Source organism: Pseudoalteromonas sp. SiA1, from assembly GCF_018732205.1.
GTDB classification, from domain to species: Bacteria; Pseudomonadota; Gammaproteobacteria; order Enterobacterales; family Alteromonadaceae; genus Pseudoalteromonas; species Pseudoalteromonas tetraodonis.
This window is the reverse complement of sequence record NZ_CP076084.1, coordinates 1,168,089-1,224,118: the sequence shown is the minus strand read 5'-3', so window position 1 is coordinate 1,224,118 and position 56,030 is coordinate 1,168,089. Positions and strand designations below refer to the sequence as shown.

Below are 56,030 nucleotides of genomic sequence, written 5' to 3'. Positions count from 1 at the left end.
AAAGGATTATTTTACACCTAGCTCACGTAAACGCTCTTGTAAGTAGCTATCTGCTGTGTAGCGTTCAGATAACACCACATCTGGACGAGGATGCAAAAACAAAGGTAATGAAATACGTGATTTGGTTGTTGCTTTACCTGATGGATTAATTACACGGTGAATCGTTGATGGGAAATAGCCACCTGATGCTTCTTGTAGCATGTCACCAATATTAATAATTAAACTACCAAAATCACATGGCACATCTAACCAACCGCCATCGGTTTTTTGTACTTGTAAACCTGGCTCGTTTGACGCTGGCAATACGGTTAATAAGTTAATATCACCGTGCGCAGCAGCACGAATAGCACCTGGCTCTTCATCACCTGTCATTGGCGGGTAATGTAAAATACGCAACAACGTTTGCTCAGACTGGGCAATCATATCTTTTAAATCGATAGAGAACTTAGCACGGACTTCTTCAGGCGCTTCAGCCTGAACCCAGCTTAATAATGTTGCCGCAAATTCATTAGCTAAACGGTAGTACTCACGCACATCAGCTTCTAATTGAGCAGGAACACGGCCTTTAGGATAAACATGAAAGTACTCTTTAATGTCTTTTACTGTATGGCCTTTAGCAACTTCTGATACCGACGGTGGAAAATAGCCATCTTGCGTTTCTTTTGAAAATAAAAACTCATGCTTCTGCTCTGAGTTAAAAAAGTCTTGCCAATTTTTATAAATAGACTCAACTAAAGATTGCGGAATAGGATGGTTTTTTAATACGCCAAAACCAGTATTTCTCAACGATTCAACAAATTGCGCAGCCGCATCGTCCGCTTTATAATCAACTGTGGGTAATTGCATGGTACATTCCAGTAAGTAGGTTGTTAGAAGCCATTTACCAATTCGCTTGAGTAAAGATCCATTAAATTAACTAAATATTACATGCTAACTACGCAAAAAAATTATATCTACTTGTTCTAGATAAGGTTTTTTAAACGACGATAAACAACGACTTAATACATTAAATTAATCACAGGTTTATGCAAACTGGTATTACATTCAAATATAGCTTAACTACTTAATTCAAGTAATAAAGGCTGCATTTTTATGCTGTGCGAGGATAGACAAACCCCTTTGAAATTATAAGGACATATGTCCGCACTCAATTGGCAAGCCCTTTCTAGCTTGATCGAGATCAAAATAATGCCAATATTGAATTTTCATCCCACCGTACCAATCTCTTATTTATCAGCACCACACACTTTATCAATTAGTTAAGGTATTCCCATGCGACAAAAAGTCTCTTTTAAAAGCGGTGAATTAGAACTTGCTGGACAACTTGAACAGCCCTCTGGTGAGGTGAAATTTTATGCCTTATTTGCCCACTGTTTTACCTGCTCTAAAGATGTAGCGGCTGCAACACGAATAAGCCGCGCACTCACTCAGCAAGGCATTGCTGTATTACGCTTTGATTTTACAGGGCTTGGTAATAGCGACGGTGACTTTGCCAACAGTAACTTTTCATCAAACATTCAAGACTTAGTGGCTGCTGCCAATCACTTAAGAACACACTTTAAAGCACCTCAGTTATTAATAGGTCACAGCTTAGGTGGTGCTGCGGTGCTTGCAGCAGCAGAGCATATACCCGAAGTGTCAGCTATTACGACTATAGGCGCGCCATCAGATGCCCAGCATGTTACTCATAACTTTGCTGCTCATTTAGATGAAATAAACCAATCGGGTGAAGCAAAAGTGTGTTTAGCTGGGCGTGAGTTTACGATTAAAAAGCAATTTATAGATGACATCGCCAAATACGATAACAGCCATATAGGCAAGCTTAAGCGTGCTTTGTTGGTTATGCACTCTCCTATTGATGCCACCGTGAATATTAGTGAAGCCGAAAAAATTTACGCCGCAGCCAAGCATCCAAAAAGCTTTATAAGTTTAGATAATGCCGATCACTTACTCAGCAATAAAGAAGACGCTAACTACGCAGCCGATGTCATTGCTACGTGGGCTAATCGCTATGTTAAATACGAGAAAACACCCTATAGTGCAAAATTAACTAACGGCAGTGTATTAGTTGAAGAAAAAGATCATCAATTCACTCAGCACGTGAGTACTAAAAACCATACATGGCTTGCTGATGAGCCTACTGATGTTGGTGGTAAAAACTTAGGCCCAGACCCTTATGATCATTTACTCGCTGGGCTTGGAGCGTGTACTGCAATGACACTTCGCATGTATGCAAGTCGCAAAGAGTTACCGCTAGAGCATATAAAAGTAGAGCTTAACCATACCCGCAATTACAACCAAGATTGTGATGATTGCGAAAAAACCGGCAATCTAGAGGCCATTACCCGCAAAATAACCTTACAAGGAGATTTAACTGACGCTCAGCGAAATCGATTACTCGAAATAGCCGATAAATGCCCTGTGCATAAAACGCTACATAATAGCCCTTTGGTGGTGAGTGAATTAGTGGAGTGACTAAAGAACATCTAAGATAGCGCAGCTGTGGCTGCGCTATCTTAGATGTTCAATGAAGCAACCTCACAATCTGAGATAAAATATAGAGGTTGAATAATAGGTACAATTCTAGTAGTTTGTTAGTAAAATTATATAACCAAGGATAGGTATAAATAGTATGAATAAAAATACTTACTATGAGCGCAATAACTTTTCAATTTACGAAGTAACAAACAAAACAGGTATCGAGTTAACTTTATCTGAACTAAAACAAATTGAAATAGCTATGCTAATTACCCCAAAAGCATTAACAACTTTTATTAATATATTACACAACCCTGCTAACTTAGATGAAAAGAAAAAAGAAAAATTCGAATCAATTATGAAACAATATGGTTTTATTAATTCAATTAATTTTGAGGCAACACGAACATTTCTAATTCGCCAAGCACGCAAAATAATAAACCTTATCGGCTCAATGCTTTTAACCCCTCATAAACTTTATAAATGCACAGGGTTTGGAGATGCTACTTATTATGATAGATATGGAATTATAGGGTTTGGTAAGAGCTTTTTCGAAGTAGGAACTGACAGAAAAGTTGATACTATCGTTCACGAGTTTAGTCACGCGGTATGGACTTCTGAAGATACAGCATATAACGCTAGAACAGCTATGAAAGAGCTTAATATAATCGCTCGAAACGCACGAATAAACCAAAGCGCCCAAGATAGAAAAGAAATTTTATCCTCTTCATACGCATTTGAAAGTGCAGTACGAGCAGCCCAATGAAAAGAATTATTATTACTATATTTTGTTTGATTAGTTACTCATCGTTTGCTAATGAAGAAGCTATCGAAAGTCCTATCGCTACCTCCTCTTTCACTTTTTGTCATATAGATACTAAGTGTATAACGAATATCAGATTAGCTAACACAACACCATATAAAGTTAAGCTAAGCTCTCTCGCTTTTAATAAGCAAGGAATCGATTTAAACTCGATGTATGTATTTGAAGAAAATAGTTATTACGATTTAAAAGAGAATAACTTAGATACAGGTATGTCAGAGCAACCCATACAGGGACGCAGACGCGCCTACAAGCAATTGTCATCATTAGAATTCGAGCCCCTAGAAGTCAAATTTATTGAACTAAAAGGCATAGAAAAGAGGTTTGCATTAGATCCAGGTAAGAGGTATCTGGTGGGAACACTTACCCCATTTGTAAATTTGTACATTAATGGTAAATTTGCCGATATCATCACAATTAGAACAAACTATTCACTTTTAACAATTCCTACAGAAGATATGGAAATAAAGGAACAACCAATAAAGCAGTTTGCTACACCCCAAGGGTAACCTGCAATAATATACATGCTTTGTTTGATCGCACTAAAAATTCTGCGTCAGCTTAAACCTTTATATATCAAGCCAGCATAATGTTGGCTTGATATATATCTTAGCTAATTATCTAAAAACGCCGCTACCTCTTTACTCATTCTATCCACCAGCCATTTAGGCCCGCCATCGTACATATCGTTGTGGCGTGATTCTGCTATAAACGTTTGCGTAACGGGATAAACCGTTAACTCTTGGTCGGTTAAAAGCACGTTCGCATCGGCTGGGTAATCACTACCTCGAAGTGTGAGCACATGTATGTTTTTATTGCGTGGCAATAACATGCGGCGGTGATCGAGCGTAATTAATTGGCTTACTTCATTTGGGTAAATAGCTGCATACAAGGCTGAGATATCTCCACCATTTGAGTGACCAAATAAAGTGAGTTTTGTAAACTCATACTCAGGGTATTTAACACTTAGCTCGTTGACTAAAAACTTGAGTGTTACAACACCCCGGTGCCAATTTTCCATACGGGTAGTCAGGTATGGCTGCGCACCATTAAGTGCAGGGTCACTTTTAAGCTCATGCGCTACCGCAATGCTTAAATAGTCTTGCGCATTAAATAACTTACTCGCAAAAGTGTATTCATTGTGGCTAATGCCATACCCCGCATTTATAAATACCACTGGGCATTTGACTTGCGCGCTGCACTTAAGGTGGTTAGTTGGTAGGGTAATATTTACAGGTATAGAGCGATTACGACTATCATCAATCACTACATCGTCTTGGGCATAACTTGATGATGCAAATAGCGCAGTGCTTAAAGTCAGCGCACTTAATATTAAACGCTTTTTTATAATTTTTAACATGCATTTCATTGTATTATCTATATATTTTTAACTAGTATTAATTTTTATTATAAAGGTTAGCACGCTCCTTTACTAATTTGTGCGATAATAGCGATTATTGTTTTACTATTATCGCAAAAGAATCCATTCATGAAATCATACAGCAGCATTGAACAACGCATCGACATTCTACAAAGTAGAATTGAAGCCTACCAAGAAGAAATTAAAGTGTTACAAGCCGAGCCGAAAAGTAACAACGAACGTATTATTTTTAAGTTTATTGAAACCGGCAGTACAGGTAAAACCAAAGACTTTGTGAGAGAGCTTGGGATTAAATCACCGCGTGATAGTTTATATTCATCAGGTGATGTAACTAAACTAATTAAAGATGGCGCGGATGATATTTCGCCTGAGCTACTGAGCATAGCTCGCGCACTTGCTAGCGCGCGCAACAAAAATGGCCCTGCTTGCTAATAGTAAATATAATAACGTATTAGCCGTAAGCTCTTGCGGCTAAACTGCAATTGTATTTCATCGATAATAATTGCAGTTAAATTTGCAGTTACTACAGCTTATTGTGCTGATTGGTCTTCGTAACCGAAGCAACAGTAATACATGCAGATGTGTGTGAACTGCTTGCAATTAAAGCTGCCAATCAATACCTGCCTTACTTAACTTCCACACCAAGCACCGTGCTATAAACCTTTGAGTGCTAGTTTTGCCATACTGGTCAAGGTGTTTATCATTAGAGTTAAAGTACTCCTTATAAACTTGTAAGTTAATTCAATGGCTTTAAAGGGTAATCCACAAAATGAGAGAATGTGCCCCAAAATACCTCTTACATCTTCGGCGTTACCTTTTGATATATCAATACTGTCTGCTAACACTTTTGCAATTTTATCGTAAACCGTAAGGGTATTTGAAATATCAGCTTGTATCGCATGTAATCTGCCTGACGCATGTAAATGAGTTATAATTGCTTCGCCAATTGTTCTTGCCCAACGAGTTGTGGGCCTAGCCTGCAAGCGCTTATCATAATCAAGTTTTACTTGTCGTCTTAATCTAGATTCCTTCCCTTTATTGATTGCAGCATAGCTCTTAAAGCAACTAGCAGTATGTAAATACCCTGGTGTTTCTTCCGTCATACTGTGAGCTTTTGGTGTTATCGTCGGTGCACCATGCAATATGTATTCATCCTCGGTATGCACAAAAGGCCATACAGGCACTAGCGGAACTGGGTCACCTGCATGGACACAACGATAGATACCATTATCGGTCGCATAAACGGTTTTTAGTGCAAAGCTTGGATACCCCACTCTAGGTGCACCAAAGGTATATAGTTTTACATTAGCGTTAAAGTGTTTCTTTAACCAGTTTGTAGCTAGATTAGCTAACGCACCTCCTAAGCTATGACCAACAACATGAATATTTAGACCTGTTTTTGATTGCGAAGCGGCTAATTTGAAGTAATCTTCAAGCTGCTGCTTTAATGAATTAAAAGTGTTATTAAATCCAGCATGAACAGGTTGCCCATTAGCGCATGTATTCACACCACAGTGTAAATCAGTAATAACATCACGCTTCTTTTCCGTCCCTCTTAAGGCTATTACAAAGTCACCTTCAAATGGCCCTCGTTTGCCTTTTGCTATACAGCCGAAAGGAGTTGTATGTTTAAATATTCTTTCTAAAACACTGCCACTAATTGCTTGCAAATTATCACTTTCAAAAGAAAACCCTACTGCCAACCTACTATGGTAGAGACTTGTTTGAGTTCCGCCGTTACGGTTTACATCATAAGCTACCGAAGCAAACAATGCTGCTAACTCCGGTGTTAATACATTCATATTTGTACTCATTCCAATATCCTTATTATAAAATTCCGCTTATCATCCGTTCAAAATCGGCTTCAAGATCTATTAAAACAAAATCGTCGTCCCATCGACAGATACTTTTTGCACAGTACGAATTCTGACACGATGTACCTTTAAAAGAAAAAAAAACTTCCTCATTAATAATGTCGCCATTCAACGAGTTCAACTTATCGACATACTCTTGAATAACAGAAATTCCACTAGGGTTACTTGACCATAATATAAAGTTGTCGCCACCGTATTGAGCTGTAATTTCCTGCCATCTTATTTTCTCTGCTATTAGCAAAGCAGGCTGACTGGATCTCAAGCTCATTTCTGGCATTTCAAATTCGCCATTGCTATCTGTAAAACACTCATCTTTTGTGTATTTACCATCAGAATAACTAAGTGTTCTTAATATTCTTACATTGGCAAGAGGCGCACCATTATTAACTAAACGGCCTTTCACTTCGGGACATAAATGTACTTTGTGAGTACCAATATGATTATTGATCTTTCTTAATATTTCAGAAAATGACATCAGCAAACCTTAAAGTTACCGTTAGCTGACAAAGTAGGAAATATTCCATATTTATATTGCCAACATCCATGTAAAAAAAGCAATATAACAAAAAAATGTAAAATTGCAAATTAGCTAAAATAACAGCTACTCTTGCATCTTTCTTTTGATCACATATCCTGTCAGATCTTGCATAAATTAAGCAACTACTATTGCTCCAATCTACTATCTAACAAGTGTTTAGTTTGCTTGATATTATAAAGGTTCTTTAATAGTTACCTTTTAAGTTTCGCCTTTGACAAAAACAGCCCCCATTCAAGTTGATATATTTTTTATTCTGGTTTAGCTATCCTGACCAATAAACTTGTATAGATCATCATTGTTAACTTCTTGAAAATTTTCTTTCCAACGGCATATACTAATGCCTTTATATTCATGAAAAAGATCATTATCCTTAAAAGAGAATAAGATTTCTTCGTCAGAAATATCACCATTTAAGGTCCGTAACTTCTTTGCGTATGCAGGTTTCGTGTTTATACCTGAATTCTCACTTGACCATAATAAGAAAACATCATTTTCATAATGCGCAAATATCCTCTGAGAAGTAAACCTTTCAGCTAATAGCAAAGCAGGTTGGCTGGATCTTAAGCTCATTTCTGGCATTTCAAATGCGCCATTGCTATCTGTAAAACACTCATCTTTTGTGTATTTACCATCAGAATAACTAAGTGTTCTTGATATTTTTACATTAGCAAGAGGAGTTCCGTAATTAACTAAACGGCCTTTTACTTTGGGACATAAATGGACTTTATGAGTACCAATATGATTATTGATCTTTCTCAATATTTCAGAAAATGACATCAGCGAACCTCCAAGTTACCGTTAGCTGACAAAGCAGGAAAGACTCCATATTTATATTACTAACATCCTTGTTAAAAAGTGAACATAACAAAACATATAAAATTGCAAATTAGCTTAAACAACAGCTAATTTGGCATCTTTCTTTTGATCACATATCCTGTTAGATCTTGCATAAATTAAGCAATTACTATTGCTCCACTCTCCTATCTAGCACCTTTATAATAAGCCTAATATTATAAAGGTGCTTTAATAGTTATTTTTTAGTTTCGCCTTTGATCAAAGCAGCTCCCCGATTCAAGTTAATATATTTTTTTGTTCTTGGTTTAGTAACATGAGTAATAAACTTGAACTGATAACTTCCTGAAAATTTTCTTTTTAACAGCATGTGCTAACACCATTATGTTAATAAAAGATGATTGTCTTAAAAGAGAATATTTCTTCATCAGAAATATCGCTAAAGCGCTTTTCATTTGCTGTAAAGTTTGAAAATGACTGATGGAAATAATGACTTTCTTTAAATAACTCGCTTATAAATATAAAGTACCTAAATTGGGTTATGCAAAACAAAAAACCCCTTAGGTATTTAGCCTAAGGGGTTTTGATCTAACTAAACACTATGGTTTAACTAGCTTTATTCTTCGTTTGGTAATTCTTTCTCAACTACACTAATTGCAAGCTCTGTCAGCGAATCGCTGTTAGCTTTGCTTGGTGCATCGGTTAATAAGCACGATGCCTGTGTTGTTTTAGGGAAAGCAATAACGTCTCGAATGTTATCAGTACCACATAACAACATAACTAAACGGTCTAAACCGAACGCTAGACCTGCATGCGGCGGTGTGCCGTATTTAAGAGCATCAAGTAAGAAACCAAATTTATCTTGTTGCTCTTGCGCTTCAATACCTAAAATTCTAAATGCCGCTTCTTGCATATCTGCATTGTGAATACGTACCGAGCCACCGCCCACTTCGTAGCCGTTTAATACCATATCGTAAGCATCTGAAATAGCCGCTGCTGGGTTTGCTTCAAGCTCACTGGCACTAATATCTTTTGGTGCAGTAAATGGATGGTGTACAGCGTGTAATGTGCCTTCGTCATCTTCTTCAAACATTGGGAAGTCAACAACCCAAAGTGGTGCCCAGCTATCTAAATTAGTGATTTCTAAATCAATACCAATTTTTAAACGAAGTGCGCCCATGGCTTCATTTACGGTGTTGCGTTTATCCGCACCAAATAAAATGATATCGCCTGTTTGTGCATTAGTACGTTCAAGTAACTGCGTGATCACATCTTCATTTAAGAATTTAGCGATTGGCGATTGCACGCCCTCAACGCCTGCATCGCGGTCATTTACTTTCATCCATGCTAAACCTTTAGCACCGTAAATACCGATAAACTTAGTGTAGTCATCTAGTTGCTTACGAGAAAGTGATGCACCACCTGGAACAGTTAGCACTGCAACACGGCCTTTTTCATCATTTGCTGGGCCTGAGAATACTTTAAACTCTACGTCTTTTACTAAATCGGCTACATCAATTAGCTTCATTGGGTTACGTAAGTCTGGCTTATCAGAACCATATAAGCTCATTGCCTCAGAGTAAGGCATAATTGGGAAATCACCTAAATCAACATTTAGTAATGACTGCCACATTTCACGGATCATCTTTTCTGTCATACCACGTACTTGATCAGAGCTCATGAACGAGGTTTCTAAATCTATTTGAGTAAATTCAGGTTGACGGTCAGCACGTAAGTCTTCATCACGGAAACATTTAACAATTTGGTAGTAACGGTCAAAACCCGACATCATCAACAATTGCTTAAATAACTGTGGCGACTGCGGTAATGCGTAAAAGCTACCTTTGTGTACACGACTTGGTACTAAGTAATCGCGAGCACCTTCTGGCGTTGCTTTAGTTAGTACTGGCGTTTCGATATCTAAAAAGCCATTTTCATCTAAAAAGCGACGTACAAAGCTGCTTGCTTTAGCACGTAATTTAATGCGGTCGCTCATTTCTAAACGACGTAGATCTAAATAACGGTATTTTAAACGACGTTCTTCTGAGTTCACTTGGTTAAAATCAAGTGGCATAGGCTCAGAGCGGTTAATAATCGTTAAACCCGTGCCTAAAATTTCTACTTCGCCAGTTGCCATATCTTTGTTTACTTGGCTATCTGGGCGAGCGCGTACAATCCCTTTTAACTGAACACAAAATTCTTGACGAAGTTTGTTAGCTGTTTCCATTAATCCTTCAACTTCCGGATCGAATACAACTTGTACTAAACCTTCTCTATCGCGTAAATCGACAAAGATAAGTCCACCAAGGTCACGTCGTTTGTTGATCCAGCCACATAGTTCAACTTCCTGATCTACGTGAGTTTTATTTAGCTGTCCGCAGTATATAGAGCGCATAGTTTTCCTGTCAGATAAAAGGCATATAGCGGTTAAACACTGTTGTTTTAAAAGTTTTTATAAACACCAAAATGAAAATAAAGCCGCTAGCAATTCAAAATAATCAAATTAAGCCCTGCATTATACCCAAGTAGGTTGAAGATGCTAGGGCGTGTTTACCTTTCGGGGTGGAATTTACAGCGCACTGTTTTGTTATTTGTTACACTACCGGCACTTTATAACAAGGCTTTTGTTTGTATGCTATATATTGGATGCCCGCAGTGGTCGAGCAGCGCATGGAAAGGAAATTTATTTTCACGCCAGTGTAAAAATGCCGATATGCTTAGCGAATATGCGCAGCATTTTAATTCGGTAGAAGGTAATACTAGCTTTTACGCCGATCCCTCGCCTGACACTGTATTACGATGGGCTGCCAGTGTACCTGATGAGTTTAAATTTACCTTTAAATTTCATCGGCGCTTTAGTCACGAACTCCAACTTACTAACGTGCAACATGAGCTAACTAATTGGCTTAATTTATTCGCCCCTCTATTTGAAAAAACAGGGCAAATAATGCTGCAATTACCTAAAGCGTTTGCGCCACAACATTTAGCTAAGCTTGCCGCTTTTATTGAGTTACTTCCTAAAGAGCTAAACTATGGGGTTGAGGTACGCCACCCTGATTTTTTTAAAAAAGGTGAGGCCGAAATCGCACTTAATCAGCTTTTAATGGCAAATAATATAAACCGTATTGCTATGGATACTCGGGCGCTCTTTGCAGTAAAGCCAACCACCGAAGCGCTAATAGACGCACAACAGAAAAAACCGCATTTACCAGTTCACGCTATTGCTACGGGCTCGCAGCCTATGGCACGTTTTGTTATTGCTGATTTAGAAAACGATTATAAGACCTTTTATCAGCCTTGGCTTAGCAAAGTAACTCAGTGGCTTGATGAGGGCAAAAGTCCTTATGTGTTTTTTCATACCGCTGATAACCGCCAAGCGCCGCTGCTGGCTCGCCAGTTTTGCCAAGATTTGGGGTATAATCACAATGTACTCAATCCATTTAGTGGCGAAAAAGAAGCCCACCAGCAAGCACTTTTTTAAAAATAAATTCAAAATACAGAGACAATAATGAGTGAATACGCACGTTACTTTACCGGCTACCCTGCCAATATCGTTGAGCAAGTATTAAGCCTAATAAAAGCAGGAAAAGTAAGTGAGTATTTACTTAAAAAATACCCGCAGGCGCATCGTATTACCAGTGATAAGTTACTGTATAGCTACGCCACTGAGCTTAAAAAGCAGTATTTAAAAAACGCCCCGCCATTTGGACGCGCTGCGTTTAAAAAACAAGGTGATATGGTTACCAATGCGCTCGGTACCCACACGTACCGTATGCAAGGTAAAACCCGCAAGCACGATTTAGCAATAAACAGCGATTTACTGCGCGCGCCAGAGCCATTATTAAAAGCATTAGTGGTGCACGAACTCGCGCATTTTAAAGAAAAAGACCACAATAAAGGCTTTTATAAACTGTGCTGCCATATGGAGCCACAGTACCATCAGCTAGAGCTAGATTTACGGATTTTTTGTGTGGCTATTGCGATGGGTGAGAATCCGTATAATTGACGGTCAGCGGTCAGCGGTCAGCGGTCAGCGGTCAGCGGTCAGCGGTCAGCCAAAATAATGACACACGAGTTCACAATGAAAGCCCTCGTTAACAAAAAACGCGATATAAATCGCGTTTTTATTATTGTCACTTTCTAATCTGACAGCTAAGAGCTTAAAAGCGTGTTAGGTCTCGTTTCACTTAACCCAGCCTACGTAAAAACGTTAAAGCCCTAATTCGGCCATAAAGTCGTCATCGCTATCATCTTGCTTTGGCTGTTTCGCTTTTTCTTTATCCGCTTTTTGCTTAGCCTCATTTTCGATAATATCGTCTGGGTCTATCGCTTCTACAATGTCAAAGTCGTGAAGTTTAATAAACTCTGTTTTATCCATCGCTAATTCTAAATAGAAGATATTTTGGTTGCGAGTCGTAAACGTTACGCGACGTGCTTGCGGACGATCCATAGTGGTATCAACCGATATTTGCACTTGTTTATTAATAGCCATCATTTTTGGCTGATTTTGGGTAATAGAGGTATGCAGCTGTTCACGCACTTTTGACGTGAAGTCGCCCACTATTTGGTTCATCAACTCACCCATCACGTTTGAAACGTCATCAGATAAGTGGCTGTGTGCGATTTCGTCTTCTGGCATACCCATGTTACGCATATAATCGCCGTATATTTCCATGGCCGCTTGCGCTGTAAAGTTGGTAACAACTAAGCCGGTAAAGCCCCCGTCAAATAAAACAAAACAGCCTATGTCTGGTCGCATACAAGTACGCGTTATTTTTTGTACCATGGCTGAATAGCTGATCTCGTTGCCGCTGGCTGATGAAAGTACACCCGTTACTGAGTGGCATAATGTTGCTAATATATCGTCGGTACTAATAATCTTACTTTTGCTCATTTAATAATCTCTTTTATACTTATTCTTCATAATTCTAGTCAAGCTACTGAATTTATCACTGACTATCCAGCATAAAATGTTAAAATAGCACTATTATTTTCAAAGAGACTGCCTTCGTGAGTATAAAAGACTGTATTTATGCCTCTGAGCAACAAGTAAAAGACTTTAGTTTTGATCAAAACGTGGTTGAAGTATTTCCCGACATGATCCAACGCTCGGTACCCGGTTATGCCACTATTGTAAGTACTATGGGAAAATTAGCGGGTGAGTATGCTCAGCCTAATTCTAACCTGTACGACTTGGGCTGCTCATTAGGGGCAGTAACCTTAAGTATGCGTCGTAATATTAAAACCGATAGCTGCCACATTATTGCTGTAGATAACTCACAAGCCATGGTTGAACGTTGTAAGGTCCATTTACAAGGATTTAGATCAGACGTTCCTGTAACGGTTACCTTAGGTGATATTAACGAGCTTGATATACAAAACGCGTCGGTAGTGGCAATGAACTTTACCCTGCAATTTATACCACCTGCGCAGCGCAAAGCGGTACTTGAAAAAATATACGCTAATTTAAAGCCCGGTGGCGTTTTGTTATTAAGTGAAAAAATTAAAGCCGAAAACGAGCAGTGCGATAACTTACTGATTGACTTGCACCACGACTTTAAACGCCATAATGGCTACTCTGAGCTTGAAATAAGCCAAAAGCGTACTGCCATTGAAAACGTAATGCGCCCCGATACACTTAGTACACATACACAACGTTTAAGCGACATTGGTTTTAGCCAAACGCAAGTGTGGTATCAATGTTTTAATTTTTGCTCAATGGTAGCAATTAAATAATTTAGAGAGTGACACATGTCTGCATGGTTTAACCAATTTTACGCTGCGATTGCACAAAGCCCACTTAGTCACTGGCTAGAAACCTTGCCTGCGCAATTAAAGCATTGGCAACAAGAGGCAAGCCATGGCGATTTGCCACAATGGCAAAAAGTGCTGAAAAACTTACCCGAGGTATCAACAAACCAAGTTGATATTGTCAGCAAAGTAGCAATAGGTGCGCCTGGCGAAATGTCTGAAGGCGAAAAAAAGCAAACCACGCATTTATTAAAGCGGATGATGCCTTGGCGTAAAGGCCCGTTTAACGTTCACGGTATTGAAATAAATACCGAATGGCGCAGCGACTGGAAATGGGATCGACTCCTGCCGCATATTGAGCCATTAAAAGGCCGTACTGTATTAGATATTGGTTGTGGCTCGGGGTATCACCTATGGCGTATGCGCGGTGAAGGTGCTCAATTTGTAGTGGGTATTGACCCATCTGACTTATTTTTGTGCCAGTTTCAGGCAATTAAACACTTTAACCCAGATGAAAACGTGCATTTGTTACCATTAGGTGTAGAAGCCCTGCCAGAGCTCAAAGCGTTTGATACAGTATTTTCAATGGGGGTGCTTTATCATCGTCGTTCCCCTATCGACTTTTTAGCGCAATTAAAAGCACAGCTTCGCCCAGGTGGTGAGCTGGTGCTTGAAACATTAGTTATTGAAGGCGATGAAAACACCGTATTAGTACCGACCGACCGCTACGCGAAAATGCGTAATGTATGGTTTATTCCAAGCACTGCGGCATTAAAATTGTGGATGGAACGTGTTGGCTTTAAAGATGTGCAAATTAAAGATTGTGCTATTACAACGCTCGACGAGCAGCGTAAAACTGACTGGATGGAAAACGAATCTTTAGTTGACTTTTTAGACCCTGCTGACACCAGTAAAACCATTGAAGGCTACCCTGCACCACTTAGAGCGATACTTACAGCTAAAGCCTAATTTGTAGTATTAATTTTTATTTCCATATTAAAAAGCGCCATTGGGCGCTTTTTTTGTTTACTAATACAGCAACTAGCGGACAAGTGTCCTTGTCTTTAAAATCAAATCCAGATTTCAACTAGCCGCGCCCTTGCAATTGTTGTAAAATACGCGCGTTTCTAAGTAAGCATCAAAACAACTATTTTGAGGAAAACCTGTGAGCGAACAAAAACAGTCTCTAAGCTATAAAGACGCGGGCGTAGATATCGACGCTGGTAATGCACTTGTTGAGCGTATTAAAGGCGTAGTTAAAAAAACTCGTCGTCCTGAAGTGATGGGCGGAATTGGTGGTTTTGGCGCACTTTGCGAAATTCCTGAAGGTTATAAGCAACCTGTACTTGTAGCAGGCACTGACGGTGTTGGCACTAAGTTACGCTTAGCAATTGACCTTAAAAAGCACGATACTGTAGGTATCGACTTAGTTGCGATGTGTGTAAATGATTTAATAGTACAAGGCGCTGAACCCCTGTTTTTTCTAGATTACTATGCAACGGGTAAACTAGATGTAGACACAGCAGCCGACGTAGTAACCGGTATTGGTAAAGGTTGTGAAATTTCAGGTTGTGCCCTAATTGGTGGCGAAACAGCTGAAATGCCAGGTATGTATGATGGTGAAGACTACGACATGGCAGGCTTTTGTACCGGTGTGGTAGAAAAATCAAAAATTATTGATGGCACTAAAGTAGCTGCAGGCGATCAACTTATTGCCCTTGCTTCTAGCGGTCCTCACTCAAATGGTTTCTCTTTAATTCGTAAAGTTTTAGAAGTCTCTAACGCTGATACTAATCAAGTGATTGATGGCAAAACCTTAGGTGAGCATCTTTTAGAACCAACACGTATTTACGTTAAACCATTACTTGAGTTGTTCAAGCAAGTAGACGTGCATGCCCTTTCGCATATTACTGGTGGCGGTTTTTGGGAAAATATCCCACGCGTATTACCTGAATCTGCTAAAGCGGTTGTTAAAGGTGATAGCTGGCAGTGGCCAAGTGTGTTTAGCTGGTTGCAAGAAAACGGCAACATTACAACACATGAAATGTACCGCACATTTAACTGTGGTGTAGGCATGGTGTTAGTTGTACCTGCGGATGAGCTTGAAAATAGCTTAAATATCTTAAAAGATCTTGGCGAGAACGCATGGCACCTTGGTGAAATCCAAGATGCAGTTGCTGGCGAAGAGCAAGTTGAAATTGTAGGTGGTGCTGCGTAATGGCACCCACTCGTCTAGTAGTTTTGATCTCAGGCAGTGGCTCAAATTTACAAGCCATTATAGACGCCTGTGAAAGCGGCGAGATAAACGCCCATATAGCGGCTGTTATTAGTAACAAAGCAGACGCTTATGGGTTAGAGCGTGCAAAAAATGCAGGTATTGCCACACACGTGCTGAGTCATAAAGAGTTTGACTCACGCGAAGCGTACGATGCCCAGTTAATGCATATAATTGACTCTTTTGAACCAAATCTAGTTGTATTAGCTGGGTTTATGCGTATTCTAACTCCTAGCTTAGTGCAAAAATATGTTGGAAAAATGTTGAACATTCATCCATCTTTGTTGCCTAAGTATCAGGGGCTGAATACCCACCAAAGAGCAATTGATGCAAAAGACGACGTTCACGGCGTTAGTGTTCACTTTGTTACTGAAGAATTAGACGGCGGACCCGTTATTCTTCAAGCCAAAGTGCCTGTATTAGCAGACGATACAGCAGACACGCTCGCTAAGCGTGTGCATGCGCAAGAGCACATAATTTATCCTTTGGTGGTCAAGTGGTTCAGTGAACAACGACTTACGATGGAAGCAGATTATGCAGTTCTTGACGAAAAACAACTTCCTGCACACGGCGCGCACTACCCAAAATAAAAAATTAAGTGCCTGGCTATTATGTGCGGGCACTTTATTACTTCCTACCAGCCTGATTGCAGGTGAGTTAACCCAGTATCAAGCCAGCTACGATATTTTGCGCAAAGGCGCAAATCATGGTACAGCCGAGCGGACGCTTAAAAAACTCGATAATAATAACTACCAAGTCACTTACCATAGCGATATTGAATGGATGATTTTCTCTGACTCACGTCAAGAGTCATCAACTTTTAGCTTTGCTAACGATAAAGTAGAGCCTATTCAGTACTCTATGATCCGCACGGGGACTGGGCCTGACAAAAAGTATGAAATTAACTTTGATCGTCAAACACAAACTGTCACCAGTAACACCAGCGACTACCCGTTAAAATGCCAATGGCATGATAACTTCCAAGATGGTATTTCTTATCAAGTGCAAGTTCGAGAAGGACTTAAAAAAGGAAAAACCAGTTTTTCGTTTCCACTGGTTGATAAAAAAGGTAATTGCCGTGACTACGACTTTGAAGTGGTAGAAACCGAAATGATTTCCTTACCTATAGGTAATGTAGAAGCCATTAAAGTAAAACGTTTATACGACAATGACAAACGCCAAGCCTTAGCATGGTTTGCCCCAGAAATGGATTATATGCTCGTGCGCATGTGGAAAGGTGAAAAAGGTGTGGAACAGTTTGAAGTGCAGATGAAATCGTTTACCGTGATCACTCCACCGGCTTTACCTGCACAAGTTAAAAACGAAATAACCCCCGAATAAATTACTTACAAGATGCAATACGAAACGCCCAAGTATGACAACCATAACTTGGGCTTTTCATTTTAATACTTAGATTTGAAACTTTAAGTTGGGTTTCGTTTTACTCTACCAACCTACATTAATTCACCCATTTTAAATAACGCAAACTCTCCTGGCTGCATTTTTTGCCAGCGTTCATCGTTGGTTAGCGGCCTTGTTGCTATAACCGTTACCACATCGTTTGGCGTGGTTTCTTGTTGAAAGTCGACCACCATATCAGCATCAATAAGTGTTGCTTTACCAAATGGCGCACGGCGCGTTATATAATGTAAATTATTAGTACAATACGCTAAAACAAATACACCATCGGTCAATAACATATTAAACACGCCTTTTTCACGTAGCGTATGCGAAAGCTTAGCCGCATATCTAAAAACCGACGCCATATTACTTGGTCGCTGCGGGTACTTTTCACGAATTTTGTCAAGCAACCAGCAAAATGCCAACTCGCTATCGGTATTACCCACAGGTCGATAATATTCAGGTTTTAAATCATGATAATTTGAAAGCTGCCCGTTATGAGCATAGGTTATTTCACGCCCCCACAATTCACGAGTAAACGGATGAGTATTTTCAAGACATACCCGACCTCGATTTCCTTGGCGAATGTGGCTAATAACTGATACGCTTTTAATCGGATAAGCTTTAACTAATTTAGCTATTTCTGACTGGTAACTTGGCTCGGGATCTTTAAAGGTTCTACAACCTTTGCCTTCATAAAAAGTAATGCCCCAGCCATCTTTATGCGGCCCCGTATTGCCACCGCGCTCCAACAACCCTGAAAAACTAAAACAAATATCCGTTGGCACATTGGCTGACATGCCAAGTAATTCACACATAAAACAAATAAACCTTTAAAAATAATTACTTATAAATAAAAATGAAATTAAAATTTTCTTTTGGTCACAGTTTTGGTCGTTGTTTTGTTTTTGTAACGCTAAATTTAAATTATTTATAAGCTTGATAGTGACATTGTTAAACATCACCAGAATAAAGGCAAACAGTTATGTGTTTAGCTTTTCCAAAAATCGATTTTTTTTGCATGCTTTTTTAGTGTTTTTAAATTTCAGTTTTGTTTTTTATTAAGTATCTGTTTTATATTGATTTTGTTGCCTGTCTTAAAATACGCCCCGATCCTTAAAACCTCACGTAAACGAGCTAAGTTATTGTTTATTAGTTTCATTATTTTTAATTCTTTATAAATTACAGGCGGTTAAACTGTAAAACAATGAAATTAATCACGATCTTTTCAGATCCTTGATCCGCTAAGAACCTTATATGGGGCGCTGGCTGGCGGTTTAAATGAAGCACTTTAAAACTGTAAAAAAATAACGGTAAAGAGCGCGCAGGAGGGTTAGGAAGAGTGCGGATTTCGTGGCGCACATTCTGTGTGGGGCTACTTTCCGTGGCTAGAACCTCGCTGGCCAACATAGATAGCGATAACTTTACTGCAGCGAGTGGCAGGCACTAAAAAGCCCAGCGTGATGCTGGGCTTGTTTGAATGGCTTGTGTGTTATTTTGTTATTGGGTCTAACCTAGATTTTTGGGCTGCTGCTTCACCTGCTTTGCTTGTGAATACTGCGGCGGTTATTGGTGGTGCCATTGTTGGGCTGTGCTTATGTGTTGCGCATTCTGTTGCTATATCTTTTACTGTTGCCATTAGCTCTGATAGCAATTTAAGTACGTTCTCGCTGTCACTACCTAACCACGTTTTAGGGCTTTTATGCTCTTGCTCTTTGCTGGCTATTACTTTGCGTGTTTCACACTGTAGCTCTGCTAATTTGCCAATGATTTCTTTTAATGATTCATCTGTTTTGTTTTCAAAGTTCCCTTGATCATCAATATGCTGATAAACACCTTCACGTACTTGAGTACGGGTTTCACCCTCTTTGATTGCAGGTAAGTCCCAACCAAAGGGCAATACAGTTCTAATGAATGGTTTATCGGCTCGGCCATAGGCAAAGCCAATTTCTACAATTGAATTAATAGCCGGCGGTTCTAGTCGCCCTGCTTTATCGCCTGCACCAGGTAATGGAAGTGGCACGGCTTGAAGTGGTTTTGATTTGGTGTCTGTTCCGTTTTCGTCAATTAGCTGAACGTTTACCGCATAGCGAGGATAAAACGCATCGCTGCCACGTTCGCCATCGATGGCCGGTAGTTCTGGCAAAGCAACTACTCTACCCCATCGCGGTAAATGTAATTGGCCGGTTAGTTCTGGAAATAACCGACGCACAATTCTTAATATCGCTTTTTCCATTGTTACCAACTTATTTGCATGTTTGTGCCTTGAAACTCAACGGCGGTTATACGTTCGTTATTGGCTGTTACGTTTGGCCGTATCATTGGGGCGGCTGGCATTTTTGCGGTTTTGCCAGCTTGATGATCGGTCATGAGTTCTTTTGCTATTGTTACTGGTTTATCAAACCAAAACGAATCAGCATAGCTGCCAACAAATACCTTGCCGTTACCTTGTTGATACCACACAAAATCAGCAATACGGAACGCACGGCCAATATTGTTTAGTATGGCATAGCCTGAACTATCAGAGTAAAAGCACGGTATTGCGGTATTGGCATAAGCTTTATCGGGTATTACAAACTCAACGCCCGTTTGTGCTGTTATTTCATCAAGCACTTGGCGCATATTTGGATGCCTCAGCATTACACTTAAATTGTAAGCAAGTGATGCAGACCATTCACGGCAAAAAAGCGTAAACCAGCCATTAACCGCAGGTAGTACACGCTCAACATAGCCGTTAAATACTCGGTCAACCATATCGCCCCAACCTAAATCAACCGCAACCGGCGCTAACTTAGCCACACTTTGGTTAACTGTTATTTGGCAATTGCCTGGCGTTGATGCCTGCAGCACTACCCAGTGATCTTTCATATCAACTGTTTCATTATTGATATGAGCACGTGCAATAAAACGAGCATTAGCGGTGGCCATTATGCAGTTCTCAGTTTTGCAAAGTTATCTTGAAGGTGCTGTTGTAAATTAGCGTATTGCACTTCGCTTTCACCGCCTTGCTGATTAGCTTGTGCTTGGGGAGCACGTTCCTCTACTTTTTCAGGCACCGACCGGCATTCACTAAGCGTAAAGCTTACCGCCCATTGTCGAGTAGTTTCTTGTTCTACCGCTTCAATTTTACTGCTAAAACGTACTTGTTTAACCCCCAGCGTATTTGCAGTGCGATTACTTATACGATAAATAACACGCGCTCCGCCCTCAGTCGCTTCGGCTAAATTAAACAAATCGGCCAAGTTATCAGCCATAGTGAAAGGTAAAAAACCACTCACAGCCAACGTTTTAGCCTTAATACCGGTTTCAGCCTGATCAGTACTTGATGATTGGCCACTGGCGTCTTCGCTGGCAAGCTCTTGACTTGCTGTAATGCGAAGTGATTTAAGGGCCATCGTTAAGGAATTTAATGCAAGCATAATAAATTCCTATTTATGAATACGATACTGTGAATCGCATATCAATACCTGAACTTAGATCCCATTCGGTATCTGATATTTTAGAACCGTCTGGATTTATAACTGCGAACCTTAGTTTGTTATTTTCTGGCTCCATACTAGTTATTGGCGTTAAATATGTTTTATTTACATAATCTACCTTTGCTATTCTTATGTCTTTATAATGTTTAAGCTTTCTTCTCATTGTTATTTCAATAACAGCAGGGAATATACCTTCAGCGGATAAAACCTCATTACCTAAACCCATAACTTTCTCAATAGAAAATTTTTTATTGCTAGAGTTTGGAGCACCTGCTAATTTTATGGTCGAATTCTTAACAATTTTAGTATTAGGAGTGTCTTGCCCTAAAATTAATGAATAAGATGATTTTAAACCTTCTTTTCCCTCTTCAAAACCAAGTACACTAGCAATATATTGACTTAGCATCTGGTTGCCGGCTTTATTCCAATGAATATTATCAAAACGATACAATTCAGGTGGCACATCTTTAAAAAATTCAACTATGTTAATAAAGCTGTCTTCTATTGATATTGCAACTTCTCTTAAGGCATTAACATATTTTTGTGCAACCACATTTGTTACTAGTTCCTCGTTTGAATAAGGCGTAGATAGCCATAGTATTTGGCACCCATCATTAGATACCTTTGCAAGCCGGCTCATTTCTCTTATGTTTTCTTTGAATACATCAATATTTGTATTCTTATAAGCATCATTAGCCCCAACAATGCAAATAACTAAGTCAGGGTTATAGTTTGTTACTTTATTTGCCCATTGAGATAAAAGCTGGGATGAGGTGTAACCACCTGTCCCTGATAACTCAACATTAGTTCTTTTTGAAGTACAGCCAATCAAATTATATAGTATATTCCCATTTTGCTCAGGCTCTTCACTTGCCTGAGAAAACTCATGTAACCTAACTTCATGAAGTGCGCCATCATTTGGAATCGGCACTTCAATTTGTCTTATTTCAAACCCTCTAAATTTTTGTCCTATTGATTTATTTGTCAAGCTATTATAAACAATCACTCCATCAACGCTAAGTTTACAATTTGCATTTAGATTTGAAACGGTTGGAGCCATTAGCTGTAATATATAAACATAATCAGAATCACCTGTATTTTGAACTTCCATTCTAATTTCAGGAGAAATATCATCGTTAATGTTTCCCCTAAATGTAGCAACTCGGCCATTAAACGGGAACATTTGACTTTGAGGAGCTTGATTGAACTTTAATGTTGAAGATTCACCTTTTATAGTTAAATTCCCAATATCAACCATATCCTCTATAAGCTCAAATGATGGATCTGATCTCATCATTAAATCTCTCAACATAAATGACCAGCTATTCATTCCTGGGTAACAATCCACCGCGTTATTTCTTGGAACATCGTCAAAATCTTGGTAGTTATAGCTCAAGCTATCACCAGTTATAACCACTTGCCTATTATTTGTTTTTAATAACCCTGCAGCAGCTCTAATACCTTTTGCAATGGTGTCTATATTATTATTTAAGCTTTCTTGGAATTTGCTCTTATTGCGAACATCTAGCACATTATCATATGACTCAATAATAGATAATTTAACTAAATAATGCTTTCTTCCATTACTGTCAATATAATCAATAGCATCTTCACTGGAGATAAAAAAATTGCATTTTGGTGACCATACACTGTAAGCATCGCCATCAAAATAAGCATCTACATACACAAACTGAGGATAGGTTTGTATTGTTAAGATTTGTTCTTGTTTTAGCTCTACGCGCAGGCCGCTTACATAACCTATGCCAGGCGTTACGCTAAATGTATTTGCTGTTGAGCGCGGTACTACTTTAAAGCCATCATCAATAAACCAGTCTTTGCCGTTCATATCGCTTGCTAGCTGGCGGGTTAGTTCATCCATGCCACTTAAACGTGCAGTAAAATCTAACTGCCATGTTTGCGGTGAAACACTAATACCAGCAAGATCAGCAATTCCAGAGTACTCAATACCAAAATTGCGATTTAAGGTATTACCGGCACTACCTGGCGCGGTAATTGTTTTAGCAACAGTTGGTACATGGCTAATGGCTACCAATGTTTGGTTTACCGATGAATACAGACCTACCCAGTTAAATTCGAATGGGCCTGTTACGCTGTCGAGCACGGTTGAGTAAACAACTACGTTGTCGTTAATTCTGCCTGTTTGTTGCACATTTTGTTGATGCACAACCGCGTTAGTTGGAATACCTTCGTTACGATCAATTGCGGCGGCTGGGTCTTGCCCTGTTACGTTCGCAAAAATAAAGGTATCAATATCTAGCTGCTGGTTTGCTTGTGCTTTAGTTGCAAATAACTTTTCGCCTGCAAGGGTTATAACTTGTGCCATGGTTTAGTACTCCTGTTTAACATTTGCGACGGTAAATTCAGCATGGCTGTCCATCGTCATAAATCGGTTTGTTGGTAATAAATTGGTATTTAATTTGGCTATAGTGAATTCACCATCACCATCAAAGTTTTTAGGGGGGGCAGCTACAGTTTGCTTGGCTATGGTTACGTACTCGTAACGGCGTGTTGTTCGCCCATACTGCCTGCATAGCGCGCCTATTAGGTTTTGTCGTTCCCCTAAGTCGGCATCCAGCAGTTGCAAACTCACCACATCCCAATCAACCGTGCTTATTCGCTCATCAATGGTTATCCATGGCATACCGAGCTTTTCAAACATATCAATCCAGCCGCTTTTACTGCCTGCCCCTTTAGCAAATGGCAAAGCATACTTAACGCGCGTTCTGTACATTAGCTCTGTTTCGTTAGGTATTTGGGTAATGTCTCGCTCCCATGCAAGCAAATTAACCAACTCAAGTTCGGCAGTCATTGGGTCAAGCTGCTTAGCAGGCCATGCCAGCATGTCGGCTACACGCTGCCAATAAATAACAGCGCCTTGGCGTAGTTTATCTAGCTCACTTGCTGGCCTAGCCAGCCAGTAAGGCATTTTAGTTAGCACTTGCCAGTTAATGTTCATAGTGCATTACCGTTTTCAATGGTTAACGTGTTTAAGCGAGGCACATTGTTTTGGCTGGTTATATCTGTTTGATGCCAATTTAATGAATCAATACCGTCAAACTCTCTATGTAACTCTTGGCTTAATCGGCTAAAGCTAAAGCGGCTAGCGGGTTGTGTTTTAGTCACTGTGTAATCTGTGTTTTCCCTAAACGCACTGCGTATAAAGTTTTCAACGTTTGTTAGCAATGCGGTTACTTGGGTCGCTAATAAATAGCCATGCGGGTAAACAGTTACACCTACACTCACATTTACACCTGGCATGGCAATTACTTGTAAATCGTCGCCATGACCATGGAAGCCTTTTTCCATTACGTATTCGTTTAAATCATCAATTAAGCTTTGGCTGGGTGTACCGGTGTCTAACAAAATATAGGCATTGGCAGTACCTGGGCCACGCGGTGCATCGTGTTCAAAAAATATATTGTCGGTATCAAGGCCACTGCGCTGGGTTAAAATAGCGCGATAAACGGCGTCAATGTGCCAAGGCGCTGCAGCGGTAAATGCGTTACGGGTGCGTAGTTTTAAATCTTGGTTTGTCTCGGCATCCGCGCCAAGCGCATCAAGCCAGTTTTCATCATTTATGGCGCTGCTAATACCCGTTACCGACTCAGGTAAAATATGGTAGTAACCTGCGCCTAGGTTATATGCTGCCCCTGCGTTTTCGGCAACAACAGGCACTAATACGCTTGCTTGGTTTTCAGGTAAAATTACATCATCAACCGTTAGCACACGGTAAACTGTGCCATTTATCGCGTCGGTTTGTATTACCGTGCCAGCACTAATTAATAAACCTGGGCCTGTAATTGCTGCGCGATTAAATCGCACTTTGCCTTGGGTGCGCTCTTCGCTTTTACGGGTTAGGTCGTGCTCCCATGCTTTGGCTTCAATAAACTCGCTATCAGTGGCCGTTTGCAAAAACAGATTAGGCAGTATTTTTTCAATTAATATTTTGTTCACTACCCATGTGGCAGGCTTTGCCACAATCGCGCTAATAAGTCGCCAAAATGGTGAATAAGGCGAGTCGTTAGCAATAATACTGCCGCTTTCATCTACGTCTTGTTTAAATAGCGTTTTCCAGCCCTCTTCTGTGGTGGGTATACCCGCTTTTTCTACAATGCGTTTAAAGTCAATTATTGGGGTTAAATCAGCCATTATTGCGCCTCTATGATCAATGATGAAATAGCGCCAAATTCGATGGTTTTAGCGTGTACCCACCATTGGCCTTTTTGATTCTCGTTTTGCTCAACTTTTACCGTGCCTGGCATAATGCGCACATCATCTTCTACCAATAGTTTTATTTGGGTTTGGGTGTCCTGTGTAACGCCAGTTCCTCGGTCGCTTACTAATAAGTTTGCAAGGCCAGTGTCTAAAATCGCATGCACAATGTCTTGAGCAATCACATCACGATCGGTTAAATACATGGGGTTGTGCCCTGCATCTAACACCACATCGCCATGCTTAATATGTAGGTCGATATAAATACTCATGAGTGCATCTCAACAAAGTTCATGTAATTGGTATCGCCTTTGGCTGGGTTAATCGTTACGCTGGCAATGTGTGTTGATTTTTGTTGGTTGGCATTGCTAATTTGCTGGGTAATACCGCCTTTTTCGGCTTTACTTCTGATTGGCTCTATTGCACTAATACTTGCAACAGAAGTGCTTGCAATATTGGTATCAATATCAACACCGGGGATCAGGTTTAATTTGTCTATTATCCAATCCATGGTGTCGTTAAATATGCTTTTTATGCCACCCCAAACGCTGCTAAAAATACCGCCAATGGCTTTTATCCAACCCCATTCGCCCATGGTGGCTTTTAGGTCATCCCAGTAATAAACTAATGCGCCCACGGCTGCTATGGCTAAAGTAATACCAGCCACAATTAATCCTATTGGGTTTGCATACATCACAATATTTAGCGCTAGCATGGCGCCTTTTAAAAATGCGATTGATGCAGTCCACGCAGCAGTTATCCCTCTGCCAATCATTGTTGCCGTATTCCACGCAGTCATGGCCATAGTTGCAGCTCCCATTACAACAGAAATTAAACCGCCTGCGGCCACTAATGCCAGCACACCAACTGCGGCATAACCAAGCCATTTTGTTAATGTTGGGAACTCTTCAGTAAAACTTAAGACGCCTGATCCCATATCTGCAATCAAGCCAACAAAGTCATTAAAGGCTGGGAGTATTGCTGAACCAAACGCTGCACGAATAACAAACCAGCTTTGGCTTAGTCGCTCACTTTGGTCCGTCATATCCATAGCCATTTTTTCAGCTTGCTGCATGCCGGTAACGTCGCCTAGGTCATTTATTGATTTTCCTAGACCGTCAATGTCGTTCATTAGTAATTTTATAGTGCCTACGGCCTCACTTGAGCCAAATGCTTTTTTAAGTTCGTCGCCCTCGGCTACGTCTATGGTTTCGCCGTATTTGCCTTTAATTTGGTTTAGTATGTCAACCATTGGCAGCATAGCGCCTTGGCTGTCAGTAAAACTTAAATTAAGCGCGTCTTGCGCTTTACCTACACCGGCTAAAAACGATTTATATTTTGTACCGGCTTCACTGCCAGACATAGTTGATTGCAATGTACCGAGTATGGCCATTTGCTCGTTCATACCAATGCCGGCGCTTGTTGCTTCAGCACCAGTTGATGTGAACGCCGATGACATTTCAGCGCCTGTTGTTTTAAACGCTTGTACGGCGGTAGCCGTCATGCCTGTTAGCTGCTCTACCCACTCACTTTTACCCATGGCATTAGCTTGGTTTTTAAAAATGCCATACATGGTACCCATGTAATTGGTAATAGTGCCGGCGTCGGCTTTGGTGGCTGCGGCTAATACGTTGCTCGATAGTGTAAACGCTGATAGGTCGTTGTCGTTTAATCCGGCTATCGCGCTTTGTATGTCGTAGCTTGATTTAACAAATTCGGTAGATGATTTACCGTATTTAAGGGCAAATTCGTATGAAGTATCGGTTAGTTGTTTTAATGCCGATTCGCGAACACCTAATGATTTAACCTCGCCCAATGCGCGATCCATTTCTATGGCTGGCATGAGTGCGTTTTGTAGTGCATAACCACTGGCCGCAATACCCGCAACGCCTGACGCCATTTTCATGGTGCCGCGTTGATAGTCGTTGGTTAACCCATTTAAGCTATTGCTTACTTTGGCAATAGGCTTTGTTATTTGGTCAATCATGCCAACGGTAAACATTAGCGGTTGCGGTAAACTCATTTACTTGCCCCCAAAGGCTTTGCACACTGCATTGGTTATTACGTTTTCTAAGTTTTCGCGCTGGTTTTTATATAACCAACCAGCGCGGGCTAAGCTTTGCTCGTCGTCATTTTCGTGTGGCAATAAATGACGACGTAAAATAAATAGTTGTTCAAGCTGATTCGAGTCGATTGAATCAATCAGCCCTTCTATTTTTTTACGGCAATTTCCAGCACTGGTGAAAACTCAGCTTTTAGCGTTGATGCAATTTGCAGCTCAGAACCTGGCGACGCTTCAAGTACTTTTTTAAGCGCTGGCTTTTGCTCGTCTGCAATGGTGCGCATTACCATATTGTGTGACGCTGCGGTCATAGAGCCGCCACGCGCTACCGAGTCTACAAAGTCGCTGTGATCTTGCACTGTCATGTTGAAAGTAAAATCAGTAGCGGCGATGGTTAATATAATTGCTTGTTTCATGGGTTAATCCTTAGAATGAGTAGTTAATAATTTTTGTAACGTTTCAAATCCATCTCGCATACGGCTTTCCATACGATCGGTTAATTTGTCAAAATCGGTTTTTGTGGCGTAGGTTTCGGCCACATGGGTTTTATGGTCGCTTAGCTCTTTGGCCGTGGCTTTGTGGGCATTAAACAAGCTCACTAACAGCGGCACTAATATGGTTAGCACTAAGCTAATAAATGCAATGGCAACCATGAGCCACGTTGCTACTTGGGTCATTTAACTGCTCCTTGCCCTGCCGTTTTTTGCATCAGGTTCATTAATTTGTCTTTATCGTTCGAGCTTTTAGTAGCGCTTAACCAAAATGCAGCGGCGTTAGCTAGCAGCACGAACAAGTTGCCAACCAAATACACTATTAGGTCACGGTTTCGCTCAATGTCGGGGCCGTAAAACAAAGCACCTAATACCGCAGAGAACAAAACAAACAGTAAGATGGTGAGCGTTGACGGCATCCAATGATCTTTATTGTTAGTTCGTGCGTTTTGGCGGTCGTTTAAATCCGCTTTGTATTCTTCAAGTGCAATTTTTTGCAGCTCAATATTAGCCTGGCGTATTTGCTCACGTTCTTCGTGTGCCCACTGTTGCAACTTAAGCGCTGCATCAGGGTTGTTTTTTAGTTCAGCGGCCACGGCTTCTGGTGTGTTTTCTGTGCCTAATGCGCCAGCTATTTGGCTACCAATACTTACCGCTAAACCAACAGGGCCAGTTAATAAAGGAGCTACTGCGCCAGCAATACCGCCTACTGTGTTTGCAATTTTTTTCCATTCCATTATCTAGCTCCTTATAAATTAACTACGCGGTGTAACCACCCGTAGGTGTATTTTTCTTGGCTTTCATCATTGGCCGCAATATCGATAAATAAGCTAATTCGCTGACCGCTTACTGCACCAATCAATACATTTAAGCCGTCATTTTTTCGCGCTGCAGCATAGCTATTTAACGCTTTAATGGTTCGGCTACCGGTTATGCCATCAACGATTAAATCAGGGTAAAGGCTTTGGCATTTGTTAAGCACATTTAGCGCTTTTTGAAGTGCCTTGCCTGCACTTAACACACCTGAGTTAACCGCAAAATCAAACAGCTGCACGGTCAGTGTTTCACTCAATTTGCTAACATCGCTAAGCTTTAGCGGTGTCCAGTACTGTTGCTCGTAAATTAAAAATGCAATTTGATAGGGCAAGTCGTGCATAGCACACGTAAAGCCAAAATCACGGGCAACTGCTTTGGTAATACCGTACATGGTTTCACCACCACGATCGGTTGGGTCATTTACATAACCGCCCTCACGTTCTATTAACTCGCCTATCAATCTGATTTTTAATTCGTTCATTTTGCTACTCGCTTAACGATTGGCACGGTACACAGCGCTGCACACCTTTAATGGCTTTTTGCCGCGCTTTGGGTATTGGGTCGCCGCAATCAATGCAATCCGTTGCACTGATCACGCGGCTGTTGTTAAGTCCTTTTAAGCGCAGATCGGTAAATCGTTTTTCAGCGCGTTCCTGTGCAATTACTAGGTGGTCTAGATCATCCATTTACTAACTGCCTTTTATTGCACTATGTTTTCAATTTCTTCGGCGCGTAAGTACGGCACACCGTTGATTTTTACAAAGTCGGGGTCGGTCACATCAAACGGAATTTTAAACAGGCTGGCTTGGCCACCTTTTTTGTCTATGTCTAAAATGTCGCTTAGCTTAATGCGGCAACCAAACGCCTCTACTTTTAGCTCGTCTTTGCTGGTTTTTGCATAAAACATAATGTCGAACGGTTCCATTGCGCGCCAAGCGCCTGCACTTTTTGCCGCATCCGATATAAGCGCAAAGTTACTTGCGTTAACCGACAGCTCACCGCTGGCCGCTACATCGCCATCAACAAAACCATCAGGCACGCCACTTGTTTGGCTCACGGCGCTATTGTCAGTAATAGCCAGTGATGCCGTGTCAACTTGGACCATAATGTCACCCAAGTTCACGTTAAAATTCATTCCAGATAAACGCATGGTTAGTGCTCCTAGTTGCTGCTTAAATCAAGCATGATGTTGACGGTAATTTCTTTCGGTGAGTTGTAAGGGCGAACTACCAAGTAAATAACCACCGCTTTGTTTGTGGTCCATACAATATTTACATCGCCCTCTACTGGCGGCTTAATATCACCCGGAAACTGCGTGCCTAAAATGGTGGTGCTTTTGCTCATAGCGCGCAGCGGTTTCATAAAGTACGACTTGTTTAGCTCAATACTGTTTGGCGTTGAGTTAAGAATACGGTTTGCAACACGGCGAATAGCTAACACCCGCACTTCTCGGCTGGCTTTATGCACGGGGCGTAAATGCTCAAGGTATTGATAGTCCCCGCCTGCGGCATCTAGCGTTTGCGCGTCACTCCAATAAATTCCTTCAAAGTCGCTGTACCACTGCGGCACACTCATGCGTTTATTTGCTAGGGTTTCTAGTGTGGCAAGAGATAGCGGCTCGTTTTCGCTGTCAACGGGTGCCGCGCCTAGGCCTAACACACTGCCAGTGGCTACGCGCATAGGGCTGTCGGCAATGCTTACGCTGCGGTCACATAATCGCCCAGCCAATACGCCTACGTTATTACCGTGTAATTGCGGTACAGGTACTACTAAGTGCGCGGCAATATCGGCTTGCAATGCAATGGTTGCGGCTTCATAAGCGGGCCATGTTTGCGTGGCTACATCAATACCTGGCACGGCAACCAATGCCGATACAAAACGGCCTAATGTGGCTTGCAATGATGTTAGGTGATCATGAATATCGGTGAGTTCTGCGCTTGCTGTTTGCTCAGCACATACCACTACCATTTCAAAGCTTTGTACTTCGTTAGCGCGGTCAATGGCATCTACAATGGTTTCCTGTTCGGCCATTGGGTAAACCGCCGCGGTCCAGTTTTGGCCAGCGTTTAATTGCGCGGCAATGAGCTGCTCACGCAGTGGGCTGTCTGCAAAGGTTTTTTCTAAGTCGGTTTTAGCGCCAATGCTAAATAATTGGCTTTCTTCATCAACCGAACCTGCACGGCCAACAAACAAGAAGTGTCGCTCAACACCTTGGATGTCACCTTGCCCTAAATTCAAATTGTTAACTTGCACTTTACCTAGTGACATGTGTTTATCCTCGTTTATTGAGTTGGTTTAATATTGTTGCCAGTTCGCGCTGTACGTTTGTGGTTGTATCGCCTAAAAACGGTCGCGCTTTTACCGGTATTTGCCAGCTTTTACGGCTTTTTTGGCCGCGTAACTCACTTAACACTAATGTGGCTTTGCCATGAGTTAAGCTGCCTGTAATTTCTTTAATAGTGGCGCGGCGGTAGCCTTTGCCTTTTGCCCTGCGTACTTTGTAACCCTCAGCTGCTAACGCTTTTGCTTGGCTTCGGGTACACGGCGCTTGGTAATCTGGTTTGCCATGAATACGCACCATGCGGCTGGCAGTCATTCGCTCTGTGCCACCCTCTTGGTGTAGCGCTGCAATGCGTCCCGTAAATGAATTTTTATGTTTAAGCTCTAAGCGCTTACTAGCTTTTACATAGGGTTCTAATGTTTTACCCATACGTTTAAGCACTTTGGTTTTTTTACCGTCGCTGCGCCCTGCAAACTTTTTACCGTCTACCGTGGTTTGTGTGCGTATGCGTTGGCGCGCAAGCTTACGCTCAAAGCGGCCTAATTTTTTTAATAGCCTAATGCGTTTAGCCGGTGGTAACGCCAGTAGCTGCAACTGTTGTTTAGCGCTTAATGCTTGTTTGCTGTTTGGGGTGATCACTAAGCTCATGATTGCCCCTTAATATTTACGTCTACGTCTTCGGCAATGCTAATTGGCGCTAGCGATACGTAATAACGCGCGCCATTAAATAAAATAGGGCCTTTGTCGGCGGGTATTAGCTCTATGTCGTCAAGAAGTTGCACGTCTATCAGTACGGTGGCGTTGTCTTTGCTTACTACGTCTATGTCTATTTCAGGGTCGTCTAGGGCGTAGTCGTCGCGTGGCCAGTTGCTGTCTGTTAAAAATGCAGCAATAAGAGCAAGCAAGTTGTACGGGTTAATTTTGCGATGCGGAAATTTTTCAATGGCAATTACGCCGGTGTGTTTCCACTTAGCAACTAGGTAACCGTCTTGGCCTTTGTCTTCACCGCTTATTATTAAGGTGCCGCGTTCTTGCCAGGCATCTATGTTGTTGGTGTGAATTGCGCCTTTTAAACTGGTGTTTAAAAAGTCGGTTAGTTGCTGTAATTGGGTAATGGTTTGGCTCATAGCGTATGCACTCCGGCGCGGCCAAGGCCAAGCAATAAACGAATGCTGCGGTTAGACTGCGCTAAAATGGCATCTTGCTGATCAACACTATCGGCTTTGTTGTTGCCTGCGTCTTTTTGGTCAACCGCTGAAAAATACCCCATTAAATCGGCATGCGAACGGGCATACACGGCACCACGGTAAACACTTTGCTGCTTATCATTAAAGTTAGGCACACCATTAACAAGCGTAAAAGTGACGTCCGTGTCTGCTTGTTTCATTAAATAGTTACTTAGCTGTTGTTGAACTTCTAATGCGCTGCGGTTTAATGAGTCGGCTATTACGGTTTCTTCATAAAACTCAGGTATACGGCGATGATCACGAAACTCGCCAGTGCTTAACGCTGGCCAGCCGCTTTGAGCATCTATTTCAATGCTGTTTTGTGCTGTTGCTTCGTATCCAAATGACATACCACATACCTATTCAATTTGGGTTCAGTGCAGTTAGCGTCGACGCAGTTATTAACGGTCGCCCGTTAAACGCTCGGCTAGTGCACTGGAGGGTTTGGAGCTTTGGCTATTACTGGGCGTTTAGCTCGGCAATGGCTCTTAATCTCATGGCTATTTTGTTTCTTACTGTTTTAACTTGTGCGTGTTTATGTAGCTCGGCGGCTTTGGCTAAGTAGCCATCGGCTTGCTGTAAGCGTTGCACGTCGCCCACATGCGATGGCGAAACGTCGCCGTTTTTGCTGCGCAGTAACGCAAGGCCCGCAAACTTGTAGTACTTAGCCGTAACTTGCTCAGGTAATTTCCAATGGTTCGCAACCTTGCTGAACACTTGGCCAAAATAAGGCTCAATGCTGTTGCCTTTTTCTGCTTGGGTGCTTGCCCAGTCAAAAACAGTGTCGGCAATAAAACCAGGCCACTTACGGCGAATGCTGCTAGCCATGGGCTGGTTAAGCTCAATGGCTCTGAAACCAAACTCAATACCGCGAGCGAAGTTGCCAATGTCAAACAGCCAAATAGTGCAATATGCATAAATCGGGTTGTCTTCATTTTGCGTTCCTTTTTTTGCTAAATAGTCTTCAACAATGGGTAACCACTTTGGCAATAACACATCACGTTTGTGGGTGATTTTGTCGGCGCGGGTTACATAGCTTTTTAAGCGTTTTAAGTCGTCTTCTAATTCAATAAGCTGTAAGTGCAGGCTTGGGGCGTATTGCCCTTTGCCTGTTAGGCTTACTTTTTCGAGCTGTTTTTTTGCTTGGTTTTGCTCTTTGAACTGGAGGATTCTTGCGCCACCGACGGCTTTTTTAGCTCTTCAACCGTGTCTTTTAAGTCGCTATTTGCGGCGTTAATGTCGTCGGCTTGGTAGGCTAAATCGCTGGCAGCGTCACTTGCTTTATCTGCGGCGTTTTCAATGTCGCCTGCGGCATTGCTTGCGGTGTTAATGCTTTCGTTTAGCTCGTCGGTTGCATCTTCAACGTTTGAAACATCAATGTTTTCAATGTTGCCGCTTTCATCAAGGGTGACTTCAGCAACAGCGGTTTTGTCTTCACCTGGTGCGGCGGGATCAAAACCTAAATCAAAGTGTTTAATGTTTTGGTCAACGTATTGTTGCGCGGTTTCAATGGCTTTTGATTCATCGCAACCTAGTAGCTGCGCTAGTAATTTAAGCGCGGTGGTTTCTTTGGCTTCATCAGCCAAACCTTTCATCGTATCAACAAGCTTTTTACCTGTTTCAGCCACCGCATTTTGCTTGGCTTTTTCAGCTAGGCGGCGTTTTTTAAAATTAGCAATGGCACTCATGGCGCTTACCTTTTATAAATGGGTTAATTGCTAGGCGGCTAGCCTAGCAATGCGTTTACCAATCGCGCTTAAGCGGCTGGTGCTGCGCCAATGTTCATGTTGGCTTCGTCGATTGCGGCGTACGCTTCAAACTCTTCAATTGCGTAGCCTTCGTTACGCCAGTACTTGTCTTCGTACTGCTTACGGTCTTCAACATTTTCAGACTTACGATGTGATGTGCCGCGCTGCGTATAAATATGCAAGTTGCTTAGCATCGTTACTACAATGCGTTTACCTGGGAAGAACGGCGGTGTGTAGGCGCGCATACCGCCAATGTTTTTATCCATTTGCTGAGCGGCCACGCGTTCGCTTGGCTTGTCAGCTTGGTTCATTAGCTTGGTTTGTGCAGTGGCCGTTAAGTCACTACCAACCAATACAACTAAGCGTGGGTCGTTACGTAATGACGGATGAATAAGCGTATTTTTAAGCTCGGTAACAATGGCGTCTAATGTTTTGTATTCGCCATCTTTAAGCGCTTCGGTTGCGTCTGGGTTAAAGTAAATAGGGTCAGTTACAATTTGGTCTGCCGCATTTTCTTTAACGATTTGATGCCAGCCTTTGTTTACATCTTCGCCCAATGGGTTTGCTACTGGGTCTGATGTAGGGGCGATTGATGTACCATTAAAACCAACGCGCAGCATATCGAGTGCAAAACGGTGCGTTGCGTTGTCGTTCATTTTTTTCATGAACTCATTTTGGTTACCGGCATTACCCCATGCAGATAACAGCGCCCATGTAAGCGCTGAACATGAATCGGTTTCTGTTAACTGATATTTAAAGCCATCAACGCCTTGACCTGATGTAAAACGGCCACCGGCTTTACGACCTGTCGCAATACCGTAGTTACCTACTTTTACTACTTGGCCACTTAGTTGATCGACTGGCATGGTGGTGATCATGCGCAGGAACTCGACCGACTCTAAAAGCGCGGAACGTAGTTTGGTTTCCATTGGTGCTGTTACTGCAAACTGTTTAGTTACGTCTTCAACACCGAATGTTTTAGCTAGTTGCGTTGAGTATTGTTTTAAAAACCCAGCGGCTATTTGATTTAATTGCATGCGTTATCTCGCTCTGTTATGCATTAATAAAGGTAAACGTGGTTAAGCGCTTGGTTAAACCAGGTCTATTGTTTCGCCGCCTACTGGGTCGGGCTCTTGGCCGCCTTGCTCTTCGCTAAGGACATTAAATTTGGTTTCTATGCCGTCTACCTTTTTACTAAAGCCGTCCATTTTTTCCATTAACTGGCTAAACTGCTCAGCGGTTACGCCTGCTGCGGTTTTATCGCTTTCAGGCTCGTAGTCTTTTGGCTCTTCAACTGGCGGGGTTTCTTCGGCTTTTGGTGGCTTGCTGAATTTAGTTTCAAGGTCGGTCACCTTGGCATCTAATCCGTCAAACTTGCCCATTACGGCATCAAACTGTTCTTTGTTCATGGGTTCTTCCTCGGTGAGTGGCTCTTGGGGATCAACTGACTGCTGATCGGTAGAAAATAGACTTGCCATTTGGGCAAACAAATTCATAAATTTTGATTGTTTATCGCTTGGCGTGGGGTTGTTTGGTTCGCTATTGGTGGTAATAAAGTCACTGTGTTGTAGCGTTTCGAGTTGGCTATATTCGTGATCGGCTTCATTATCACCAATAGAGAATTTTAAGCGGCTGGTGCCAGAACTGGCTGGCGAGTCGGTAACAGCAAGGCCTTGTAAGTAGCAGCGCCCTTCGCTTTTGTAATCGGGGTTTGGCTCGATAGACATAAACAGCTTTTGGCCGTCTTTATTGGCAGCTAGTAGGTAATCGTTAGCGGTAATTTTTACAAACAGGCGTAATTTGCCACCTTGTTTAGCAGCCTTTACTTCGTCAACAGTGCCCCAGTTTTTACCCTCGCTTGGGCCCCAACTTGAACGAAAATGCTCAGGCCAAATAAGCGCGGTGTATTCATCAACCGAATACGATGCAGCCATTTGAGTGATCCACTCTTTTGAAATGGTTCGCCCGTCTACTGTTGCGCCTTCTGTTGCTGCTATTACCCAACCTGATTGTTTTGCCATTACTTAGCCCAGCGTTACTTAATATTTAAACGCAGCATAGCTATAAAAAAAGGCTGAATACATTGGTTAGCTTTTTGGTAATTCCTAGATTGGGGTTTTAGGAAACATGAGGGTTTTTATGCGGTTATAAGCTTATTGTAAACCAATACACTGTGGCTAGTTATTAATTTTATGAGCGACTTATACCACGTAATGGCTTATTCACCGGAAATACGCGAAGCAGCAAAACGGCTTTATTTGCGCCACCACACCCCCGACGAAATACGCGCGGAACTGGCGTTACCAAACAACCGTGTTATTTACTATTGGGCCGATAAATACAATTGGCGCGATATGCTGCGCGAAGAAGACGTAGACGAAGCCATTGCACGGCGTATTTTAATACTTACCGATGTAAGCGATAAAACAGGTAACCAAATTAAAGAGCTCGACATGCTGATAGAAAAGCATGTGAAGCTTAAAAAACAGCGCGCCCAGCAAGAAAGAGCAGCGCAGGCAGAGCAACCCCACGGAACAAAACAGTCAAACAATAAAAGCAGCAGCGGTACCGACAGCAAAAAAAGCAAAGGCCGTAAGCGTAAAAACGATGTTAGCCATTTAACCGCTGAAGACTTTGGCACCTGGTACGACTCGTTATTTGAATACCAAAAAACCATGCACGAAAACTTGCATCAGCGTATTCGTAATATTTTAAAAAGCCGCCAAATTGGGGCTACTTATTATTTTGCGGGTGAAGCGTTTAAAGATGCGGTATTAAGTGGCGACCCGCAAATATTCCTCTCTGCGAGTCGCGCACAGGCTGAGGTGTTTCGCAGTTATATAATTGCCATTGCGCAAGAATTTTTTGAAATAGAGCTCACCGGTAACCCCATTACTTTGCACACTGCCCACGGTGATGCCGAATTACGGTTTTTAAGTACCAACAGCAAAACCGCGCAAAGTTACCACGGCCATGTTTATGTAGATGAATACTTTTGGATTGGTAAGTTTAACGAGCTAAACAAATTAGCCAGTGCCATGGCCACGCATAAAAAGTGGCGTAAAACGTATTTTTCAACCCCGTCGACCAAAGCCCACCCTGCTTATACATTTTGGACGGGTGATCACTGGCGCCAAGGCCGCGCCGAACGCGAAGAAATTGAGTTCCCCAGCTTTGATGAATTACGCGATAACGGCAGGCTGTGCCCCGATAAACAATGGCGCTATGTAGTTACCATTGAAGACGCCCAGCGCGGTGGCTGTGACCTATTCGACATTGAAGAACTGCGCGATGAATACAACGCCGATGATTTTAATAACCTGTTTATGTGCATATTTGTGGACGATGCCGACAGTATATTTAAATTCAGCGACCTTGAAAAAGCCATGGTTGATGCCACCCGCTGGCAAGATCACAAACCCAATGCAGTACAACCTTTTGGTAACCGCGAAGTGTGGTTAGGTTACGACCCATCACGCACCCGCGATAACGCCGCACTGGTAGTGGTTGCCCCACCTGAAATAGCGGGCGAAAAATTTAGAATACTTGAAAAGCACTATTGGCGCGGGATGAACTTTTCGCACCACGTGAGCGAAATTCAAAAAATTTATGCCAAATACCGCGTTACTTATATTGGTGTAGATACCACGGGCATAGGCGCTGGGGTGTTTGACTCAATAAGCACACTTTACCCGCGTGAAGCCACCGCCATACATTACAGCGTAGGCAGTAAAACCCGCTTAGTACTTAAAATGATCGACCTGATTGAAGGTGGCCGACTTGAATGGGATGCATCCCATAAAGATATTGCTATGAGCTGCCTTTCAATACGCCGCACCAGTACCGAGTCGGGCGGTGCCATAACCTTTAAAGCCAGCCGCGATAACACCATAGGCCATGCAGACGTATTTTTTGCTATTAGCCACGCTGTTATTAACGAACCCCTTAACCATGCACATAAGAGAAAATCACGATGGACCATGCAGAATTAGACCAAAACGCTGAGCAGTTAACTGACCAGCCGCACGATCAACAAAATAAACAAAATGCGCCCGTTGTGTTTGGCTTGCCTGAGCAAGTAATGCCCGACATGTGGCTAACCGATTACGACTCGCTATTTTATAACGATACCGACCAGTATTGGGAACCACCAGTAGACCGCCATTTATTAGCAAACCTTACACGGCGTAACGCCCAGCACGGCGGCATAGTGCAAAGCCGTGCAAACATGGCCGCTAGCCGTTTTATTAATGGTGGTATGAGTGCGCAGCAAGTACAAGCGGGCTTTTTAAACCTGGTGCAATTTGGCGATGTGGCACTATTAAAAATACGTAATGGCTTTGGGCAAATTGTAAGGCTGTTCCCACTGCCTAGTTACCGTACCCGTGTTGGCGGTGATGGTGGCGCGGTAGTGCTTGAGCGTAATAGCCAAGTTAAAAAATATAAAAAGCGCGACATTATTTGGGTTCGCCAGTACGACCCCGTGCAGCAAGTGTATGGCTTGGCCGATTACTTAGGCGGTTTACAAGCTACGTTATTAAATGAAGATGCGACCTTGTTCCGCCGCAAATACTTTTTAAACGGCGCGCACATGGGTTTTATTATGTACGCGACCGACCCTAACTTAGACCCAGATATTGAAGACGATATAAAAGAAAAAATTCAAGATTCAAAGGGCGTGGGTAACTTCCGTTCGTTGTTTGTAAACATACCCAACGGTAAAGAAAAAGGCTTACAAATAATCCCTGTGGGTAATTTTGAAAGTAAAGACGAGTTTATGAACGTTAAAAACGTATCGGCGCAAGATATACTAAACGCCCATCGTTTTCCACCGGGCTTGGCGGGGATTATTCCGGCTAACAATGCAGGTCTTGGCGACCCGACGAAATACGATGCCATGTATTTTAAAAATGAGACTAAACCGCTCATTAAATTAATGAGTGATGAAGTAGCAAGGGATCCTGAAATTGGCAGTAAATTACAGCTAAATTTTGATTTAGAGCCGAGTACTTAATATTGGCTGTGCGCGGCATCGTGCTCTTTAATTTTTTCGACTAGTTCAGCATAGGTATTTAAGGTTTTTAATGCCCGCGTTAAATTTGGCGCGGGCACGTTATTTAATAGTGCCGCGTTATTTTTACTTAGCCCTTTGACTAGATGATCACTTGCAGCGGCTTTTATGTCGTCGCTTTTAATTTTACACATGGCGAATAAATAGTTTAATCGCTCTTGTGTTTGCGACCCTTTAAACAAATATTGCATACTAAACCCTCTAAATTAATTATCACTTAAGTGATAATTAATTTATTTTAGGTATATTAGCCTTATTTGTAAATGCTTATTTGTTATACACAAAATCACTGTATATAATAACAGTGTATTTTATTAACGATGGGTGGTTATTATGGCGCGGGTTACTTGTCCAAATTGCGAAGCTAAAGCAACAATTACATCACGCGAAAAGCAAAGCGCCCATGTTGTTAATTTATATTGCTCGTGTACTAATACAAAACAATGCGGGGCCACGTTCCGTATTACCCAATCGTTTGATCACTTCTTAAATCCTCCTGTAAAAAGCACGCAACAATTAGCCGCCGCACTTATTAAAAGCCTACCTCGCGAACAACAATTGGAATTAGTTGGGCTTTAGCTTTTACTTTATTTCACGCATTAAAAAGCCCGTATTAAACGGGCTTTTTTGTGGGTGCTGTTTTTATTTTTTACTGGCGCTGCCTGCCATATTGTTGTTGTGGCGCTGGTTGCTGTGGTGAGTATTGTTGCGGCGGTGGCTGCTGTTCGTACTGCCCTTGGTATTGCTGCGGTGCGTAGCCTTGGCTTTGTTCTTGGTTTTGTTGGTTTTCGCTATCCCAAAAAATATACAGCTTTAACGGGCCTTGGTGATTTATTGGCATGGTGTCGAGTTCTATCTCTACGCTTTCGCTGCCGCCTTGGTTGTTGCTCGGCCATTTAGTGGCGCGGCCTAATGTGGCGTAGCGGTTTTTGGTCGTATTGCCTTGCTGATATTTTTCAGCAATACAGGCTACACGCCCCTTATCAAGTGGTTTGTTTTGTTGATGCATGGTGCGTTTCCTTTTTGGTTAAGTTAATGATTTTTGCATAGCATTAAAAAATGCTTGAGCTGCTAGCCTGTTTTCAACATGAGTAGCTGATGTTTTTAAAATGCATGCAGCTTGAATACCTTCAACACCTCGACCTTTTAGATATTCAATTACGTCTGCTGCTACTTCAAGTTCTTGCTTTTGGGTTAGTTGATTATTTGACATTTTTCTGCTCGCTCTGCTTTGGTTTAACAACTGAGTGATACACCCAGTTGCGGCGTTTAACTGTTGATTTCATGGTTCACCTTATGCTGTACGGTTTATAATTTGAAATTTGCTATTAATTCTTTTGCTGGGGTTCTATTTCTAAAAAATACTCTTGGGATTGCGTCATCATATTTTGAGAATTCAGGCCCTACAGTTCCGTAGCGCTGTTCCATATAAAGATTAAATTTAAAGGCGCTTGGTTCTTCTACATATGCTTTATTTAAATTTCCCTGACATTTTTCAAAGCAAGTAACACAATTACCTAAATGACGTGGTATTTTTAAATCCCATTCATATTTTTTCCAAAAATCTAAAACATGCTGTTCATCTACAGGATGCCAATCAACTAATGGATAAATTAAATTTCTGACGCTAGCGTTTTTAGAACAGCGCCTGCTTTCATCCTCTCTAATCCCAATTGCCGTATAAAAGTGCTTTTTTTCATCCATGCCAATTGATTTCATATAGCTATTAATCGCATTCCGCTTTAGCTCTCTTGTGCAGTTTTTGTAAGAAATATTTGGCACGCCGTATTTACGTATGTGTGAATGGAAAGGATGCTCTTCATTTTCATACGATTCGTAACGTGAAGCGCTATCGAAATTTACTAAGCTATGGGTCGTGCTCTTTCGCTCAAAATGATGTGTAACACCCTCAACCCAAACACAAGTAAACCCAAAGTTTTTAGCTGTATCGTGCATAAAGCGTAATGAATCATCATGCTCAAGCCCTGTATTAGCGAATACAAAAACGTACTTTAATTCACTGACTTTAATACCAAGCTGATCAGCAACTTTGTCTTTATTATTAATCATCCAATACGCCATATAACCCGATGTCCTCCCCCCTGAAACGCTTATAAGAACAGTGGTTATTTTGTATGGTGCTATTAAATCTAGTTGCATGATCAATTCCTACGCCATTAAATCCAGTGACCACCAATCGTTGTCGCTGATTGCTGATGCTTCACCAGCAAGCACTAATCGGGCTAAATCTAAATCGCCGATAATGTCTGCATGGTATTTTTTAAATTGGGTGTTCGACGGTTCGCTGCGCCCGTCTAGCTCTGCATACATAAATGCTAAGTCGTAAAGCTCACGTGCATATGCATAATGTTTTTCGGTTGGGGTTGGCTTAATAGCCGATTTTGGCGCTTGCATGTTCAATTGCTCAAAGCTGTGTAGCTCTCGCTCTTGCATGTAGTACACGCGGTTGCCGCTGATCACGTTGCCACCTTGGTTTAGCGCTTGAATTTGCGCTGGGCTAAAGTCGCTTAGCTTGTTTTTACATTTAACCGTGGTTTGTTCGTTATTGGGGGCGCGTTTTTGCGCTTCGCTATTGGCTATGTAGTCAATAGCGTGCTGGCGCTGCTCTTTTTGCTGCGCTTTTTCGTCTAATGTGACTAAATGGCCGTCTTTTATTAGGTAAATAAGGCCGTTATTTTTAACCCGCTTACCTGCTAACAGATCCTTTTTAACGCTTGCGATCTGTTTTTTAGTAAAACCGATCATATCTAGCAATAATTCGTCTGTATGCCCTACAGCTAAAGGCGTACGATTATTCCCACTAGTCCAAGATAGGTCGGCTGCGCCGACGTTGTTAGCATCCTGCCCACCAATTACGGTGGTGTTGTTATTGGCTGCGGTGCCTATGGTTTGCTTAGACCAGGTATGAACGCGAGTCACTAACGTGCAAAGTCCAAAGGTGTCTTCAACACCTTTTAGGGTTTTAGTAAATTCGGCGTATTGGTTGCCGTATTCGGTATGTTGATAGGCAGGTTTAAAACGGGCATCGCGGCCAATACCAAAACCACCCATTAAAGTAACAAAGGCTTTAAAGTCGCCCTTATCGGCAGCTTGGCGTATTTGTTCTAATTGCTCGTTGCCTTGCACTTCTTCACGCACTCGGCGCAACTCGCGCCAAATGGTAATAGAGGGCGATTTTTGAAACTGAAATTGCCTAATACCCCACGTGCTGGCCCATGCTTTAACCGGGTTAACCGCTTGGGTTAGCTTTTCGCCAGTTTCGGCATCGTATTCGTTAGCCAGTGCAAAGCCATCTATATTTTTACTTACATACTTAGCAACATAAGCCGCTGCCCCGCCTGTTTTTTTGCCGTCTTTACCTTCTTTTGCAGGTAACATTTTAATGGCGGTATAACGTGGGCCGCTTGGTGTGTAGTCTTTTTTAGGTTCGCGGGTATAAATACCTTTTGATTTATTTAAACCCCAAATACGGCGCGCTTTTGTATAGCGTGCACGTAATGCTTTGCGGTTTTTAAAACGCTGAAAAAATACCTCACGGTCGTCGCGGGTAAAGTAGCGGCGTAGTATGTGGTTAACTTTGTCGTAGTAACGTGCTGGCATCCATAAAAGCATGTGCCAGTGAGTGCAACCGTCGGCATGCGGCTCGGCTACACGAATACCAAAGTACGGTATTTCTTCGCGGTCTAATTTAGCGCGTGCTTGTGAATACAGTTTATTTAAGTAAAGGCTGGCGTCTTTAGGGGTTGAGCCATCCCAATTATTTGAGTTTGCATGAAAACGACTCGGGGCTGTAATGTTATAAAACCCACCTGTGTAGCCCATTTCATCGGCTAGTTCTTCGGTTTCGCGTATGCGTAGCATTAATTCGTTACGCATGTTTTCAGGATTGGCAACGCCTGCTTCAACCGCTTTCATTAGCGATATAACATCGCTTTGCTCGTTTACTAATTCTAGGCTTTCTAAGTAGCGCTGGCCGCGTTCTCTATTGGTGGTGTATTCAGCAACTGCTTGCTTTGAGCAATAGGCATTTATGCCTTGGCGCTTGGTGCTTTTATTACCTTTTCGGTCGGTACTGGTAAATAAATCGCGGCCAACTTCGCCGGTGGCAATTTCTAAATGTTCAAGGTAGCGGCTTCGAATCGTTTTGAGCTTACGCGCCCACCACTTATGATCTTGCACTTTTAGCAGTGCTACTTCAGCATCCGGCACGGTTAGGTAATCGCCCTTTTCAGCAAACTGTAACTGCACAGTAAATTGCTCGGCGTACTCGCTCACCTTTTGATAAATGTCAGCGGCATCCCATGTGGGTTGCTCTTTAGCTATATCGGCAATTATTTCAGCCGATTGCATAGCCAATACATTTGCATGCTTTTTAGTTTTATCGGCATTAGCCAATATATGCCAAGGCAACGGCATAGCGCTTGTTATTTGCTCGAGTATTTTTAGGCGTGGCTTTAATGTTTTAAGCGTGCGGCGTAACCAGTCGTTAGCTTCATAATGGGCACGGATTGCTTTAGTGGTTAGCTGCTGCTTTTTATGGCCCGTGTTGTTACCGCTAAAGTCGTAAAGGCCACGGCTGGTTTTAAGTAAGCGGTTTTTATATTGTTCGTCGGTTTCGTTTTTACCTTTACCCGCACTTTTTAAGTTGGTGTCGTATTTATTAATAAAACGCTTAGCCACTCGCATTTGCAGTGGCTTGGGTACTTTGCTTAGGCATTGGTAAATAAAGTTTACTTCTTCAACATCGTCAATTGCGTTAATAACCGACATTGCCGATTTAGACACCTGATCGCCAACCTGCTGCTGTAAATTCTGGCTGGTTACAGGTTGTTGCTTTTTTACATTTCGCTGCTTTTGTGCAAACTCCATATTGCTGGCTGTTTGGCGCACAAAGCTGGCTTGTATGCTAGGTGCACGGCCGCTTTGAATAATATCTTTAACAATAAAATTATGAATATTATTGTTATGCACTTTTTTAAGCGCCGCTTTAGCCGGTGCGCTAATTTTTAGGTTGGTTACATCAATGCGGTGTTCAATACCTTTAAGCTCATCATAAAGCCAAGCGTTTGCTTTTTCGCTTGGGTTTATGGGCTCGTCTTTATACCAGGCATCACTAGGCGGGGTAATTTTGGCCATATACTGCTTAACCATTTTATATTGGCCGTACGCAGTAAAACGGCTAAGGCCGTTTATTAAAAATGCTCTATGCTCAACATCGTCAACGGCTTTAACCATGGTTAAAGCCGCTGTGCATACGTCAAAGTTTGTTATGGGCCATAAGCTCATGGTTACAGCTCTATTTCCATTGGCTCGCCACCAATTTGTACGGCATTTAATGCAATGCTCATTTGGCTGTAAACTTGCTCAAAATTAACGTCGTCGTCAGCAATCAGTTTTACGATTGGTAGTAAATCAGTCAACGTGTCTTCGCACTGCATTAGCATGTGTACGGTGCTACGTTTGTTTAAAAGGCGGATTGTAAAGTTGGCTTGCTCAATTGCGTGTAAAACAATATTGAGTATTAACTGTTTTTTAGAGTGATCTTGGTCTTTGATAGTGTTCATTTTTAGTATTCCTTTGGGGTTAAAACGGGATGTCGTTTAATTCGTTGGGTAGGTGTATTTGATGAAAAACTTCTACATGTTTTACATCGTGATGATCTTGAATCATGTATTCTTTATATGAATAGTTAAACCAAGCATCTGCATGCTCAGCCTCTTCTATTGTTTGCGAGTTAATGCAATCAAACCGCGCTGATATTTCTGGCGCGTATTTCTCAAGCTGCTCAGCTGCTATCTCGTTAGCAACAGAAAATATCTTGTAAACGTCGTGTGATTTTTCACAATCAATTAAATGCCTAAGAGCAGTCTTTGCTTTTGGGTGTAGTTTCATTTTCAGCATTTCCCAACGTTAAATTACAAAAAGCTCAGGGGCTAGTTCGTAGCCTTTGCTAAATACAAAGTGGGCGTATTCGGTAGAATCGGTTTTACTTGGTTTTAGCGGGTCAAAGCCTGGGCGTTTGCTATGCACATAAACCGCGGCTAATGGCAGTTTTTGCCACATAGGCTTTCGCTTTTGGCTACCTAACCAATTAAGGCGTTGCAGCATGATCACTAAACCACCCTCTTTAACCATTTCAAGTGCGTGCTCAGTGAATTCTTGTGCTAGGTTAAATGGCGGGTTTGTGATGATCATGTCGTATTTACGCGATTCATAACTAGGGACGTTTAAAAAATTAACGCCTGTTAAGTTAGCGCGTGAGTCTTCGCGAATATCCCAGCTTTCAACAATAAAGCCCTCTTCTTCTAATACGGTTGGGTAGCTCATTGGGTATTGCTCACAACCGCCAGCGCTTGGGTCTAACACTCTTGGGTCTTCATCTGGTGAACAAACCAAAATATTATTTTCAGAAAATGCTGCTAAAAAATCTTCAATTAGCCAATGCGGTGTTACGTAGTAATCATCTGCATTGCGCTGGGTTCCGCGATTAGTTGAGCTCATGATCAATCCTTAGTGCGAACTAACGGTTAAGTGTGAATAGTCGGTGTTGGCATGTTCGCGCGGGGCGTTTTGAACAAACTTAGCCGGTGCCATGGCGTTGGCATCAACAAATGCTTTAACCAGTTCTTGCAACTGCAAAATAGCTTTGTGAATTTTAAGGCGGGTGTCTGCATCAAAATTAGCAAAGCCGCTTTCTAAATGGTGGCGCTTTAAACCTGCTGCAAAGCATACTAATGTGCGCTCTTGCTCGCTTAACACTTTGGTGTAAACGTACTCTGGTGTGTGGCGCTCACTGCCCATTAATGTTTTTATCTCCGCTAAGCCTTTTGGGATGTGGCGCCCTTCTACTGCTTTTAGTGGCGCAGGTTGTGCGTTTTCGGTTTGTTTAACTAATGCATTTGCCATGGTTATATCTCCTGCTGTTTAGCTGCGTTTAAATAGTTTACGGCTTGAGTTTTTAGCCACAGCACTGCTTTTTGAATGGTTTGGTACTCGTCGCCATTGCAAAAAACAGGCAATAAAAAGTCACCCACACGCGCTTGTAGTGCTTTACCGCTTGCGGTTGCACTAATTTTGCAGCTCAATAAATAGCGGCATTGCTCTGCTAAGGTTTTAAAACTGCTTAACGTTTCTCTGCTAAATGCTTGATATGTATTCATTGCTGGCCCCTAGTTTGCTTGATGTTGGCCGTAAAATTCGTGGAACTTTTCAGCGCCTAGGCGCATCCACTCTTCTATGTCCTCTTCAACCCATACCACACGGCCGCTTGATGCTTTGTGCGATTTAGGAAACTGGCCGCGCTCTATTAAGCGGTAGATTGTTGAACGGTGAATACCGCATTTTTCTGCCACATCGGCTGGGCGTAAGTAGCGGTCGTTAATGGTGATAACTTCGCCGCGTACATTGCGGCGGTAGTGATCGGCTATATTTGATTGGCTCATGCTGCATCGTCCTTACCTAATTTATGTAAAATCCCTCTCTGTTTTGGTATGTTGCAAGTGCGAATATTCACAAACCAAAACAAAGAGGAAAAACTCATGTCAAACCCAATCTTGAGCGACTGCATAAAAGCGCTAACAAGCCGCGAGACTCCCATTAAAGGAATTGATGACGCACTTGAAGAGTCAAAAGCAAAAAGCTTATTTAAAGCGCTCCACAAAAAAGGCTTTGCCTTTGATGAAGATGAAGTGCTCGCGCTGGCTATCGAAAACAACTGGCCTGAAAAACACGCCAAAAAACTAGCGAAACTGGCACAACATATTGGTGATGGTGGCCGCGTTGTTATTAAGCGCCCAATAAATTGGGGGGAAACCGCCGCAGAAAAAATCATACGTAATCACCGGGGTAATTAAGATCCCATTTTGAATCGTGCCAACTAACGGCTAAATCAGCCATTTGTATTGGCGAGTATTTTAAGTGGAACGCCTCACCATTGGCGTTTAGCAGCGCTTTAAACTCTACAGCTGCTAGCGCCGTTTGCTCTGCTATTGTTAACTCACTGGCAGGCTTTAAGCTCAGCTCGTTTGGTATGTCAGATGCCAACCACTCTTCTATAAAGCCAAGTAAATGCTTTAAAAATCCATCAATACCGCCAAAACGTGCAGCGTATTCAGGGTCATGCATTGCGTTCCAATACTCAGTAACGGCTTGGCAAAGCTTATCGGTAAGCGTAAACGCGTCGAATTGGCGCAGCATGTCTGTAAGGACACTAATGTCCATTACATCAATTGGGTCTACTTCAATTTCAGTGCTCATGCTGCATCGTCCTTGTTTGTTTTTTGGTGATCGGCCAGTAAATCGTTTACCGACACTTCACCGTTTGTTAGTTCTGAAATACGCGGAATGTATTTCGCTGGGGCTTGGCAATGGCGGTTAATCCAGTACCAAATAATGTTTTGCTTTGTGCTTAACAGCTTGGCGGCTTTTGTTTGGCCACCAATTATTTCTATTGCTTTTGCTACGGCGCTCATATTTCCTCCAAGCAGTATTTATCAATTAAACCGATAATAGACATCAGTTAAACCGATGTCAATATCGATTTAACTGATTAGACAAAATAAAATAAAAAGCAGATAATCGGTTTTTATCACTTTAAGCGATTTTTAATATTAGGAATTTACAAATGGATTTAGGTAAAAGAGTAGAAAAAAGACGTATTCAGTTAGGGATGACACAAGCGCAATTAGGTCTAATAGCGGGCTTAGCACAAAACTCTATTCACAATATTGAATCTGGCGAAACAAAACGCCCCCGCAAAATAGATGCACTCGCGGAAGCTCTAAACTGTACCCCAGAATATTTGCTGTTTGGGATTGGTGAAACTCAATCTGATCAGAAAAGTGCTAACAATAATGTTTCACCAGGACCAACAATTAAAGCCACCGCCCCACTAATTAGCTGGGTGCAAGCAGGTAGTTGGTCTGAAATAACTGAGATTAAAGCTTATGATGCAGAACGCTTTATGTGTCCCGTAAATTGCAGTGATCTTACGTTTGTATTAAAAGTGCAAGGTATTAGCATGGAGCCAAAGTTTGATGAGGGTGATTTAATTTTTGTAGACCCTGAAGCCGAATGCATTCATGGTTCTTACGTAGTAGCGCGCCTAGACGATAATAACGAAGCCACCTTTAAGCAGCTAATTATTGAAAGCGGCCAAAAGTTTTTAAAAGCCGCCAACCCCAACTGGCCTGAGCAACTCATACCGATTAATGGCAACTGCACATTGGTTGGTAAAGTGGTGTTTGCGGGTAAGTCGTTTTAATTAACTAAACACCAGGCACAAAAAAGCCCGCGTTTGCGGGCTGTTTTTTTAATTACTTTTGGGTTTTTTAATGGGGTTATTTTCCCACTTAACCGCTAGTTTTTCAAAGTTACAATAAGCTGTTTTTTGCCCTTGTGAACGAATGATGTTTATAAAAGGCTTGCACCTTTCATGGACATTCACAATAGTTGAATACATGCTGTTTTTTAGTATTCTTTCAGCGTATACACCTTCATCAACACCTACAGATAAGTACTCATAAAAGTTTAATACATAACGAATATGCTGTGCTTCCTCAGCGGCTGCATGTTCATCATAAGCAAACGTTTCTATGGATTTTGTAGGGTCTTTATGAACTTTGTAAATTGCGCCAATTGCATTTTTAAGCTTGTCGTCACCTTTAATTACTAAAATTGTATCCAGTGAGTTCTTCTTTTTTGCAAGTTGACGGTTTGAAATTATGGCTGATATGGCAATTATCGACGCTATAGTTCCAAAGCTTGCTGTGGCTATGGCTGATAATTGCCCATTAGGTATGTTTTCTAACAAAGGATCCTTCCCTTATACAGGTTCGTAATCGTCCTTAAACGTACGGGTTGGAGTTACATATTGATTGTTCATAATCACTCTCCTAAATTGCTGATTAGTCCATGGGTTGCAATAAACTTAGCACACCCACTGTTGTAATAGTAGCATGTTGCTGCTGATACTAAAAGAAACATATAAAGACAGCAAGAACTATATGCACTGATATGACACTCTATAAGACGCCATTAAGCGCTTATAGTTCCCTTTAAAATTTATATCCTGCTCATCAGTATTGCTTTCTTCTCTGTAAACTCTTGCTCGTTTAATATCCCCAGCTCCTTTAGTTCACCGAGTTTTTTAAGTTGTTCGTATACGTCTTCTTTTGGTTCTGCTGGTTCTGCTGGTTCTGCACTGAGTATAGGCTTTGTTGGTGAGCTGCCTGAATTTTCTTGTGCTTTTTCAATTTCTGATACTAATTTTTCATTATCTTCTTTATTAAAGCTTTTAAACTCTATTTCATTACCTGAGCTGTAAATAAATATTGTGTGTTTCATCAATGCTGATTGGCGCTCTAAGGAGTTAATGTTTTTTAATGGTATTGATTCTATAACTTCACCCATTATTCCTTTTCGGTAAAAAACCACTCGCTCTGGTGTTACAAGTAAAACCCCATTGTGTTGGGTGTCACTTCCTTTACCCATTGCATTACCAATATAGCCTTCGCTCCATGCAATAATTCTTTCATTTTGTTTTAGGTGTAGCTCTTTAAATTTAACTATGTGCTTTGGTTCTTTAGCCATGCCTTATCCTTATATTTTCCATAATGTTGCAATTGCTAGATTAAGTTAGCGTTCAGTTTTTAACAAGCTGGGGATTTATACAGCTTTTTATAACAGAATCGTAAATTTGTTACCCGTTACATTTACCGTAGTTTCATCTATCTTTTTTAAGGCTTTACTATTTAGGTCCATCAATTGCGCTTTAATTTTAAAAGTAGCTACTTGGTTTTTTTTATCTACATCTACAACGGTCAATTGTGCGTAGGTTGCATGGTTTGATGAGCGAATAAATGTTTGCTCATTCAACTCAGCAAATACAGCAAAATTAGTGTTGTTTTTTGATTGAGAAAAAAGTGTAGTTCCAGTTCTAATATCCTTTTTTCTGATCGCAAATGAGTAGTGGTTTTGTGGGTTTTCTCCAAATGAAACAACAACTGATTTATCATTTCCTTGGATAAAATTAAACTCGGTTACTTCTGTATATTTGTGTGTTTCTTCATCTGAGCAACCTGATAAAAGTACTACTAACCCTGTTGCTACAATCCATGTTTTTGTATTCATCCTGATAACCTTGCTTTCCCTGATTAACTTAATATAGTAAAAATAAGCGTTAATTCAATGTTTTTAACTTCATAGATAATCATAAATATCTAAAAACCGCCAATCCCAATAAACGGTAATTGTACGCTAGTTTGTAAAGTGGTTTTTTTGCAGGAAAATCGATTTAGTTTTACTGAATTACAGGCACAAAAAAGCCCGCGTTTGTGCGGGCTGTTTTAACAAGGAAGGCTATTCATCTTCTTCAGAATCAAGAATCCATGGCTCTGCATCACTGTATCCTGATTCATCACAAGCGAATGCTAAATACTACTAATACTTTTCAAAGCATTCGTAGTATTTTAATCTGAGATTAGGGAGAGACTAGATAATAAAAATCTACTTCCTTTATTTTCATTTGAATCAAACCATTCACAATAAGCTTCATTGTCCTCGATCCAACTTATCGTCATTTTAGGGCCACCACTTTTAAGCTGTACGACATTTCCAGCATTAAATTCAATTTCCATTTTATTTATCCTTTGTTGATATTGATTTTTATTAAAATTTTATCCGAGAGCATTCCACTTATTTTTACATGAAAATGACCTCATTTTATGAGCTTCCATTAATAGCAAATAGTATAAATTATTGCCAATAATAAATACTATTTAGTAACACAGCGGATAAACTCTTCCCAGACTTCAATACTATGTTTCTTCTCTTTCATGTAGTCGTATCTGTCGTAATGCACGCTTGATACATCAAACTTGTTGTGTTGCTGGAGTATGTCTCGGTTTATTTTATCGATACCCGCTTTACCCATCAGTGTTTTACACGTTCGGCGTAGGTCGCGGGGATTAAAGTTTGGCACTTTGTTTTTTTTACACCATCGTAGTATTGCCATTCTTAATGTTGATACATGGGCGGTTGCTGTTGGGTTGTCGCGATGCGGGAACATTTGTCCTGCTTTACCGCTTTGCTGCATTAATTCTTGAATAATGGGGATTGCGGTTTCGCACAATGGTACGATGTGATCGCCCCGTTGTTGTACTTTTATTCTACTAGCAGGAATGGTGAATGTTTTGCTTTTTAAGTCAAAGTCACTTATGTAAGAGCCGTAAACCTCATTTACGCGCTGGCCACCAAGTAATAATGCCAGTTTTATGTATTGGTGGGTGTAATAAGGTAGGTCATCCGCATTCCATACTTTTTTTAGTTCAGCCTCGCTTAACCATCGTTCGCCTTTGTTTTTTGGCGTTTCAAAATTAATATCTCTGATGAAGTTTGTTTTTATGTCGTATAGGTTTGGCTTTTTGTACTGCTCTGGCGAGTTATCAAAATCTATAGCGAATTTTAGTATGCTCATTAATACGCTGCGAACTAGTCGTGCTTGTTCTTTAGCGCCACGATTATAGACACGGTAAATAATGTCGCGGGCCATGTCGATTGTGAACTCGTCGGGCATTAATTCGGGTTTTATAAACGGGGTGATGTTTCTTTTAATGAGCTTTTCAGTTCGGTCTATTGTTGACTCTGCCCAGCGTGTACTTATAAATACATTAAAGTCAGAGAGCATTTGTAACATGGTACGTTTTGCCGATGATTCAAACTCTGCTTTTTGAACTTCTAATTGGTGTTCTTGCGGGTCAATATTGTCACTTAATAAGACTGCTATTTTGGCATGTTTACTACGCGCTTTTTTAAGATCAACGGTAGGGTAATTACCAAGGCCAATTACTTTACGTTTGCCATTTATGTGGTACTGAACTCGAAACGTTTTAGCGCCTGATTCACTCACCCTTATTTGTAAACGCCCTTCCCCATAGTTACCTGACTCGGTTAATACGTAACGTTTTTCTTTGGCTTTAAGCGCCTTAATTGATTTGTCTGTAAAGTTCATATATTGCCATTTGAAACTGTGACCACCACATGGGTCACAGTTTTGGTCACAGATTAGTATGCGATAACAATAACAGAACGAGACAATATGAAAAGCTTTAGACTATTAAAAGTGAGGGTTTGCAGTAGGTTGCGACAAGCTAATACTGGATGAAATCTAAAAAACCGACATGCCAAGTAATTCACACATAAAATAAATAAACCTTTAAAAAGCTAAACATAGAATATCGTTCTATTTTTAATAAGCGTACACTGATCATCATAAGTATATTTACTTAATTAAACTTATATTACTACTAGATTAATTGATTTTTTTAATGCTTATATTTTTTATGATAAGCCAAAATAAACCATTACAGTTAAACTGTTCGTATAACATACAACGCATTGTAATAATCGTACCGATAACTACACTTTAATCTAAGTAATGTACTTGAAACTTAGCGTTACTAGCGCTACTCTAAACGAGGTGGTCTGACCTCTATTAAGGAATTAGCAATGACACTCATATTTACACTCGGTTTAATCGCACTGCTCAGCATTGCGCTTTACCACAGAGCGAGTTGGAACACAGCACTTGGTGTTTCTGCCGCAACATTATTAATTGGTACCTTTGCTGGTGCTTTTGGTTTAATTAGCTGGGTGATCTTTTTAATCATCGCAGTGCCTCTTTCTGTTACTGGCATTCGTCAGCAATATATTATCAAGCCTATTTTCAAGGTCTTCAAAAAAGTTACACCGAGCATGTCTGACACCGAAAAGTCAGCTATTGATGCCGGTACAACTTGGTGGGAAGCTGATTTATTTTGTGGTAACCCAGATTGGAAAAAGCTTCACCAGTATCCAGTTCCAAAACTTACTATTGAAGAGCAGGCATTTATCGACGGACCTGTTGAAGTTGTATGTAGTATGCTGGACGATTGGGAAGCTACGCATGAGCTAACGGATTTACCTCAGGACGTATGGCAATATCTGAAAGATAACAAATTCTTTGCCATGATCATTAAAAAGGAATACGGCGGCTTAGAATTCTCTGCATTTGCACAATCGTGTGTACTGCAAAAACTAACCAGTAAATCAACATTGCTTTCGTCAATTGTTGGAGTACCTAACTCGTTAGGCCCGGGTGAGTTATTACAGCACTACGGTACTGAAGATCAAAAAAATCATTACTTACCGCGTTTAGCAAGCGGTCAAGAAATTCCATGTTTTGCTCTTACTTCGCCAGAGGCAGGTTCTGATGCAAGCTCAATTCCAGACTACGGTGTAGTATGTAAAGGGCAATGGAATGGCGAAGAAGTAGTCGGTGTAAGCCTTACATGGAACAAGCGTTACATTACACTTGCACCTGTAGCTACGGTTCTTGGTCTAGCATTTAAATTACAAGATCCAGATGGATTATTAAGTGACGTTAAAGAGCCTGGTATTACCTGTGCACTTATCCCAACAGATACCCCTGGGGTAGAAATTGGTCGTCGTCACTTCCCGCTTAATGTGCCGTTCCAAAATGGCCCTACTCGCGGTAAAGATATTTTTGTACCACTTGATTACATTATTGGTGGCCCAGAAATGGCTGGTCAAGGCTGGCGTATGCTGGTTGAGTGTTTATCGGTTGGTCGTGCAATTACGTTGCCGTCAAATTCAGCCGGTGGCATTAAAATGATTGCTGTAGCAACCGGTGCTTATAGCCGTATTCGTCGTCAATTCCGCTTACCAATTGGTAAAATGGAAGGGGTTGAAGAGTCAATGGCGAAGCTTGCCGGTTATGCTTACAGCTCAGACGCTGCAGTAAGTATGTCTACCGGTGCTGTTGATTTAGGCGAAAAACCATCTGTGATTTCGGCTATTATTAAATACCACCTTACCGAGCAAATGCGCGATGCCACCATTCATGCAATGGACGTGCTAGGCGGTAAAGGGATCATGCTTGGGCCAAATAACTATTTAGGTCGTGGCTATCAAGGTGCACCTATTGCCATTACCGTTGAAGGTGCAAACATCTTGACCCGTAATATGATTATTTATGGTCAAGGTGCTATTCGTTGTCATCCATTTGTACTTACCGAGCTAGGTGCGTGTGAAATTGAAGACCGCGAAGAAGCGCTTAACGTATTTGATAAAGCGCTAATGGGCCACATTGGCTTTACCATGTCTAACCTAGTACGCACTAAGTGGCTTGCACTTACTGGCGCTCGCTTTACTAGTGTGCCGTACAAAGACGAAACGGCAGAGTTTTATCGTATAGCTTCACGCTTTAGTGCATCGCTTGCACTTATGTCTGATATTAGTATGGCAGTATTTGGTGGTTCACTTAAACGTAAAGAACGTATTTCAGCACGCTTAGGTGACTTATTAAGCTACCTTTACTTAGTGTCTGCAACGCTTAAACGTTATAACGACGAAGGCCGTAAAAAAGAAGATTTTGCACTGGTTCAGTGGAGCTGTCAGGATCACCTTTACCACTGTCAACGTGCGCTTGCTGATTTAATCAACAATATGCCATCTGCACCACTTCGTGGCGTATTAAAAGTATTGTTATTCCCGTTTGGTCGCCCGGTTCGTAAACCTACCGACAAACTTGAGCATAAACTAGCGCAATTACTGCAAGTGCCTAGCGAAACGCGTAATCGTTTAGCAAGTTATGTATACCTTACAAACGAGCCGCTTAACCTTGTAGGTCGTCAAGAGCAAACGCTTAAAGACGTGCTAGAGGTAGAGCCTTTATTTGAACGCGTATGTAAAGAGAAAGGCGTTAAATTGCCATTCTTCCAACTTGATAAAGTGGCGCAAATGGGCTTAGAAGCCGGCATTTTAAGCCAAGCTGAAGCTGATAAGTTAGCAGCTGTTGAACAAGCTCGCTTAGACGTTATTAACGTTGACGACTTTGACCCTGCAGATTTACTTGCCGGCAAAGCAGCGCGTAATAGCAAAGCTAAATCTAAAAAGGCAGATGCCGCTTAACTAATTTAGTAAAGCTAGTAGCAACCCTGTTGAAATTAGCCAAACCAGCGCATAATGCGCTGGTTTTTTTTGTGCAAGGTAAACCTGTAATACACACCACATATTTCCAATGACAAATAATACAATATGAGTGTAACCAAAAATAACGCTATAACTTATTGTGGCTAATAAAAACAGCAATATGCTAGGTAAAAAATGGCTAATATAAAAGGCGCGTTCTCGCTGGCATGTTTTAAAAAATAATCGATACTGCTCATACACCCTACCGCAATCAAATTGCAATGAACTACTAAAGAGTACAATAAAAGCCATGGCTAATATCACAAGTATAGGTACTAAATCAGCACGTTCGTTTATTAGCGCAGCTGATGCCATGAATACACATAAAAGTAACGACACGCGCCAAACAAGTGTCCAACAATGGTTTAATAAATAACAAAACCAAAAGCCCAATAATGAACTTACTGCAATACGCCCGTTAACATTAACCACGGGGACAAAAAGGCTCAGCGCAAACAATAAAGTAAAGCCCATATGATAAGTGAGCGGCTGCATATGAATAGGAACACACACTAATATCACGCTAAACAAAAAGCCATATACCAGTGCGCTGGTTTTGTATAAACACAAAACGCCCAAGCTAAACTGCAGCAACATAAATACAATAAAATGCGGTACTTTAACCCATTGTGATAGCGTTAAATCTAGCGCAATTAATACACTGGCTATAAGCCATGCATTACTGAGCGTTAATAGTTTAATATCGACTAAATATAACCAAACTGATCGTGCAATAGTTTGCTGAAATAACCGCTGCTTACTATTTTTAATTGCTGACTTCATTGCGCTGAGCATCACACTTTGTAGTAACAAATAAAATAAAGCCATTTGTGCACCGTATTGGGGTGCTGCGCTGCTGTCTATAATTTTTCCAAGGCCTAAAAAAAGTAGCAATATCAAACCCAACACTGACGAGCCTAACACCACTAAAAATAACAACCCAAAGCTTTTTAGTTGTAACAATAATTGCGTGAGTTCAGTTTTGTAAGCCTGATAACGATAATCCATAAAAGAGCGATATTGCCCGATTGATTGTTTTAAATTTGCAATCATAACGGTATACACTCAAAGCCACGTTCAATAAATGGCGCTGGTTCATGGCAGGTGATAACTATTTGCCCATTTTGCTTATCTATTAGATATTCATCAAGCAGTACTAATAAATACTGAATACTGGCTTGATCAAGTGCTGCGCTGGGTTCGTCTAGAAGTAAATAAGGTGCATCACGCATAAGCGCTAAAATTAACTGGCATTTCTTT

At 41.4% G+C, this 56,030-nt stretch carries 68 protein-coding genes (1 of these 68 only partly in view); 17 read left to right on the top strand and 51 right to left on the bottom strand.

The features are described from left to right. Positions 1-6 precede the first annotated feature (6 nt). On the bottom strand, positions 7-846 hold the full coding sequence (locus KK487_RS05735) for an isopenicillin N synthase family dioxygenase (RefSeq protein ID WP_013464577.1): 840 nt from the start codon (positions 844-846) through the stop codon (positions 7-9). A 426-nt stretch (positions 847-1,272) separates the two neighbouring features. Between KK487_RS05735 and KK487_RS05730 the strand changes: the two genes are divergently transcribed. The 3 genes from KK487_RS05730 (at position 1,273) to KK487_RS05720 (ending at position 3,810) form a co-directional block, all read left to right on the top strand. Continuing rightward, a complete protein-coding gene (locus KK487_RS05730) occupies positions 1,273-2,475 on the top strand; it encodes a bifunctional alpha/beta hydrolase/OsmC family protein (RefSeq protein WP_013464576.1) in 1,203 nt (400 codons plus the stop codon). Between the two features lie 157 nt (positions 2,476-2,632). Next, the gene (locus tag KK487_RS05725) at positions 2,633-3,244 is read left to right on the top strand and encodes a M35 family metalloendopeptidase (protein ID WP_024601634.1); all 612 of its coding nucleotides are present in this window, start codon (positions 2,633-2,635) and stop codon (positions 3,242-3,244) included. Next, positions 3,241-3,810 carry a hypothetical protein gene (locus KK487_RS05720; protein WP_024601633.1) on the top strand — a complete coding sequence of 190 codons (570 nt, stop codon included), beginning with the start codon at positions 3,241-3,243 and terminating at the stop codon, positions 3,808-3,810. Before KK487_RS05725 ends, KK487_RS05720 begins: the two co-directional genes overlap by 4 nt. Positions 3,811-3,914: 104 nt before the next feature. Here KK487_RS05720 and KK487_RS05715 read toward each other — a convergent pair whose 3' ends face one another. Next, positions 3,915-4,661, bottom strand: coding sequence for an alpha/beta hydrolase family protein (locus KK487_RS05715; protein ID WP_024601632.1), 747 nt, complete (start codon positions 4,659-4,661; stop codon positions 3,915-3,917). Positions 4,662-4,790: 129 nt separating this feature from the next. Between KK487_RS05715 and KK487_RS05710 the strand changes: the two genes are divergently transcribed. Beyond that, a complete protein-coding gene (locus KK487_RS05710) occupies positions 4,791-5,114 on the top strand; it encodes a hypothetical protein (protein WP_008111621.1) in 324 nt (107 codons plus the stop codon). A gap of 221 nt (positions 5,115-5,335) precedes the next feature. Here the strand turns inward: KK487_RS05710 and KK487_RS05705 are convergent, their stop codons facing one another. From KK487_RS05705 to aspS, 4 genes are all read right to left on the bottom strand, one after another. Further along, the gene (locus KK487_RS05705; protein ID WP_235190299.1) at positions 5,336-6,496 is read right to left on the bottom strand and encodes a lipase family protein; all 1,161 of its coding nucleotides are present in this window, start codon (positions 6,494-6,496) and stop codon (positions 5,336-5,338) included. A gap of 13 nt (positions 6,497-6,509) precedes the next feature. Then, complete coding sequence (locus KK487_RS05700) at positions 6,510-7,031, bottom strand: DUF6795 domain-containing protein (RefSeq protein ID WP_024601630.1); 522 nt, start codon at positions 7,029-7,031, stop codon at positions 6,510-6,512. 321 nt (positions 7,032-7,352) lie between these two features. Further along, entirely contained in the window at positions 7,353-7,871 is a 519-nt protein-coding gene (locus KK487_RS05695; RefSeq protein ID WP_036956956.1) for a DUF6795 domain-containing protein, read from the bottom strand. A gap of 631 nt (positions 7,872-8,502) precedes the next feature. Further along, the gene (gene aspS, locus KK487_RS05690) at positions 8,503-10,281 is read right to left on the bottom strand and encodes an aspartate--tRNA ligase (protein ID WP_036956955.1); all 1,779 of its coding nucleotides are present in this window, start codon (positions 10,279-10,281) and stop codon (positions 8,503-8,505) included. A 237-nt stretch (positions 10,282-10,518) separates the two neighbouring features. On the opposite strand from aspS, the gene KK487_RS05685 reads away from it, so the two are divergent. Both KK487_RS05685 and KK487_RS05680 read left to right on the top strand, forming a co-directional pair. Continuing rightward, positions 10,519-11,367, top strand: coding sequence for a DUF72 domain-containing protein (locus KK487_RS05685; protein WP_036956974.1), 849 nt, complete (start codon positions 10,519-10,521; stop codon positions 11,365-11,367). A 27-nt stretch (positions 11,368-11,394) separates the two neighbouring features. Continuing rightward, entirely contained in the window at positions 11,395-11,892 is a 498-nt protein-coding gene (locus KK487_RS05680; RefSeq protein WP_016899476.1) for a M48 metallopeptidase family protein, read from the top strand. 204 nt (positions 11,893-12,096) lie between these two features. Here KK487_RS05680 and KK487_RS05675 read toward each other — a convergent pair whose 3' ends face one another. Next, complete coding sequence (locus KK487_RS05675; RefSeq protein WP_036956953.1) at positions 12,097-12,780, bottom strand: DUF3334 family protein; 684 nt, start codon at positions 12,778-12,780, stop codon at positions 12,097-12,099. A 116-nt stretch (positions 12,781-12,896) separates the two neighbouring features. Here KK487_RS05675 and cmoA point away from each other — a divergent pair, with 116 nt between their 5' ends. From cmoA to KK487_RS05650, 5 genes are all read left to right on the top strand, one after another. Next, positions 12,897-13,622 (top strand): carboxy-S-adenosyl-L-methionine synthase CmoA, encoded by a 726-nt coding sequence (cmoA, locus tag KK487_RS05670; RefSeq protein WP_036956952.1) that lies wholly within the window; start codon positions 12,897-12,899, stop codon positions 13,620-13,622. A gap of 15 nt (positions 13,623-13,637) precedes the next feature. Further along, positions 13,638-14,606, top strand: coding sequence for a tRNA 5-methoxyuridine(34)/uridine 5-oxyacetic acid(34) synthase CmoB (gene cmoB, locus KK487_RS05665; protein WP_024600781.1), 969 nt, complete (start codon positions 13,638-13,640; stop codon positions 14,604-14,606). 196 nt (positions 14,607-14,802) lie between these two features. Then, the gene (gene purM, locus KK487_RS05660; protein WP_016899473.1) at positions 14,803-15,855 is read left to right on the top strand and encodes a phosphoribosylformylglycinamidine cyclo-ligase; all 1,053 of its coding nucleotides are present in this window, start codon (positions 14,803-14,805) and stop codon (positions 15,853-15,855) included. Next, entirely contained in the window at positions 15,855-16,502 is a 648-nt protein-coding gene (gene purN, locus KK487_RS05655) for a phosphoribosylglycinamide formyltransferase (protein ID WP_036956951.1), read from the top strand. The genes purM and purN overlap by 1 nt, the downstream gene beginning before the upstream one ends. Continuing rightward, on the top strand, positions 16,456-17,253 hold the full coding sequence (locus KK487_RS05650; protein ID WP_036956948.1) for a DUF3108 domain-containing protein: 798 nt from the start codon (positions 16,456-16,458) through the stop codon (positions 17,251-17,253). The genes purN and KK487_RS05650 overlap by 47 nt, the downstream gene beginning before the upstream one ends. Before the next feature lie 113 nt (positions 17,254-17,366). Here the strand turns inward: KK487_RS05650 and KK487_RS05645 are convergent, their stop codons facing one another. From KK487_RS05645 to KK487_RS05535, 24 genes are all read right to left on the bottom strand, one after another. Beyond that, entirely contained in the window at positions 17,367-18,131 is a 765-nt protein-coding gene (locus KK487_RS05645; protein WP_013464565.1) for a class II glutamine amidotransferase, read from the bottom strand. Positions 18,132-18,805: 674 nt separating this feature from the next. Then, entirely contained in the window at positions 18,806-19,549 is a 744-nt protein-coding gene (locus KK487_RS05640) for a hypothetical protein (RefSeq protein WP_215522042.1), read from the bottom strand. Positions 19,550-19,551: 2 nt separating this feature from the next. Continuing rightward, positions 19,552-20,241, bottom strand: coding sequence for a hypothetical protein (locus KK487_RS05635; protein WP_215522041.1), 690 nt, complete (start codon positions 20,239-20,241; stop codon positions 19,552-19,554). Further along, positions 20,241-20,732 carry a baseplate complex protein gene (locus KK487_RS05630; RefSeq protein ID WP_215522040.1) on the bottom strand — a complete coding sequence of 164 codons (492 nt, stop codon included), beginning with the start codon at positions 20,730-20,732 and terminating at the stop codon, positions 20,241-20,243. Before KK487_RS05630 ends, KK487_RS05635 begins: the two co-directional genes overlap by 1 nt. 13 nt (positions 20,733-20,745) lie before the next feature. Continuing rightward, complete coding sequence (locus tag KK487_RS05625) at positions 20,746-23,136, bottom strand: SGNH/GDSL hydrolase family protein (RefSeq protein ID WP_215522039.1); 2,391 nt, start codon at positions 23,134-23,136, stop codon at positions 20,746-20,748. Between the two features lie 3 nt (positions 23,137-23,139). Then, complete coding sequence (locus tag KK487_RS05620; RefSeq protein WP_215522038.1) at positions 23,140-23,769, bottom strand: hypothetical protein; 630 nt, start codon at positions 23,767-23,769, stop codon at positions 23,140-23,142. After that, the gene (locus KK487_RS05615; protein WP_215522037.1) at positions 23,766-24,962 is read right to left on the bottom strand and encodes a baseplate J/gp47 family protein; all 1,197 of its coding nucleotides are present in this window, start codon (positions 24,960-24,962) and stop codon (positions 23,766-23,768) included. The genes KK487_RS05620 and KK487_RS05615 overlap by 4 nt, the downstream gene beginning before the upstream one ends. Then, positions 24,962-25,297 (bottom strand): DUF2590 family protein, encoded by a 336-nt coding sequence (locus tag KK487_RS05610; protein WP_024603008.1) that lies wholly within the window; start codon positions 25,295-25,297, stop codon positions 24,962-24,964. The genes KK487_RS05615 and KK487_RS05610 overlap by 1 nt, the downstream gene beginning before the upstream one ends. After that, positions 25,294-27,048, bottom strand: a complete 1,755-nt coding sequence (locus KK487_RS05605; protein ID WP_215522036.1) for a phage tail tape measure protein — start codon at positions 27,046-27,048, stop codon at positions 25,294-25,296. Before KK487_RS05605 ends, KK487_RS05610 begins: the two co-directional genes overlap by 4 nt. Then, positions 27,049-27,171 (bottom strand): DUF6890 family protein, encoded by a 123-nt coding sequence (locus KK487_RS18660; RefSeq protein ID WP_502934577.1) that lies wholly within the window; start codon positions 27,169-27,171, stop codon positions 27,049-27,051. It abuts the gene before it with no gap. A 65-nt stretch (positions 27,172-27,236) separates the two neighbouring features. Continuing rightward, on the bottom strand, positions 27,237-27,503 hold the full coding sequence (locus tag KK487_RS05600; RefSeq protein ID WP_215522035.1) for a putative phage tail assembly chaperone: 267 nt from the start codon (positions 27,501-27,503) through the stop codon (positions 27,237-27,239). Positions 27,504-27,506: 3 nt separating this feature from the next. After that, a complete protein-coding gene (locus KK487_RS05595; protein WP_024602998.1) occupies positions 27,507-27,764 on the bottom strand; it encodes a hypothetical protein in 258 nt (85 codons plus the stop codon). Continuing rightward, positions 27,761-28,315: a hypothetical protein gene (locus KK487_RS05590; protein ID WP_138571005.1), complete on the bottom strand. Its 555-nt coding sequence runs from the start codon at positions 28,313-28,315 to the stop codon at positions 27,761-27,763. The genes KK487_RS05595 and KK487_RS05590 overlap by 4 nt, the downstream gene beginning before the upstream one ends. Positions 28,316-28,326: 11 nt before the next feature. Continuing rightward, entirely contained in the window at positions 28,327-28,875 is a 549-nt protein-coding gene (locus KK487_RS05585; protein WP_138571004.1) for a glycoside hydrolase family 108 protein, read from the bottom strand. A gap of 4 nt (positions 28,876-28,879) precedes the next feature. Further along, the gene (locus KK487_RS05580; protein WP_215522034.1) at positions 28,880-29,080 is read right to left on the bottom strand and encodes a TraR/DksA C4-type zinc finger protein; all 201 of its coding nucleotides are present in this window, start codon (positions 29,078-29,080) and stop codon (positions 28,880-28,882) included. 14 nt (positions 29,081-29,094) lie between these two features. Further along, complete coding sequence (locus KK487_RS05575; protein WP_024601300.1) at positions 29,095-29,544, bottom strand: phage protein; 450 nt, start codon at positions 29,542-29,544, stop codon at positions 29,095-29,097. 11 nt (positions 29,545-29,555) lie between these two features. Beyond that, complete coding sequence (locus KK487_RS05570) at positions 29,556-30,662, bottom strand: DUF2586 domain-containing protein (protein ID WP_215522033.1); 1,107 nt, start codon at positions 30,660-30,662, stop codon at positions 29,556-29,558. Between the two features lie 4 nt (positions 30,663-30,666). Next, on the bottom strand, positions 30,667-31,323 hold the full coding sequence (locus KK487_RS05565; protein ID WP_215522032.1) for a phage virion morphogenesis family protein: 657 nt from the start codon (positions 31,321-31,323) through the stop codon (positions 30,667-30,669). After that, entirely contained in the window at positions 31,320-31,802 is a 483-nt protein-coding gene (locus KK487_RS05560; RefSeq protein ID WP_215522031.1) for a phage tail protein, read from the bottom strand. The genes KK487_RS05565 and KK487_RS05560 overlap by 4 nt, the downstream gene beginning before the upstream one ends. After that, the gene (locus KK487_RS05555) at positions 31,799-32,251 is read right to left on the bottom strand and encodes a head completion/stabilization protein (RefSeq protein WP_215522030.1); all 453 of its coding nucleotides are present in this window, start codon (positions 32,249-32,251) and stop codon (positions 31,799-31,801) included. The genes KK487_RS05560 and KK487_RS05555 overlap by 4 nt, the downstream gene beginning before the upstream one ends. 109 nt (positions 32,252-32,360) lie before the next feature. Then, positions 32,361-32,915 (bottom strand): phage terminase small subunit, encoded by a 555-nt coding sequence (gene gpM / locus KK487_RS05550; RefSeq protein ID WP_252190559.1) that lies wholly within the window; start codon positions 32,913-32,915, stop codon positions 32,361-32,363. Positions 32,916-33,019: 104 nt separating this feature from the next. Further along, complete coding sequence (locus KK487_RS05545) at positions 33,020-33,589, bottom strand: hypothetical protein (RefSeq protein ID WP_215522029.1); 570 nt, start codon at positions 33,587-33,589, stop codon at positions 33,020-33,022. Between the two features lie 68 nt (positions 33,590-33,657). After that, positions 33,658-34,686 (bottom strand): phage major capsid protein, P2 family, encoded by a 1,029-nt coding sequence (locus tag KK487_RS05540; RefSeq protein WP_215522028.1) that lies wholly within the window; start codon positions 34,684-34,686, stop codon positions 33,658-33,660. A 54-nt stretch (positions 34,687-34,740) separates the two neighbouring features. Then, positions 34,741-35,670 carry a GPO family capsid scaffolding protein gene (locus KK487_RS05535; protein WP_215522027.1) on the bottom strand — a complete coding sequence of 310 codons (930 nt, stop codon included), beginning with the start codon at positions 35,668-35,670 and terminating at the stop codon, positions 34,741-34,743. Between the two features lie 192 nt (positions 35,671-35,862). On the opposite strand from KK487_RS05535, the gene KK487_RS05530 reads away from it, so the two are divergent. Together KK487_RS05530 and KK487_RS05525 are read left to right on the top strand one after the other, a co-directional pair. Beyond that, complete coding sequence (locus KK487_RS05530) at positions 35,863-37,641, top strand: terminase large subunit domain-containing protein (RefSeq protein ID WP_215522124.1); 1,779 nt, start codon at positions 35,863-35,865, stop codon at positions 37,639-37,641. Further along, positions 37,623-38,663 (top strand): phage portal protein, encoded by a 1,041-nt coding sequence (locus KK487_RS05525; RefSeq protein ID WP_215522026.1) that lies wholly within the window; start codon positions 37,623-37,625, stop codon positions 38,661-38,663. The genes KK487_RS05530 and KK487_RS05525 overlap by 19 nt, the downstream gene beginning before the upstream one ends. Here KK487_RS05525 and KK487_RS05520 read toward each other — a convergent pair. After that, the gene (locus KK487_RS05520; protein ID WP_193050150.1) at positions 38,660-38,911 is read right to left on the bottom strand and encodes a hypothetical protein; all 252 of its coding nucleotides are present in this window, start codon (positions 38,909-38,911) and stop codon (positions 38,660-38,662) included. The two genes, KK487_RS05525 and KK487_RS05520, sit on opposite strands and share 4 nt — an antisense overlap. A 142-nt stretch (positions 38,912-39,053) precedes the next feature. On the opposite strand from KK487_RS05520, the gene KK487_RS05515 reads away from it, so the two are divergent. Continuing rightward, positions 39,054-39,299: an ogr/Delta-like zinc finger family protein gene (locus KK487_RS05515; protein WP_215522025.1), complete on the top strand. Its 246-nt coding sequence runs from the start codon at positions 39,054-39,056 to the stop codon at positions 39,297-39,299. A 70-nt stretch (positions 39,300-39,369) separates the two neighbouring features. Here the strand turns inward: KK487_RS05515 and KK487_RS05510 are convergent, their stop codons facing one another. The 10 genes from KK487_RS05510 to KK487_RS05465 form a co-directional block, all read right to left on the bottom strand. Continuing rightward, positions 39,370-39,729 (bottom strand): hypothetical protein, encoded by a 360-nt coding sequence (locus KK487_RS05510; RefSeq protein ID WP_215522024.1) that lies wholly within the window; start codon positions 39,727-39,729, stop codon positions 39,370-39,372. An 18-nt stretch (positions 39,730-39,747) separates the two neighbouring features. After that, positions 39,748-39,933 carry a hypothetical protein gene (locus tag KK487_RS05505; RefSeq protein ID WP_215522023.1) on the bottom strand — a complete coding sequence of 62 codons (186 nt, stop codon included), beginning with the start codon at positions 39,931-39,933 and terminating at the stop codon, positions 39,748-39,750. Between the two features lie 95 nt (positions 39,934-40,028). Continuing rightward, positions 40,029-40,880, bottom strand: coding sequence for an adenine nucleotide alpha hydrolase family protein (locus tag KK487_RS05500; protein WP_215522022.1), 852 nt, complete (start codon positions 40,878-40,880; stop codon positions 40,029-40,031). Positions 40,881-40,889: 9 nt separating this feature from the next. Continuing rightward, positions 40,890-44,027, bottom strand: a complete 3,138-nt coding sequence (locus tag KK487_RS05495) for a replication endonuclease (RefSeq protein WP_215522021.1) — start codon at positions 44,025-44,027, stop codon at positions 40,890-40,892. Between the two features lie 2 nt (positions 44,028-44,029). Continuing rightward, the gene (locus tag KK487_RS05490) at positions 44,030-44,305 is read right to left on the bottom strand and encodes a hypothetical protein (RefSeq protein ID WP_215522020.1); all 276 of its coding nucleotides are present in this window, start codon (positions 44,303-44,305) and stop codon (positions 44,030-44,032) included. Between the two features lie 19 nt (positions 44,306-44,324). Next, positions 44,325-44,633 carry a hypothetical protein gene (locus KK487_RS05485; RefSeq protein WP_215522019.1) on the bottom strand — a complete coding sequence of 103 codons (309 nt, stop codon included), beginning with the start codon at positions 44,631-44,633 and terminating at the stop codon, positions 44,325-44,327. 18 nt (positions 44,634-44,651) lie between these two features. Further along, entirely contained in the window at positions 44,652-45,242 is a 591-nt protein-coding gene (locus KK487_RS05480; protein ID WP_215522018.1) for a class I SAM-dependent methyltransferase, read from the bottom strand. 9 nt (positions 45,243-45,251) lie between these two features. Continuing rightward, positions 45,252-45,647 (bottom strand): hypothetical protein, encoded by a 396-nt coding sequence (locus KK487_RS05475; RefSeq protein ID WP_215522017.1) that lies wholly within the window; start codon positions 45,645-45,647, stop codon positions 45,252-45,254. Positions 45,648-45,649: 2 nt separating this feature from the next. Then, entirely contained in the window at positions 45,650-45,901 is a 252-nt protein-coding gene (locus KK487_RS05470; RefSeq protein ID WP_215522016.1) for a hypothetical protein, read from the bottom strand. A 9-nt stretch (positions 45,902-45,910) separates the two neighbouring features. Further along, a complete protein-coding gene (locus KK487_RS05465; RefSeq protein ID WP_215522015.1) occupies positions 45,911-46,183 on the bottom strand; it encodes a helix-turn-helix transcriptional regulator in 273 nt (90 codons plus the stop codon). A 96-nt stretch (positions 46,184-46,279) separates the two neighbouring features. Between KK487_RS05465 and KK487_RS05460 the strand changes: the two genes are divergently transcribed. Then, positions 46,280-46,594: a DUF1889 family protein gene (locus KK487_RS05460; RefSeq protein ID WP_215522014.1), complete on the top strand. Its 315-nt coding sequence runs from the start codon at positions 46,280-46,282 to the stop codon at positions 46,592-46,594. On the opposite strand, the gene KK487_RS05455 is transcribed toward KK487_RS05460, so the two are convergent. Both KK487_RS05455 and KK487_RS05450 read right to left on the bottom strand, forming a co-directional pair. Continuing rightward, the gene (locus KK487_RS05455; RefSeq protein WP_215522013.1) at positions 46,569-46,997 is read right to left on the bottom strand and encodes a hypothetical protein; all 429 of its coding nucleotides are present in this window, start codon (positions 46,995-46,997) and stop codon (positions 46,569-46,571) included. The two genes, KK487_RS05460 and KK487_RS05455, sit on opposite strands and share 26 nt — an antisense overlap. Next, positions 46,994-47,212: a YdaS family helix-turn-helix protein gene (locus KK487_RS05450; RefSeq protein ID WP_215522012.1), complete on the bottom strand. Its 219-nt coding sequence runs from the start codon at positions 47,210-47,212 to the stop codon at positions 46,994-46,996. The genes KK487_RS05455 and KK487_RS05450 overlap by 4 nt, the downstream gene beginning before the upstream one ends. 152 nt (positions 47,213-47,364) lie before the next feature. Here KK487_RS05450 and KK487_RS05445 point away from each other — a divergent pair, with 152 nt between their 5' ends. Further along, positions 47,365-48,003 (top strand): LexA family protein, encoded by a 639-nt coding sequence (locus KK487_RS05445; RefSeq protein WP_215522011.1) that lies wholly within the window; start codon positions 47,365-47,367, stop codon positions 48,001-48,003. Positions 48,004-48,051: 48 nt separating this feature from the next. On the opposite strand, the gene KK487_RS05440 is transcribed toward KK487_RS05445, so the two are convergent. The 5 genes from KK487_RS05440 to KK487_RS05420 form a co-directional block, all read right to left on the bottom strand. Continuing rightward, complete coding sequence (locus KK487_RS05440) at positions 48,052-48,552, bottom strand: DUF4760 domain-containing protein (protein WP_024602767.1); 501 nt, start codon at positions 48,550-48,552, stop codon at positions 48,052-48,054. A gap of 251 nt (positions 48,553-48,803) precedes the next feature. Further along, the gene (locus KK487_RS05435; RefSeq protein WP_215522010.1) at positions 48,804-49,331 is read right to left on the bottom strand and encodes a PH domain-containing protein; all 528 of its coding nucleotides are present in this window, start codon (positions 49,329-49,331) and stop codon (positions 48,804-48,806) included. Positions 49,332-49,418: 87 nt separating this feature from the next. Continuing rightward, complete coding sequence (locus KK487_RS05430; protein ID WP_215522009.1) at positions 49,419-49,871, bottom strand: hypothetical protein; 453 nt, start codon at positions 49,869-49,871, stop codon at positions 49,419-49,421. A 338-nt stretch (positions 49,872-50,209) separates the two neighbouring features. Continuing rightward, entirely contained in the window at positions 50,210-50,377 is a 168-nt protein-coding gene (locus tag KK487_RS05425) for a YodC family protein (protein ID WP_215522008.1), read from the bottom strand. A gap of 137 nt (positions 50,378-50,514) precedes the next feature. Beyond that, the gene (locus KK487_RS05420) at positions 50,515-51,750 is read right to left on the bottom strand and encodes a tyrosine-type recombinase/integrase (RefSeq protein ID WP_215522007.1); all 1,236 of its coding nucleotides are present in this window, start codon (positions 51,748-51,750) and stop codon (positions 50,515-50,517) included. Between the two features lie 497 nt (positions 51,751-52,247). On the opposite strand from KK487_RS05420, the gene fadE reads away from it, so the two are divergent. After that, entirely contained in the window at positions 52,248-54,710 is a 2,463-nt protein-coding gene (fadE, locus tag KK487_RS05415) for an acyl-CoA dehydrogenase FadE (RefSeq protein WP_013464564.1), read from the top strand. On the opposite strand, the gene KK487_RS05410 is transcribed toward fadE, so the two are convergent. Both KK487_RS05410 and KK487_RS05405 read right to left on the bottom strand, forming a co-directional pair. Continuing rightward, positions 54,711-55,823, bottom strand: a complete 1,113-nt coding sequence (locus tag KK487_RS05410; RefSeq protein ID WP_036956946.1) for a DUF6136 family protein — start codon at positions 55,821-55,823, stop codon at positions 54,711-54,713. Further along, positions 55,820-56,030 carry the end of an ABC transporter ATP-binding protein gene (locus tag KK487_RS05405; RefSeq protein ID WP_036956944.1) on the bottom strand. The gene runs 380 nt beyond the window's last position, so the window shows 211 of its 591 coding nt (coding positions 381-591); its start codon lies beyond the right edge, outside the window; the stop codon is at positions 55,820-55,822. Before KK487_RS05405 ends, KK487_RS05410 begins: the two co-directional genes overlap by 4 nt.

Coding starts and splice junctions, on each gene's coding strand:
- KK487_RS05735 (WP_013464577.1), bottom strand. CDS start 846: ATGCAATTACCCACAGTTGATTATAAAGCGGACGATGCGGCTGCGCAA.
- KK487_RS05730 (WP_013464576.1), top strand. CDS start 1,273: ATGCGACAAAAAGTCTCTTTTAAAAGCGGTGAATTAGAACTTGCTGGA.
- KK487_RS05725 (WP_024601634.1), top strand. CDS start 2,633: ATGAATAAAAATACTTACTATGAGCGCAATAACTTTTCAATTTACGAA.
- KK487_RS05720 (WP_024601633.1), top strand. CDS start 3,241: ATGAAAAGAATTATTATTACTATATTTTGTTTGATTAGTTACTCATCG.
- KK487_RS05715 (WP_024601632.1), bottom strand. CDS start 4,661: ATGTTAAAAATTATAAAAAAGCGTTTAATATTAAGTGCGCTGACTTTA.
- KK487_RS05710 (WP_008111621.1), top strand. CDS start 4,791: ATGAAATCATACAGCAGCATTGAACAACGCATCGACATTCTACAAAGT.
- KK487_RS05705 (WP_235190299.1), bottom strand. CDS start 6,496: ATGAGTACAAATATGAATGTATTAACACCGGAGTTAGCAGCATTGTTT.
- KK487_RS05700 (WP_024601630.1), bottom strand. CDS start 7,031: ATGTCATTTTCTGAAATATTAAGAAAGATCAATAATCATATTGGTACT.
- KK487_RS05695 (WP_036956956.1), bottom strand. CDS start 7,871: ATGTCATTTTCTGAAATATTGAGAAAGATCAATAATCATATTGGTACT.
- aspS (WP_036956955.1), bottom strand. CDS start 10,281: ATGCGCTCTATATACTGCGGACAGCTAAATAAAACTCACGTAGATCAG.
- KK487_RS05685 (WP_036956974.1), top strand. CDS start 10,519: ATGCTATATATTGGATGCCCGCAGTGGTCGAGCAGCGCATGGAAAGGA.
- KK487_RS05680 (WP_016899476.1), top strand. CDS start 11,395: ATGAGTGAATACGCACGTTACTTTACCGGCTACCCTGCCAATATCGTT.
- KK487_RS05675 (WP_036956953.1), bottom strand. CDS start 12,780: ATGAGCAAAAGTAAGATTATTAGTACCGACGATATATTAGCAACATTA.
- cmoB (WP_024600781.1), top strand. CDS start 13,638: ATGTCTGCATGGTTTAACCAATTTTACGCTGCGATTGCACAAAGCCCA.
- purN (WP_036956951.1), top strand. CDS start 15,855: ATGGCACCCACTCGTCTAGTAGTTTTGATCTCAGGCAGTGGCTCAAAT.
- KK487_RS05645 (WP_013464565.1), bottom strand. CDS start 18,131: ATGTGTGAATTACTTGGCATGTCAGCCAATGTGCCAACGGATATTTGT.
- KK487_RS05640 (WP_215522042.1), bottom strand. CDS start 19,549: ATGGAAAAAGCGATATTAAGAATTGTGCGTCGGTTATTTCCAGAACTA.
- KK487_RS05635 (WP_215522041.1), bottom strand. CDS start 20,241: ATGGCCACCGCTAATGCTCGTTTTATTGCACGTGCTCATATCAATAAT.
- KK487_RS05630 (WP_215522040.1), bottom strand. CDS start 20,732: ATGCTTGCATTAAATTCCTTAACGATGGCCCTTAAATCACTTCGCATT.
- KK487_RS05625 (WP_215522039.1), bottom strand. CDS start 23,136: ATGGCACAAGTTATAACCCTTGCAGGCGAAAAGTTATTTGCAACTAAA.
- KK487_RS05620 (WP_215522038.1), bottom strand. CDS start 23,769: ATGAACATTAACTGGCAAGTGCTAACTAAAATGCCTTACTGGCTGGCT.
- KK487_RS05615 (WP_215522037.1), bottom strand. CDS start 24,962: ATGGCTGATTTAACCCCAATAATTGACTTTAAACGCATTGTAGAAAAA.
- KK487_RS05610 (WP_024603008.1), bottom strand. CDS start 25,297: ATGAGTATTTATATCGACCTACATATTAAGCATGGCGATGTGGTGTTA.
- KK487_RS05605 (WP_215522036.1), bottom strand. CDS start 27,048: ATGAGTTTACCGCAACCGCTAATGTTTACCGTTGGCATGATTGACCAA.
- KK487_RS05600 (WP_215522035.1), bottom strand. CDS start 27,503: ATGAAACAAGCAATTATATTAACCATCGCCGCTACTGATTTTACTTTC.
- KK487_RS05595 (WP_024602998.1), bottom strand. CDS start 27,764: ATGACCCAAGTAGCAACGTGGCTCATGGTTGCCATTGCATTTATTAGC.
- KK487_RS05590 (WP_138571005.1), bottom strand. CDS start 28,315: ATGGAATGGAAAAAAATTGCAAACACAGTAGGCGGTATTGCTGGCGCA.
- KK487_RS05585 (WP_138571004.1), bottom strand. CDS start 28,875: ATGAACGAATTAAAAATCAGATTGATAGGCGAGTTAATAGAACGTGAG.
- KK487_RS05580 (WP_215522034.1), bottom strand. CDS start 29,080: ATGGATGATCTAGACCACCTAGTAATTGCACAGGAACGCGCTGAAAAA.
- KK487_RS05575 (WP_024601300.1), bottom strand. CDS start 29,544: ATGCGTTTATCTGGAATGAATTTTAACGTGAACTTGGGTGACATTATG.
- KK487_RS05570 (WP_215522033.1), bottom strand. CDS start 30,662: ATGTCACTAGGTAAAGTGCAAGTTAACAATTTGAATTTAGGGCAAGGT.
- KK487_RS05565 (WP_215522032.1), bottom strand. CDS start 31,323: ATGAGCTTAGTGATCACCCCAAACAGCAAACAAGCATTAAGCGCTAAA.
- KK487_RS05560 (WP_215522031.1), bottom strand. CDS start 31,802: ATGAGCCAAACCATTACCCAATTACAGCAACTAACCGACTTTTTAAAC.
- KK487_RS05555 (WP_215522030.1), bottom strand. CDS start 32,251: ATGTCATTTGGATACGAAGCAACAGCACAAAACAGCATTGAAATAGAT.
- KK487_RS05545 (WP_215522029.1), bottom strand. CDS start 33,589: ATGAGTGCCATTGCTAATTTTAAAAAACGCCGCCTAGCTGAAAAAGCC.
- KK487_RS05540 (WP_215522028.1), bottom strand. CDS start 34,686: ATGCAATTAAATCAAATAGCCGCTGGGTTTTTAAAACAATACTCAACG.
- KK487_RS05535 (WP_215522027.1), bottom strand. CDS start 35,670: ATGGCAAAACAATCAGGTTGGGTAATAGCAGCAACAGAAGGCGCAACA.
- KK487_RS05530 (WP_215522124.1), top strand. CDS start 35,863: ATGGCTTATTCACCGGAAATACGCGAAGCAGCAAAACGGCTTTATTTG.
- KK487_RS05525 (WP_215522026.1), top strand. CDS start 37,623: ATGGACCATGCAGAATTAGACCAAAACGCTGAGCAGTTAACTGACCAG.
- KK487_RS05520 (WP_193050150.1), bottom strand. CDS start 38,911: ATGCAATATTTGTTTAAAGGGTCGCAAACACAAGAGCGATTAAACTAT.
- KK487_RS05515 (WP_215522025.1), top strand. CDS start 39,054: ATGGCGCGGGTTACTTGTCCAAATTGCGAAGCTAAAGCAACAATTACA.
- KK487_RS05510 (WP_215522024.1), bottom strand. CDS start 39,729: ATGCATCAACAAAACAAACCACTTGATAAGGGGCGTGTAGCCTGTATT.
- KK487_RS05505 (WP_215522023.1), bottom strand. CDS start 39,933: ATGTCAAATAATCAACTAACCCAAAAGCAAGAACTTGAAGTAGCAGCA.
- KK487_RS05500 (WP_215522022.1), bottom strand. CDS start 40,880: ATGCAACTAGATTTAATAGCACCATACAAAATAACCACTGTTCTTATA.
- KK487_RS05495 (WP_215522021.1), bottom strand. CDS start 44,027: ATGAGCTTATGGCCCATAACAAACTTTGACGTATGCACAGCGGCTTTA.
- KK487_RS05490 (WP_215522020.1), bottom strand. CDS start 44,305: ATGAACACTATCAAAGACCAAGATCACTCTAAAAAACAGTTAATACTC.
- KK487_RS05485 (WP_215522019.1), bottom strand. CDS start 44,633: ATGAAACTACACCCAAAAGCAAAGACTGCTCTTAGGCATTTAATTGAT.
- KK487_RS05480 (WP_215522018.1), bottom strand. CDS start 45,242: ATGAGCTCAACTAATCGCGGAACCCAGCGCAATGCAGATGATTACTAC.
- KK487_RS05475 (WP_215522017.1), bottom strand. CDS start 45,647: ATGGCAAATGCATTAGTTAAACAAACCGAAAACGCACAACCTGCGCCA.
- KK487_RS05470 (WP_215522016.1), bottom strand. CDS start 45,901: ATGAATACATATCAAGCATTTAGCAGAGAAACGTTAAGCAGTTTTAAA.
- KK487_RS05465 (WP_215522015.1), bottom strand. CDS start 46,183: ATGAGCCAATCAAATATAGCCGATCACTACCGCCGCAATGTACGCGGC.
- KK487_RS05460 (WP_215522014.1), top strand. CDS start 46,280: ATGTCAAACCCAATCTTGAGCGACTGCATAAAAGCGCTAACAAGCCGC.
- KK487_RS05455 (WP_215522013.1), bottom strand. CDS start 46,997: ATGAGCACTGAAATTGAAGTAGACCCAATTGATGTAATGGACATTAGT.
- KK487_RS05450 (WP_215522012.1), bottom strand. CDS start 47,212: ATGAGCGCCGTAGCAAAAGCAATAGAAATAATTGGTGGCCAAACAAAA.
- KK487_RS05445 (WP_215522011.1), top strand. CDS start 47,365: ATGGATTTAGGTAAAAGAGTAGAAAAAAGACGTATTCAGTTAGGGATG.
- KK487_RS05435 (WP_215522010.1), bottom strand. CDS start 49,331: ATGGCTAAAGAACCAAAGCACATAGTTAAATTTAAAGAGCTACACCTA.
- KK487_RS05430 (WP_215522009.1), bottom strand. CDS start 49,871: ATGAATACAAAAACATGGATTGTAGCAACAGGGTTAGTAGTACTTTTA.
- KK487_RS05425 (WP_215522008.1), bottom strand. CDS start 50,377: ATGGAAATTGAATTTAATGCTGGAAATGTCGTACAGCTTAAAAGTGGT.
- KK487_RS05420 (WP_215522007.1), bottom strand. CDS start 51,750: ATGAACTTTACAGACAAATCAATTAAGGCGCTTAAAGCCAAAGAAAAA.
- fadE (WP_013464564.1), top strand. CDS start 52,248: ATGACACTCATATTTACACTCGGTTTAATCGCACTGCTCAGCATTGCG.
- KK487_RS05410 (WP_036956946.1), bottom strand. CDS start 55,823: ATGATTGCAAATTTAAAACAATCAATCGGGCAATATCGCTCTTTTATG.